Origin of the sequence: Bacillus sp. EB106-08-02-XG196 (assembly GCF_013396335.1) — a bacterium.
Taxonomy (GTDB): domain Bacteria; phylum Bacillota; class Bacilli; order Bacillales; family Cytobacillaceae; genus Neobacillus.
The window spans coordinates 1-51,282 of sequence record NZ_JABWSY010000028.1 but is presented as its reverse complement, the minus strand read 5'-3'; the positions used below and the strand labels follow the sequence as shown (position 1 = coordinate 51,282).

At 38.5% G+C, this 51,282-nt stretch carries 52 protein-coding genes, 1 tRNA gene and 1 rRNA gene; 2 read left to right on the top strand and 52 right to left on the bottom strand.

The window, feature by feature from the left end; all coding sequences use genetic code 11:
• Positions 1–321: 321 nt before the first annotated feature.
• The 16 genes from lysS to spoIIE form a co-directional block, all read right to left on the bottom strand.
• Positions 322–1,806 (bottom strand): lysine--tRNA ligase, encoded by a 1,485-nt coding sequence (lysS, locus tag MLOOGBEN_RS28055; RefSeq protein WP_179161531.1) that lies wholly within the window; start codon positions 1,804–1,806, stop codon positions 322–324.
• Positions 1,807–2,014: 208 nt separating this feature from the next.
• Complete coding sequence (gene dusB / locus MLOOGBEN_RS28050) at positions 2,015–3,013, bottom strand: tRNA dihydrouridine synthase DusB (protein WP_179161530.1); 999 nt, start codon at positions 3,011–3,013, stop codon at positions 2,015–2,017.
• 18 nt (positions 3,014–3,031) lie between these two features.
• On the bottom strand, positions 3,032–3,238 hold the full coding sequence (locus MLOOGBEN_RS28045; protein WP_179161529.1) for a helix-turn-helix domain-containing protein: 207 nt from the start codon (positions 3,236–3,238) through the stop codon (positions 3,032–3,034).
• Positions 3,190–3,717, bottom strand: coding sequence for a 2-amino-4-hydroxy-6-hydroxymethyldihydropteridine diphosphokinase (gene folK, locus MLOOGBEN_RS28040; protein ID WP_179161528.1), 528 nt, complete (start codon positions 3,715–3,717; stop codon positions 3,190–3,192). Before folK ends, MLOOGBEN_RS28045 begins: the two co-directional genes overlap by 49 nt.
• A 2-nt stretch (positions 3,718–3,719) precedes the next feature.
• Positions 3,720–4,079, bottom strand: coding sequence for a dihydroneopterin aldolase (gene folB / locus MLOOGBEN_RS28035; protein ID WP_179161527.1), 360 nt, complete (start codon positions 4,077–4,079; stop codon positions 3,720–3,722).
• The gene (gene folP / locus MLOOGBEN_RS28030; protein ID WP_179161536.1) at positions 4,072–4,845 is read right to left on the bottom strand and encodes a dihydropteroate synthase; all 774 of its coding nucleotides are present in this window, start codon (positions 4,843–4,845) and stop codon (positions 4,072–4,074) included. The genes folB and folP overlap by 8 nt, the downstream gene beginning before the upstream one ends.
• A 644-nt stretch (positions 4,846–5,489) precedes the next feature.
• Positions 5,490–6,416 carry a cysteine synthase A gene (gene cysK, locus MLOOGBEN_RS28025; protein ID WP_179161526.1) on the bottom strand — a complete coding sequence of 309 codons (927 nt, stop codon included), beginning with the start codon at positions 6,414–6,416 and terminating at the stop codon, positions 5,490–5,492.
• Between the two features lie 149 nt (positions 6,417–6,565).
• Positions 6,566–7,444, bottom strand: coding sequence for a peptidyl-prolyl cis-trans isomerase (locus tag MLOOGBEN_RS28020; RefSeq protein WP_179161525.1), 879 nt, complete (start codon positions 7,442–7,444; stop codon positions 6,566–6,568).
• A gap of 20 nt (positions 7,445–7,464) precedes the next feature.
• The gene (gene hslO, locus MLOOGBEN_RS28015) at positions 7,465–8,343 is read right to left on the bottom strand and encodes an Hsp33 family molecular chaperone HslO (RefSeq protein ID WP_179161524.1); all 879 of its coding nucleotides are present in this window, start codon (positions 8,341–8,343) and stop codon (positions 7,465–7,467) included.
• Between the two features lie 14 nt (positions 8,344–8,357).
• The gene (locus tag MLOOGBEN_RS28010) at positions 8,358–9,143 is read right to left on the bottom strand and encodes a type III pantothenate kinase (RefSeq protein WP_179161523.1); all 786 of its coding nucleotides are present in this window, start codon (positions 9,141–9,143) and stop codon (positions 8,358–8,360) included.
• A 230-nt stretch (positions 9,144–9,373) separates the two neighbouring features.
• Positions 9,374–11,320: an ATP-dependent zinc metalloprotease FtsH gene (gene ftsH, locus MLOOGBEN_RS28005; protein ID WP_179161522.1), complete on the bottom strand. Its 1,947-nt coding sequence runs from the start codon at positions 11,318–11,320 to the stop codon at positions 9,374–9,376.
• Between the two features lie 88 nt (positions 11,321–11,408).
• A complete protein-coding gene (hpt, locus tag MLOOGBEN_RS28000; protein ID WP_179161521.1) occupies positions 11,409–11,957 on the bottom strand; it encodes a hypoxanthine phosphoribosyltransferase in 549 nt (182 codons plus the stop codon).
• Positions 11,958–11,980: 23 nt separating this feature from the next.
• A complete protein-coding gene (gene tilS / locus MLOOGBEN_RS27995; protein ID WP_179161520.1) occupies positions 11,981–13,369 on the bottom strand; it encodes a tRNA lysidine(34) synthetase TilS in 1,389 nt (462 codons plus the stop codon).
• Positions 13,370–13,524: 155 nt separating this feature from the next.
• A complete protein-coding gene (locus tag MLOOGBEN_RS27990) occupies positions 13,525–14,535 on the bottom strand; it encodes a protein kinase domain-containing protein (RefSeq protein ID WP_179161535.1) in 1,011 nt (336 codons plus the stop codon).
• The gene (locus MLOOGBEN_RS27985; protein ID WP_179161519.1) at positions 14,504–15,241 is read right to left on the bottom strand and encodes a vWA domain-containing protein; all 738 of its coding nucleotides are present in this window, start codon (positions 15,239–15,241) and stop codon (positions 14,504–14,506) included. Before MLOOGBEN_RS27985 ends, MLOOGBEN_RS27990 begins: the two co-directional genes overlap by 32 nt.
• 95 nt (positions 15,242–15,336) lie before the next feature.
• A complete protein-coding gene (gene spoIIE, locus MLOOGBEN_RS27980; protein WP_179161518.1) occupies positions 15,337–17,817 on the bottom strand; it encodes a stage II sporulation protein E in 2,481 nt (826 codons plus the stop codon).
• Between the two features lie 247 nt (positions 17,818–18,064).
• Between spoIIE and MLOOGBEN_RS27975 the strand changes: the two genes are divergently transcribed.
• Positions 18,065–18,138, top strand: a tRNA-Met gene (locus tag MLOOGBEN_RS27975).
• A 111-nt stretch (positions 18,139–18,249) separates the two neighbouring features.
• Here the strand turns inward: MLOOGBEN_RS27975 and MLOOGBEN_RS27970 are convergent.
• The 26 genes from MLOOGBEN_RS27970 to metG all read right to left on the bottom strand — a co-directional run bounded on the left by MLOOGBEN_RS27970 (position 18,250) and on the right by metG (position 42,981).
• A complete protein-coding gene (locus MLOOGBEN_RS27970) occupies positions 18,250–18,693 on the bottom strand; it encodes a S1 domain-containing RNA-binding protein (protein ID WP_179161517.1) in 444 nt (147 codons plus the stop codon).
• Between the two features lie 88 nt (positions 18,694–18,781).
• On the bottom strand, positions 18,782–19,174 hold the full coding sequence (locus MLOOGBEN_RS27965) for an FtsB family cell division protein (RefSeq protein ID WP_179161516.1): 393 nt from the start codon (positions 19,172–19,174) through the stop codon (positions 18,782–18,784).
• A 13-nt stretch (positions 19,175–19,187) separates the two neighbouring features.
• Complete coding sequence (gene yabQ, locus MLOOGBEN_RS27960; protein WP_179161515.1) at positions 19,188–19,820, bottom strand: spore cortex biosynthesis protein YabQ; 633 nt, start codon at positions 19,818–19,820, stop codon at positions 19,188–19,190.
• On the bottom strand, positions 19,817–20,119 hold the full coding sequence (gene yabP / locus MLOOGBEN_RS27955) for a sporulation protein YabP (RefSeq protein ID WP_179161514.1): 303 nt from the start codon (positions 20,117–20,119) through the stop codon (positions 19,817–19,819). The genes yabQ and yabP overlap by 4 nt, the downstream gene beginning before the upstream one ends.
• Before the next feature lie 90 nt (positions 20,120–20,209).
• Positions 20,210–20,479 (bottom strand): RNA-binding S4 domain-containing protein, encoded by a 270-nt coding sequence (locus MLOOGBEN_RS27950; RefSeq protein WP_179161513.1) that lies wholly within the window; start codon positions 20,477–20,479, stop codon positions 20,210–20,212.
• A 17-nt stretch (positions 20,480–20,496) separates the two neighbouring features.
• Positions 20,497–21,957, bottom strand: coding sequence for a bifunctional methyltransferase/pyrophosphohydrolase YabN (gene yabN, locus MLOOGBEN_RS27945; protein WP_179161512.1), 1,461 nt, complete (start codon positions 21,955–21,957; stop codon positions 20,497–20,499).
• Positions 21,958–21,963: 6 nt separating this feature from the next.
• Positions 21,964–23,586 carry a putative polysaccharide biosynthesis protein gene (locus tag MLOOGBEN_RS27940; protein ID WP_179161511.1) on the bottom strand — a complete coding sequence of 541 codons (1,623 nt, stop codon included), beginning with the start codon at positions 23,584–23,586 and terminating at the stop codon, positions 21,964–21,966.
• A 104-nt stretch (positions 23,587–23,690) separates the two neighbouring features.
• On the bottom strand, positions 23,691–24,227 hold the full coding sequence (gene spoVT, locus MLOOGBEN_RS27935) for a stage V sporulation protein T (RefSeq protein ID WP_179161510.1): 537 nt from the start codon (positions 24,225–24,227) through the stop codon (positions 23,691–23,693).
• A 169-nt stretch (positions 24,228–24,396) separates the two neighbouring features.
• On the bottom strand, positions 24,397–27,930 hold the full coding sequence (gene mfd / locus MLOOGBEN_RS27930) for a transcription-repair coupling factor (RefSeq protein ID WP_179161509.1): 3,534 nt from the start codon (positions 27,928–27,930) through the stop codon (positions 24,397–24,399).
• Positions 27,931–28,041: 111 nt separating this feature from the next.
• The gene (fin, locus tag MLOOGBEN_RS27925; RefSeq protein ID WP_095250675.1) at positions 28,042–28,272 is read right to left on the bottom strand and encodes an anti-sigma-F factor Fin; all 231 of its coding nucleotides are present in this window, start codon (positions 28,270–28,272) and stop codon (positions 28,042–28,044) included.
• A gap of 129 nt (positions 28,273–28,401) precedes the next feature.
• Positions 28,402–28,962 carry an aminoacyl-tRNA hydrolase gene (gene pth, locus MLOOGBEN_RS27920; RefSeq protein ID WP_179161534.1) on the bottom strand — a complete coding sequence of 187 codons (561 nt, stop codon included), beginning with the start codon at positions 28,960–28,962 and terminating at the stop codon, positions 28,402–28,404.
• 134 nt (positions 28,963–29,096) lie between these two features.
• Positions 29,097–29,732: a 50S ribosomal protein L25/general stress protein Ctc gene (locus MLOOGBEN_RS27915; protein ID WP_179161508.1), complete on the bottom strand. Its 636-nt coding sequence runs from the start codon at positions 29,730–29,732 to the stop codon at positions 29,097–29,099.
• A 95-nt stretch (positions 29,733–29,827) separates the two neighbouring features.
• The gene (locus MLOOGBEN_RS27910) at positions 29,828–30,784 is read right to left on the bottom strand and encodes a ribose-phosphate diphosphokinase (protein ID WP_179161507.1); all 957 of its coding nucleotides are present in this window, start codon (positions 30,782–30,784) and stop codon (positions 29,828–29,830) included.
• Between the two features lie 20 nt (positions 30,785–30,804).
• Positions 30,805–32,178: a bifunctional UDP-N-acetylglucosamine diphosphorylase/glucosamine-1-phosphate N-acetyltransferase GlmU gene (glmU, locus tag MLOOGBEN_RS27905; RefSeq protein ID WP_179161506.1), complete on the bottom strand. Its 1,374-nt coding sequence runs from the start codon at positions 32,176–32,178 to the stop codon at positions 30,805–30,807.
• Between the two features lie 305 nt (positions 32,179–32,483).
• A complete protein-coding gene (spoVG, locus tag MLOOGBEN_RS27900) occupies positions 32,484–32,774 on the bottom strand; it encodes a septation regulator SpoVG (protein ID WP_003347151.1) in 291 nt (96 codons plus the stop codon).
• A 180-nt stretch (positions 32,775–32,954) separates the two neighbouring features.
• The gene (locus MLOOGBEN_RS27895) at positions 32,955–33,329 is read right to left on the bottom strand and encodes a RidA family protein (protein ID WP_179161505.1); all 375 of its coding nucleotides are present in this window, start codon (positions 33,327–33,329) and stop codon (positions 32,955–32,957) included.
• 2 nt (positions 33,330–33,331) lie between these two features.
• The gene (gene purR / locus MLOOGBEN_RS27890) at positions 33,332–34,162 is read right to left on the bottom strand and encodes a pur operon repressor (protein WP_179161504.1); all 831 of its coding nucleotides are present in this window, start codon (positions 34,160–34,162) and stop codon (positions 33,332–33,334) included.
• A 56-nt stretch (positions 34,163–34,218) separates the two neighbouring features.
• Positions 34,219–35,088, bottom strand: coding sequence for a 4-(cytidine 5'-diphospho)-2-C-methyl-D-erythritol kinase (gene ispE, locus MLOOGBEN_RS27885; protein WP_179161503.1), 870 nt, complete (start codon positions 35,086–35,088; stop codon positions 34,219–34,221).
• Between the two features lie 197 nt (positions 35,089–35,285).
• Complete coding sequence (locus tag MLOOGBEN_RS27880) at positions 35,286–35,450, bottom strand: small, acid-soluble spore protein, alpha/beta type (protein WP_179161533.1); 165 nt, start codon at positions 35,448–35,450, stop codon at positions 35,286–35,288.
• Positions 35,451–35,606: 156 nt separating this feature from the next.
• On the bottom strand, positions 35,607–35,870 hold the full coding sequence (gene veg, locus MLOOGBEN_RS27875; RefSeq protein ID WP_132097037.1) for a biofilm formation stimulator Veg: 264 nt from the start codon (positions 35,868–35,870) through the stop codon (positions 35,607–35,609).
• A 205-nt stretch (positions 35,871–36,075) separates the two neighbouring features.
• Positions 36,076–36,960, bottom strand: coding sequence for a sporulation peptidase YabG (yabG, locus tag MLOOGBEN_RS27870; RefSeq protein ID WP_179161532.1), 885 nt, complete (start codon positions 36,958–36,960; stop codon positions 36,076–36,078).
• Positions 36,961–37,087: 127 nt separating this feature from the next.
• On the bottom strand, positions 37,088–37,966 hold the full coding sequence (gene rsmA / locus MLOOGBEN_RS27865; RefSeq protein WP_179161502.1) for a 16S rRNA (adenine(1518)-N(6)/adenine(1519)-N(6))-dimethyltransferase RsmA: 879 nt from the start codon (positions 37,964–37,966) through the stop codon (positions 37,088–37,090).
• Positions 37,959–38,519 (bottom strand): ribonuclease M5, encoded by a 561-nt coding sequence (gene rnmV, locus MLOOGBEN_RS27860; RefSeq protein ID WP_179161501.1) that lies wholly within the window; start codon positions 38,517–38,519, stop codon positions 37,959–37,961. Before rnmV ends, rsmA begins: the two co-directional genes overlap by 8 nt.
• 195 nt (positions 38,520–38,714) lie before the next feature.
• Positions 38,715–39,893 carry a resuscitation-promoting factor gene (locus MLOOGBEN_RS27855; RefSeq protein WP_179161500.1) on the bottom strand — a complete coding sequence of 393 codons (1,179 nt, stop codon included), beginning with the start codon at positions 39,891–39,893 and terminating at the stop codon, positions 38,715–38,717.
• Positions 39,894–40,130: 237 nt separating this feature from the next.
• A complete protein-coding gene (locus MLOOGBEN_RS27850) occupies positions 40,131–40,898 on the bottom strand; it encodes a TatD family hydrolase (RefSeq protein ID WP_179161499.1) in 768 nt (255 codons plus the stop codon).
• Between the two features lie 115 nt (positions 40,899–41,013).
• Entirely contained in the window at positions 41,014–42,981 is a 1,968-nt protein-coding gene (metG, locus tag MLOOGBEN_RS27845; protein ID WP_179161498.1) for a methionine--tRNA ligase, read from the bottom strand.
• Between the two features lie 480 nt (positions 42,982–43,461).
• Here metG and MLOOGBEN_RS27840 point away from each other — a divergent pair, with 480 nt between their 5' ends.
• Positions 43,462–43,746, top strand: coding sequence for a transition state genes transcriptional regulator AbrB (locus MLOOGBEN_RS27840; protein ID WP_045515586.1), 285 nt, complete (start codon positions 43,462–43,464; stop codon positions 43,744–43,746).
• Between the two features lie 46 nt (positions 43,747–43,792).
• On the opposite strand, the gene rsmI is transcribed toward MLOOGBEN_RS27840, so the two are convergent.
• The 10 genes from rsmI to rrf all read right to left on the bottom strand — a co-directional run.
• Positions 43,793–44,671: a 16S rRNA (cytidine(1402)-2'-O)-methyltransferase gene (gene rsmI / locus MLOOGBEN_RS27835; RefSeq protein ID WP_179161497.1), complete on the bottom strand. Its 879-nt coding sequence runs from the start codon at positions 44,669–44,671 to the stop codon at positions 43,793–43,795.
• Positions 44,672–44,689: 18 nt separating this feature from the next.
• A complete protein-coding gene (locus MLOOGBEN_RS27830; protein ID WP_179161496.1) occupies positions 44,690–45,430 on the bottom strand; it encodes a tRNA1(Val) (adenine(37)-N6)-methyltransferase in 741 nt (246 codons plus the stop codon).
• A gap of 62 nt (positions 45,431–45,492) precedes the next feature.
• Entirely contained in the window at positions 45,493–45,864 is a 372-nt protein-coding gene (gene yabA / locus MLOOGBEN_RS27825) for a DNA replication initiation control protein YabA (protein ID WP_179161495.1), read from the bottom strand.
• A 12-nt stretch (positions 45,865–45,876) separates the two neighbouring features.
• Complete coding sequence (locus MLOOGBEN_RS27820) at positions 45,877–46,704, bottom strand: PSP1 domain-containing protein (protein WP_179161494.1); 828 nt, start codon at positions 46,702–46,704, stop codon at positions 45,877–45,879.
• A complete protein-coding gene (gene holB / locus MLOOGBEN_RS27815) occupies positions 46,697–47,704 on the bottom strand; it encodes a DNA polymerase III subunit delta' (RefSeq protein WP_179161493.1) in 1,008 nt (335 codons plus the stop codon). Before holB ends, MLOOGBEN_RS27820 begins: the two co-directional genes overlap by 8 nt.
• Before the next feature lie 31 nt (positions 47,705–47,735).
• Complete coding sequence (locus tag MLOOGBEN_RS27810) at positions 47,736–48,065, bottom strand: cyclic-di-AMP receptor (RefSeq protein WP_045515592.1); 330 nt, start codon at positions 48,063–48,065, stop codon at positions 47,736–47,738.
• Positions 48,066–48,193: 128 nt separating this feature from the next.
• A complete protein-coding gene (gene tmk / locus MLOOGBEN_RS27805) occupies positions 48,194–48,826 on the bottom strand; it encodes a dTMP kinase (protein ID WP_179161492.1) in 633 nt (210 codons plus the stop codon).
• Positions 48,827–48,847: 21 nt separating this feature from the next.
• On the bottom strand, positions 48,848–50,287 hold the full coding sequence (locus tag MLOOGBEN_RS27800; protein WP_179161491.1) for an aminotransferase class I/II-fold pyridoxal phosphate-dependent enzyme: 1,440 nt from the start codon (positions 50,285–50,287) through the stop codon (positions 48,848–48,850).
• A 282-nt stretch (positions 50,288–50,569) separates the two neighbouring features.
• Positions 50,570–50,785, bottom strand: coding sequence for a sigma factor G inhibitor Gin (locus tag MLOOGBEN_RS27795; protein ID WP_179161490.1), 216 nt, complete (start codon positions 50,783–50,785; stop codon positions 50,570–50,572).
• A gap of 410 nt (positions 50,786–51,195) precedes the next feature.
• Positions 51,196–51,282 (bottom strand): 5S ribosomal RNA (gene rrf / locus MLOOGBEN_RS27790); the annotation flags it as partial.

The following is a 51,282-nucleotide window of genomic DNA, read 5'->3' as shown; positions in this document are numbered from 1 at the left end:
TTGGCTTAGCTTTTATAAAAAGCTAAAAAATTGTTTGTTGACGTTCTTGTTTGTTTAGTTTTCAAAGAGCAATTAATCATATCGCCCAAAAGCGACTTAATCATCTTACCAAGTTATCAACTTAATGTCAACAACTTTTTAACTTCTTTTTTTAAAAATGTTGTTTGTTTCGCAACAACAGATATTAATATACCACCATTGATTCTTCAGTGCAATACCTTTTTGAACTTATTTGTCCAATATACTAAAATAACAATTTTCAATTTTCTTTTAGCAAGAAAACAAAAAAGCACCAGTTGCCCAGTGCTTTCCATACTAATATTATCGATGACGCATTAATGGGAATAGTAGTACGTCACGAATGGATGGAGAATTAGTTAATAACATAACAATCCGATCGATACCGATTCCCAATCCACCCGTAGGAGGCATTCCATATTCCAAAGCCTCTACAAAGTCCTCGTCCATTTCATGTGCTTCATCATTACCCTGTTCACGCTCTTTTAATTGCCCTTCAAAACGTTCTCTTTGATCAATCGGGTCATTTAACTCAGTAAATGCATTAGCATGTTCACGAGCAACGATAAATAATTCGAACCGATCCGTAAATCTTGGGTCTTCTTCATTTTTCTTAGCAAGTGGTGAGATTTCAACCGGATGGCCATAAATGAAAGTTGGCTGGATTAACTTTTCTTCAACCTTTTGCTCAAAGAATTCATTAACAATATGACCATATAGCATATGTTCGGTAATTTCTACCCCATGTTCCTTCGCAATCGCACGGGCTTCTTCTACACTCATCTCTTTCCAGAAGTCTACACCTGTGAATTCTTTTATTGCATCAACCATGTGTAATCTTTTCCACTCTGGTTCGAGGTTCACTTCATACTCTCCGTACTGGACAGTAGTTGTTCCTAATACTTCTTTAGCAATGTGGGCAATTAAATTTTCAGTCAGACTCATAATGTCCTGGTAATCCGCGTATGCCTCGTATAGCTCAATCATCGTAAACTCTGGATTATGGCGGGTAGAAACACCTTCGTTACGGAAAACACGGCCAATTTCGTATACTTTTTCAAGGCCTCCAACGATCAGACGCTTTAAGTGCAGTTCAATGGCAATCCGCATGTAAAGTTCCATATCTAGTGCATTATGGTGAGTAATGAAGGGTCTTGCTGAAGCACCACCTGCAATAGAATGCATCATTGGTGTTTCCACCTCTAAATAGCCATGATTATCTAAGTAACGACGCATCGATTGAATAATTTTGCTTCGTGTAATAAAAGTAGATCTGCTTTCTTGACTCATAATGAGATCTAGGTAACGTTGTCGATAGCGCTGTTCTACATCCTTAAGCCCGTGAAATTTATCTGGCAGGGGACGAAGAGCCTTTGTCAAAAACTCAAACTCTTGAACTTTTACAGAAAGTTCACCGACCTTTGTTTTAAATAACGTACCCTTTACACCAATGATATCTCCTAGATCCGATGAATCAAATACTTCATAAGCCTCCGCACCAATCGCATCAACTCTTACGTATACTTGAATTTGCCCTGTGAGGTCTTGGATATTAGCAAATCCCGCTTTACCCTTACCGCGTTTCGTCATTATTCTACCCGCAAGAGTAACGGAAACATCTTTCGCTTCAAGGTCTTCTTTTTCTAATTCAGCATATCGCTCTACTAATTCTTTAATATTATGAGAACGATCATAACGCTTCCCAAAAGGATCAAGCCCTCTTTCACGCATGGCGTTCATTTTATCACGTCTGACCTGCAGCTGGTCATTTAATTCTTCTTGACTCATACCTAATCAACTCCAATTACTTTCTTTTTATGTAAACCTTGGTTACATGAGACGCACAATCAGTTTTTCTACATACTTTATTATTTTACACAAACTTGAGAATTCAGACATCAAAAAAGTTCTTTATAAATAAAAACTGCCAGTATTTCACTGGCAGTCATGTGTTTAAACAAAGCTATTATAGAAAAAGAGCAGTAATATGTCAACTTTAGCCAACGGTTACTTGGCTTTCCTTCTCTTCTACGTCTGCGACCATATCATTTAATAAGGTAACCAACTGATCACGGGTATTACACTCATTAATCGCACTTCTTACTTTTGCATTGCCTTTTACACCTTTTAAATACCATGCTGCATGTTTACGCATTTCTCTTACCGCTACATACTCACTTTTCAAAGCAATTAAACGATCGAGATGTAAAATACATACATCCATTTTTTCTCGAACGGAAGGCTCGCCCATAAGTTTACCCGTTTCAAGGAATTGAACAGTACGGTAGATCATCCATGGATTTCCTAGAGCTGCTCTCCCTATCATTACACCATCTACACCAGTTTCATCGAGCATTCTTTTGGCATCTTGTGGGGTTCGCACATCGCCATTCCCAATAATCGGGATATTTACGGACTGCTTAACTTCTCGAATAATGTCCCAGTTTGCTGTTCCTTCATACATTTGAACACGCGTTCGCCCATGAAGTGCAATAGCTTGGCCGCCGGCTCTTTCTACCGCTTGTGCATTTTTAACAGCAAAAATATGTTCTTCGTCCCAACCCATACGCATTTTAACAGTTACAGGTTTTTCTACTGCATCTACAACCGCAGATACCATCTCATAAATTTTATCTGGGTCTAACAGCCATTTCGCTCCAGCGTCACATTTTGTGATTTTTGGGACAGGACAACCCATATTGATATCAATAATATCCGCATTCGTATTTTTATCTACAAATTGCGCTGCTTCAACAAGAGTTTTCTTTTCGCCGCCAAAAATCTGCAGGCTTAATGGTTTTTCACGTTCATCGATGTAAAGCATATTCATCGTCTTTTCATTTTTAAGTACGATTCCTTTATCACTGACCATTTCCGCACAAACTAAACCAGCGCCGAACTCTTTAACCGTTAGACGGAAGGCATAGTTACAGACACCAGCCATTGGTGCTAAAACGACTTGATTTTTCATTTCGATATTGCCGATTTTCAACATACGATCATCCCTCCCATTCTATTCGTTTGGCGATAGTTCCTCTATGGTAATATTTAAGGTTTGACCGATTTTATTTAGCAACTCACCTGTAGGCAGGCGGTTCCCTCTTTCGATTTCTCCTATAATTGATACTGATACACCAAGTTCCTTCGCGAAGCTTTCTTGTGTGTAGCCCTTTAGCTTCCGATAGGCTCGAATACGTCTTCCCCATTTTTCCGCTTCCATATTCGGACTCCTTCTTTGTTAGGTAATTCTTTGATCCATGCTTCAAGTGGTTTATCTGTATTTGGAATGATTATGTCAGGTTTTATCTCTGACAAAGGAATCATGACAAAATTCCGCTCTAGCATCCGTGGATGCGGAATAATTAGTTTCTCTGTTTCAATATTTTCTTGGTTATAGAGGAGAATGTCAAGGTCAATTGTTCTTGGCCCCCATACAATTTCCCTTTTTCTTCCAAGTTCTAGCTCAAGTTTTAAACAAATATCTAGTAATTCATGGGCACTGAGCGAAGTCATTACCTCAATCACCATATTTAAAAATAAATCTTGATCCTCGTATCCCACAGGTTCCGTTTCATAGACGGAGGAGATATTTACCATTCTAATTTCAGGATGATTTGCAAGTTGTTTTATTGCTTCTGTCAAATAATCATACCTGTTTCCGATGTTAGATCCAAGGGCAATAAATGCTGTATTTCCCATTATTATCTTCTCCTTGTAATTTCAACTGCAACAGACCGATAATGCCCAGGTATTGGCGGATCTGGTTTGATAACCTTTACAGTTGCTTCAGAAACAAGAGTAAAATGCCTCAAAACGGTTTCTGCAATTTTTTCCGCTACTGCTTCAACAAGTTTATACGGTTTTCCCTCTACGATTTCTTTACACACCTGAAATAACTCACCATAGTTTACCGAATACTCTAGTTCATCACTTTCACCGGCTTTTTTTAAATCTGCCGCCACCATTAAATCTACAATAAAGCGCTGGCCAAGTTTTGTTTCCTCAGGAAAAACACCATGATACCCATAAAATTCCATTTGGTTTACAAATATTTTATCCAAGGCTAACTCCCTTCCCCAATAGAACATCCATCATTTTTGCCATTCTGCTCATTTCCTTAACATCATGTATACGAATGATCTGGCACCCCTTTTGAATTCCATAACAAACCGTTGCTCCAGTCCCTTCCATTCTTTCCTTTACTGGAAGATCAAGCGCTTGTCCAATCATTGATTTTTTTGATGTTCCTAAAAGGACAGGGTAGCCAAGAGCCGTTAGCGTATCCAGATTCTGCATCATCATAATATTTTCATTCAAGTCTTTAGCAAAACCGATTCCCGGGTCTAAAATAATCTGATCATCTCGTACTCCTGCTTGTTTGACGATATTGATACTCTCGTAAAGGTCATTTAACACGTCTCTTATGAAAAGGGAGTAGTCTCGGTCATTTCGATTGTGCATGAGGATAATAGGGACATTATATTTTGCAGCCACCGCTGCCATTCCTTCATCTGCCTTTGCACCCCAGATATCATTAATAATATGGGCACCCGCTTCAATCGCGCTTTGGGCAACCTTCGCTTTATATGTATCGATCGAAATAGGAACCTTCACATGTTTAGATATGGCTTCTATGACTGGAACTATACGCTCAATCTCTTCTTCCTCAGAAATAACAGTATATCCTGGACGGGTAGATTCACCGCCAATATCAATGATATCAGCTCCATTTTCAACCATTTCTTGGGCATGCTCAATGGCGTGTTCTATACTATTGTATTTTCCCCCATCTGAGAATGAATCAGGGGTTGCATTTAAAATCCCCATGATATAGGTTTTTTTACCGAAGTCTAACTGATATGGTCCGCATTTAATACTGTAATTTCCAGATGTTTGCACCCTTAAAACCTCCACTAATTTTATACTTCTTACATCATACAAGAAAAATGTTTTTTAAAGCAAAAGCTGTGTTATTATTCATTGTTGATTTTCGTGTAGGGTTGATCATTCATAGGCGGAGAATTTCCGCCTATTGTATATAAAGGATCCTTAATAAGCATATATAAGCGGAAATATTCCGGTTAACTGCTTTAATTAAGACAAAATCCAATGATTTGGATCCAATAAGCGGAAAAACGAGACTGTCGATTAACTCATTTAACCTTTTAGAAAACGAAGATTCCAACTATTTTCTACCTAAATAGATATAAAAAACTATAAAAAGTAGCTAAAAAAGCAAATATTTGGTCACAATTTCATCAAATTGGAGTTGCTGAATTTCACTTGCATAATTAATCGACAGTCTCAAAACTCCGCTTATTATGAAGGTAAAAATGGCTATTTCCCAATTTAAACGGAAATTCTCCGCTTATTTTCCAAACACAGTAAGATCAATATTCAGCTTTAAACAGCCAAAGCAAAAAAAAGAGGCTTAGCTCTATGCTAAAACCTCTCCTAAGTTACTAATTAGCCTAGCCTTCATATTGGTAAAGAGGTGTACTTAAATAACGTTCTCCATTATCAGGAATAATCGCAAGTACTTTTTTACCTTTTCCTAATTCTTTCGCCACTTTTAATGCTGCAGAGATAGCTGCACCTGAAGAAATCCCTCCAAGAATTCCTTCCTCTCTAGCTGCACGTCGTGATGCTTCAAATGCTTCATCTGCAGTAATTTGAATCACTTCATCATAGATATCTGTATTTAAAGTAGCTGGAATAAATCCTGCTCCAAGCCCTTGAAGTTTGTGCGGACCAGGTTTTCCTCCTGACAATACTGCTGAATCAGTTGGTTCAACCGCATAAATTTTAACATTAGGGATTTGTTCTTTAAGAACACTTCCTGCTCCTGAAATAGTACCGCCTGTACCGATACCTGATACAAAAGCGTCTAAATCTGGCATTTGCTCAACAATTTCCTTACCTGTTGTTCTTCTATGAACCTCAGGATTGGCCTCGTTTTCGAATTGCTGCGGCACAAAGTACCCATTCTCAGCAGCAATTGCATTCGCCTTAGCAATCGCACCTTTCATTCCTTCAGGTCCTGGTGTAAGTATAAGCTCGGCTCCGTATGCACGCAGCAAGTTTCTTCTTTCTAAGCTCATTGTTTCAGGCATTACAAAAATTGCTTTGTACCCTTTAGCAGCTGCAATCATTGCTAAACCGATACCAGTATTTCCACTTGTAGGTTCAATAATTGTGTCGACTCCAGGCTTAATTAAACCCTTCTCTTCTGCAGCTTCAATCATCGCTAATCCAATACGGTCTTTTACACTGCTTCCAGGGTTAAAATATTCAAGCTTTAGATATACCTCTGCACTGTTTTCATCTACTAATCTGTTTAATTTCACAATAGGAGTTTGACCAACTAAATCTGCAATTGAATTCGCTACACGTACCATTAGAGCACCTCTTCCTTATTCCGAGTATTTTTATTGGTATTATAGTAAATCTATCAGTTTTCTACTGGTTTTGTCAACCGTTATACTGTGTAAAAATTCCAAAATTATTAAATGAAAACACAGAAAAATATTTCTGTGCTTCTCTTGAGTTAGTCCTCATTTCCGTAAAACCAATCTACTTTTGTTTCTTCCCAAAAGGTTGTGGCAGAGGCTGATGTTTTCATTTGTTCAAGCGCGATTTCTCTGCGTATTTGCTGTTTAACATCCTTATAAGCGTACTTTTTCCCCTTCATTTCCCCTTCAAGCTTAACAATAGCATAGCCTTGTTCCACTTTAATTGGCTCACTCCAAGCACCCTTTTTTAACTTCTTTATTGCATCAAGGTATTCAGAAGGATACCTTTCATCCCCCTCCATAATATAACCGATGTCTCCGCCTTCATTGGCAGAAAATTCTTCAATGGACCTTTCCATCGCTAGAGCAGCAAAACTTGACCCTTGGGACAATTCTTTGATTGCATTTTCTGCTTCATTACTTGATTTCACAATAATATGTGATAAATGATAGGCGGTGGGAATTGCGAATAGTTCCTTATTCGCTTCAAAATATGCCTTCATTTCTTTTTCAGAAACCTTTACATCTCTGGTTAAAATTTCTTCCTGAAGCAGACTATTACGAATATGCTCTTTCCACTTTTTCTCCGTAGTCTTTTTGTTTTCAGCTGGCGAACTGTATGTAGTTTGAAGGATTCTATACTCACGATCTACATCATTCTCTGAGACCTTAATATTATACTTGGCTGCCATTTCTTTAATAACCTTTTGATCAATCATGTCTTTTAGTACATCTTTTCCGTATCGAGACTCTAACTCATTAAGCCACTCTTGCCTTGTAATTTCACCTTTCCCCACGGTAGCAACGACTTCATCATTATTTGTTTCTTTCCCTTTTGAAAGGAAAAAGACAATCGTTAGACAGTTCAATAATATAAGCACTGCAATAACGATCCAAAGCTTCTTTCGTCTCAAAAACTCCTCCCCCCGCGTTGTTATTTTGCCTGGCTTTTTAGTTCTTCTAGTTCTTCTTTCGTGAAGAGATATTTTTCATTGCAAAAGTGACAATGAGCCTCTGCCTGTCCATCTTCTACAATCATATCCTCAATTTCACCTTTACCCAGGCCGACAATTGCATCTGCAAATCGGTTCTTTGAACACACACACCGAAATTGAACAGGCATTGTTTCTAGTACATTTACTTGCTGCTTTCCGAACAGCTCCTCCAAAATTTCTTCTGGAGTAAGACCTTGTTTTACTAATTTAGAAATTGGAGGTATCGTTTTTAAACGCTCTTCTACCTTGGTAATGGTTTCATCCTTTATTCCCGGCATTAATTGAAAAATAAACCCGCCCGCTGCTAGGATGGTATCATCCGGATTTACCAAAACACCTACCCCAACAGAGGAAGGCACCTGTTCCGAAGTGGCAAAGTAATAGGTGAAGTCTTCCCCTAATTCTCCAGAGACGATGGGTACTAGACCTGAGAAGAAATCACGAAGGCCCGTATCCTTTACAACCGATAGTGTACCGTCAGTGCCAACCGCGCGGCGAACATCTAACTTCCCATGCTCATTTGCTTCAAAGTCTACTTCGGGGTTTGAAACATAGCCCCGGACATCCCCTTTTGCATTACTATCGACTAAGATGACACCAATCGGTCCGCCTCCATCAATTTTGATGGTTAATTTGTCTTCACCCTTTAACATTGCCCCCATCATAACTCCAGCTGTTAGGGATCGTCCTAGGGCCGCTGAGGCAGTCCGCCATGTTTGATGCCGGCGCTGTGCTTCAGAAACTACCTCCGTTGTACGTACTGCATACGCTCTGATTTGGCCATTATAAGCCAAAGCTTTTACTAAATAATCAGTCATTATGTAACTCCTTTCTAGTTGCTAGTTCTTATGTTCTCCATATTTCTTTTATAGATAAGCTGTAATCCTTTTAATGTTAAAAATGGATCAACGATGTCAATAATCTTTGATTCCTGTGCAATTAATGAAGATAAGCCTCCTGTAGCAATGACGGTCGGTTTTTGTTCACTCTGATCCATCATTCTTTTTACAATACCTTCAACCTGACCTACATAACCATAGACAATTCCAGCCTGCATGGCCGCTACTGTATTTTTCCCAATTACACCTTCAGGACGGGCTATATCAATTCTTGGCAGTTTGGCCGCCTTCGAATATAGAGCCTCCGTTGAAATGCCAATCCCTGGTGCAATAGCACCGCCCATATATTGACGTTGTTCATTGATATAGCAATAAGTTGTTGCCGTACCAAAATCAACAATAATCAACGGGCTCCCATATTCATGAATAGCAGCAACCGCATTAACGATACGGTCAGCCCCTACTTCTCTAGGATTTTCATATTTTATATTAAGACCTGTTTTCATCCCTGGACCTACTACTAACGGACTGAGTTGGAAGTATTTTTTACACATTCTTTCTAGAGCAAACATAATAGGCGGAACAACTGAAGAAATGATAATTCCATCTATTTGGGAAAACGAAAGACCAGAAGCATCAAATAGGGATTTAATAATCATCCCAAATTCATCCTCTGTTCGGTTTCGGTTTGTTTCAACGCGCCAATGATACTTAAGTTCTTCCCCATTATATACACCTAAAACAGTATTTGTATTACCTACGTCAAATACGAAAATCAACAGAATCACTCACTTTTCTGATTTTTCTTTAGGGCTCTTTTTGTAAGAAAAGAGCTTGCAAACTTAATTTCAAGCACAAAATAGTTTGTCTCGCGTTAAAATCGGCTTTAGGATTTTAACAACAATCTTTACGAAAATAACCTTTTTAACTATTCTGCAAACATCATATCATAATTACTTTTATCGTGAAAAAAAAAGAGTGCTTTTTTGTAAGCACTCTTTTTAAAACATTACTTATCCTCTGTTTCAGAAGGCTGATTGGCTGTATCTTCATCCTTCTTCGTATTGATCGTTACCTTCACGTCATCTGATTTTTTCGTATCAACTTGCACACTTTCTAGTTCAGAAGCAGATTCTGGCATACGGCCATTTTTAATTAAATAATCGATTTGTTCTGCATTAAGCGTTTCGACTTCTAAAAGAGTCTTAGCAATCAGGTCAAGTTTATCACGATTCTCAGTAAGAATTGTTTTAGCTCTTTCATAACATTCTTTAAGAATGCGTTGAATTTCTAGGTCAATTTCAAAGGCAATGGCATCGGAATAGTTTTGCTCATTATGAATGTCACGTCCTAAGAATACCTGACCGCCTGAAGCCTGACCGAATTGTCCTACTCCAAGCTTATCACTCATACCAAATTCAGTAACCATTTTACGAGCAATTCCTGTCGCACGTTGAAAGTCATTGTGAGCTCCAGTACTTACCTCACCAAAGACAATCTCTTCTGCAACACGACCACCCAATAATCCAACAATTTTATCGAGTAATTCAGGCTTCGTCATAAAGTAACGATCTTCCCTTGGAAGCATCACTGCGTATCCGCCAGCTTGACCACGAGGTACGATTGTAACCTTATGAACCATATCTGCCTCATTAAGGATTAAACCTATTACTGTATGCCCGCCTTCATGGAAAGCAACAATATTGCGTTCTTTCTTTGAGATAACCCGAGTCTTTTTAGCAGGACCCGCAATTACCCTGTCCGTTGCTTCATCAATATCTTCCATGTCAACCTTCTTCTTATTCTGACGAGCAGCAACTAAAGCTGCTTCATTTAATAAGTTTTCTAGGTCTGCTCCAGAAAAACCTGGTGTACGCATAGCGATATTTTTTAAATTAACTGATTCATCAAGCGGTTTATTCCTTGCATGCACTTTAAGGACTGCTTCACGGCCATTTACATCTGGACGATCAACGGTAATCTGACGGTCAAAACGTCCTGGACGTAATAACGCAGGGTCAAGGATATCTGGACGGTTTGTAGCAGCAATAATGATAATTCCTTCATTTGCCCCGAATCCATCCATTTCAACTAGTAATTGGTTCAAGGTTTGCTCACGCTCATCGTGACCCCCGCCTAAACCAGCACCACGTTGACGGCCGACTGCGTCAATTTCATCGATAAAAATGATACATGGAGCATTTTTCTTGGCATTTTCGAATAAATCACGTACACGTGATGCACCGACCCCAACGAACATTTCAACGAAATCAGAACCACTAATAGAGAAGAAAGGAACACCAGCTTCACCTGCTACGGCACGCGCAAGTAATGTTTTACCTGTACCTGGAGGACCTACAAGAAGTACTCCTTTTGGAATACGGGCACCAAGTTCCGCAAATTTCCTAGGATCCTTAAGGAATTCTACCACTTCGACTAATTCTTGTTTTTCTTCATCTGCTCCAGCAACATCCTTAAATCGAGCTTTCTTCTTGTCATCATTGTAGAGCTTGGCTTTACTCTTACCAAAGTTCATGACACGGCTTCCGCCGCCTTGAGCTTGATTTAATAAGAAGAAGAATAAGATAAAGATAATCACAAATGGAATAATGGAGGTAAAGAATGTTACCCATCCACTAGTTTCTTTAGCAGGCATAACTTCTACTTTCGAACCTGCTTCATCAATTCGTTCTAGAATTTTCTCACTGTTTGGTACGTATGTTAAGAAGTTCTTACCGTCTTTTACCCCTTTTTCAAACTGCCCCCGAACTTCAAATACACCACGTTCAGGCTGCATAGAAAATGAATCCACTTGATTGTTTTCTAAATGTTCTACAAACTCATTGTAGGAAATGTTATCCGTAGGTTCATTGCTGCCATTGAAGAAGCTTACCACGCCAATTATGACTAAAAATATCAATAAATAAAAGATGGTATTACGGAAAATCCGATTCATCTCTTACCTCCTCCCGCGATAAAAACTTTTTTAGATAGTATCATAGAAAATCATTCCAATTCTTAAATTACTCTGTTTTTAGTTTCACTTAAAGATTATCGCTATATACTTCCGGTTTTAAAACACCAATATATGGAAGATTCCGGTATTTTTCGATATAATCTAAACCGTAGCCAACCACAAATTCATCTGGAACAATAAAACCTACATAATCTGCTTTTATTGCACTCTTCCTTCCTGTTGGTTTGTCAAGCAGGGTAACAATTTTGATTGATTTTGCCTTTCGGTATCGGAATAAATCAACGAGATAACTTAATGTTAAGCCGCTATCGATGATATCCTCAATAAGTAAGATGTCTCTTCCCTCTACTGAAGTATCTAAATCCTTTAGGATTTTCACTTCTCCAGAAGAAACCAAACCAGAACCATAGCTTGAAACATCCATAAAATCCATTTCTAGATAACAATCCATTCGTTTTAGTAAATCAGCCATAAATGGCATTGCACCCTTTAGAACACAGATAGCAAGAGGAACAGTGTTTTTATATTCCTCCGTTAATTCAGCCGCTAATACCTTAATTTTTTCCTGAATTTCTTCTTCAGAAACTAACACCTTTTCAATATCCTGATTCATCATAAATTGTGCCTCCTAGAAGATCATTACTTATTATATGTGAGTAGTATATACTGACTTGTTGAATCATTAATGCCTTCGATGGCCGATTTTTTCAATCCAGGAAGCCATAGAATCCACCCATTTTTATCCGTTATAACAGGCCATGAATCTCGATCCTGAATAGGAACTTTACTATCGATAAAAATATCTTTTAGTTTTTTAGTTCCAGTCATTCCTTTCGGGTTCATGCGGTCCCCTATTTTTCTGTTTCGAATCTCGATGGGCAGCTTAATCTTGTCAGCAGGAAATAGTGCATAAAATCCTTTTGTTTCAATGTTTTCTTTATCATCCATTACATCCATTCTAATACTTGCCCCATTAGGTAATTTAATCACACCAGGTCCTGATAATTCAAAGGAATAAGGTGTACTCGCTTTCACATCAAATTGGAAGGAAAGCTGTGAATACGAACGAATCACTTTTAATCCATTGGGAAGGTCAAGTGCTCCAGAAGGATGGCGATTTCGAATTAAAGATAGAATATCATCAATATGTAAAGCAGAAAGTGACACAGGTATTACTTTGTAAAGATAGTTTAATATTAGTTGAATACCTCTTCTTTGTAAAGGAATTGGCATTTCTAGAAAAGGGATAATGTCAATGGTAATTTTATTTCCATCTCCCATTTTCATTACTTTATTCATTCTTTGGACAGTTAATTCCTGAAGAAGTATTTCATCATTCTGAACATCTTCACTAAACCGCTGAAAATGTTCATGGACATTTTGATTTTCTACTTTTAAAAAGGGTAGAACTTCATTTCTAAAACGATTCCTGCTATAAATACTTTTTTTATTACTTGGGTCTATTCTAGGTACTAAATTTTGCTGCTGACAATATTCTGCAAGCTCCGTCTTCGTTAAAGATAGGAAAGGGCGAATAATAAATCCATTCCCAAAGGGTCTCGTGAACGGAATCCCTGCTCTCGCAGCACCAGAACTCCCCCTAGTCAATCGCATTAAAATTGTCTCAACTTGGTCGTCACCATGGTGACCCACGGCTAAAAAGTCATAATCATATTTTTCCATTATTCCTTCAAAAAACTCATATCTTGCCTGCCTTGATGCCAGTTGCGAGTTTTTCTTTGTTCTCTGAATGATTTCAGGAACATTTATTCGTGCCATTTCAAAAGGGATTTCCTTTTGTTCACAATAATCTTTCACGAATAAAGCATCTTCAAATGATTCTTGACCACGGAACATATGATCTACGTGTGCCGCTACAATGGAAAGGTTTTTCCTTTCCTTTTGCATCCAAAGGAAATGAAGCAATGCCAATGAATCTGGGCCGCCAGAAACTCCAACCACCAACTTTTTATTTTCTATTTGAAATGAAAGGCGATCTAAAAAGGCAGCTACTTTTTCTTCTAACATTTTGCATTCTTCCTTATAAAGATTCTTTGAAAATTATTTTGAATATCACTAGCTTACCACTTTAATGACAAAAGTATCAAAAACAAAGACCTAATTGATTAGGTCTTTTTTTCCTTCCCTTTTATACGAAATGTTGAACCTTTGGTTTCAAAAATTTATAAAAGTTTTTGAAAAATATACAATAAGTATAAAAGTGCAATGAAAATTGTAATACTGATGGTTTCGAACCAGCGGCTTTTTTTCTTCTTTCTTCGGTAAGTCTGCCTGCTTTTAGGATGGCTTACTGGCTGGTTTACCTTTTGTTTTTGATGGGTACTAGTGGTACTAGTCACTGGTTTTTTAGCTCCAGGATGAATATTTTTGTTATCCATTACCAGTGATAATAACTCTGTTCTCATTTGGAGTGCATTCGAGTATTGTCCATGAAGTGCTTTTACAATGACTTTTTCTAGTGGAAGCAGGTCCTTCTGTTTTCGAATGGCTTCTCTCAGCTGGGAAATTCCACCCGTTGTTTTATTAAAACGTTTTGGGTAGGCAGTATTAATCATAATCATTGCGACAGCAAATAAATCATAAGCGTGATCGGCTTTTCTTGTTCCCAATCCCCAGTACCCTCTATCATAAAACTCAGTAAACTCCTTAATGGCTCTTCCTTGAAGTGTTGTTCCACCGACATCAATGCACCTAATTCTAGGGGTTTGCCCAGTAACAATTAGGTTTTCTGGCTTTAAATCCCCAAATACCCAGCCATTTTCATGCAATTTATTTAAGTCATTTAACAATTGCAGCAAGAGAACATTTGTCCAAGATTTGCCTTTTCTTTGAAGAAAGGTCAGCAAATCTGGTCCTTGAATATATTCCATGGCATAGAATGAAATCTGCCCTCGGTTACTATTCCAATCATCTACATCAAGCAAAGAAGGTCCGAGGGTTGACCCTTGGACCTTCGCAAACGACCTTAATACATTTACCTCAGAGGTAATAGACATCCCGTTATCACTCATCTTTAACGCTACTTGCGTATTCTTAAACTTTGCAAGGTAGACGATGCCGTTTGCTCCAAATCCGAGTTCCTTTAGAACTGTATATTTGTTTGAATGCCACTTTCCAGTGATTATAGTGCCAGGTGATACCTTACATCGACTCTTCAATGAATGATTCATCATCACCGGTCAAAAGACTCCTTAATGAACGTTTTGAATTAAATGAAGTTAGTGCTGTACGAATTGCAGGACCTGTTGGAGTAATTCCTCCAGTAGTAAGCTGGGAGAAGATACTTGTCAAAGATTGTAGCTTTGGAGTCCAGTCTAGAATTTTTTCGACATCATTCTTTTTCCCGGGAAATACAAAAACTGCAAACTGATTATCACCTGTACGTGCGTTCAAGCTTAATGAAAGGTCAAGTAGAGCCTCTTTTACGGTAGGAAGCTTGTGTTTCATACTTGCGCTAGTATCGACAAGAATCAACACCTCTAATTCGACAGTTTCTCCAAGTTCATCGACCACTTCCATTACTTCTCCTCTTTTCTCAGGAGGAAGATCTTCAATGGTCTGTGAGCGGCCAAGAATTTGCTGTAATTCCCGGTTTACTACACCTTGGATTGTCTGGGTCATTGCTTTCCTTGTAACCATTTGGACCGTTTGTGAGAGGGCTTGAGCATAAACGATTTGACTGACTCCACCGCCAGACATGGCTATTCCTTCAATTTCCGTCATTCCCTTTTCATCAATTACATCCTGCTCCATAACACCGATAACATTTACGGAAATACCTTGTTCTTTTGCGAGCGCCGCCATCGCAATAGGATCTTCCCCTTGATTTGAACAGCCGTCCGTTATTAATAGAATCTGACGAATTTTTCCTGTATACATACTCATTCTCCCTCCACTTTTCGAGTTACTTTCATTTTCGACACGGTGGAGGGGATTTATACATAATCAAAGGATAAACAGCATAAAATAATTGATTACGCTTGTTTCTTCATTTTCGTAACAGGAATACTAGCCCATTTAGGTGTATTGTGTTTAATTTTTGCCACTGCAATAGTCATATCATCTCCAATTAAGTTATCCCGAGAGCGAATTACTTCTTCTAGTATTAAGTCAGAAATTTCCTGTGGGTCATTTGTTTGTAATTCTTGTATTTTTCGTTTCATCCATAAGTCGTAGTTTTCTACATGTTTAGGACCCTCAAATATTCCATCACTCATCATAATGAGCAAATCGCCTGCCTTTAATTGCTCACTAACCACATCTACTTCAAATTCCTCTAGTATACCAATTGGCAGATTACTAGCTTGGATTTTTATTACCTTATTTCCCCTTTTTATAAAACTAGGAGTGGAGCCAATTTTTAAGAACTTCGCTGAAGCATTTTGCAGGTCAATCATGGCTAAGTCTAATGTCGAAAAAATTTCATCTGTCGTTCGAAGGGAAAGGATTGAATTTACTGACTTAATGGCAACTCTTTCTTCAATTCCGGATTGCAGTATTTTTTGTAAAAGCTGCAGTGTCTCTTTGCTTTCATAATGAGCTCTTTCCCCATTCCCCATGCCATCACTTATCGCGATTGCAAACTTCCCAAGCCCTAATTCCATAGTTGAAAAGCTGTCACCTGATACAAAACCACCATCCATGGCAGCATGAGCCATTCCTGTTTCCACCGTATAAGCTTTTGAGGAACGAAAGATTACATGGCAGAAACCGTTCGGGTATGCGGCGCATTCCTCAGAGCTGACGATAATCTGCTCACCGAGGATATCAGAAAGCATAGGTGCAATTAATTTCTCACACTCACCATGTCCATTACAGAAAGGAACGGACATTTCGATATCCACATTTCCCGACTCTAGACTATAAATCTCAACATGTTCAACATGAACACCAAACGCTTGAATCGCCTCCATAATTTGTTCCTCTTGTTTGTGATGGTTTTCTCTTTCGCGCTGAATCTCCTTTGCGAAGTTATCCATTACCTCTGACACTCCTAGTAGCTGATCGGCAACAAGCTTTCTACTTTCCTGAACCTGTTTCTTTAACTTTTGGTTTGCTTGGTAAAAGGTCAACTCTTGCCCGACTGCTTCATACACTCTTTTTGACCGAGTACAGTGCTTATCCCACTCACGAGATAATTTGGGTGAAATGACGCCATCATTTTGGTCCATTTCATGAATAATTTCTTCCAAGTATCCATAAGTGGTATTAAAATTCTTCGCCCAACACTGCTCCTTCTTAAAGCAGGTGTTACATGTTTTTTCCGTTACATGACTCATAAAAAAATCCATTTCACGTGCATCTTCGTCAACACTAGGCTTTACTTCCATTTGTGAAAAACTTTTTGAAAGTGCATGGAAGACATTAGAGAACTGAGCAACCCGCTGTGCTGTCACATCACGCATTTTCCTCATATATTTTTGTTGTTCGGTTGTGTATTCTGGGGTACCTGGTATATATTTGGCGAGCTTAGAGGTAAATATCTGGGGCGTTAATAGGAAAAGTAAAATAGCTGCTCCGGACTCCAAAAGTGTAATGGTCAAGGAACCGGTACCGCCCTCCTGACCATACATTCCAATTAAGAGTGTTGAAATAAACAAGCCAATTGCAACCCCTATTTTTTTTCCTTCTTTTAACAAGCCGCCTAATACCCCTGAAAAGGCAAGTAAACTCATGTGATAGAAACTTGAAACACTTGCAAGGCTAAAGATTAAACCGGTAACGACCCCAACCGTCGAACCAACCGTTGCTCCGGCAATAAAAGAAAATACTAAAACAAGGTAGCGTGACAGAATATGCTCAAGTGATAAATCGTAAATCTTCCAGCCGATGGTTCCTGTCATAATAGAAGCAAGCATAATAATTAAGCAAACAATCTCCTCTGTTTTTAACAACTGCCTGCGCTTATTTAAAATTAATAAGGGGATGCTCTGTAAAAAGATAAGCGTTAGGATAAAGGCAAGACTAGCCTGAACTCCAACCATCATAGCGTCATATAATGCAAGCTGCTTAGAGATAATAAAAGCTTCGGCTAATTTTCCTGTTCCTAAAATAATGGCCACAAAAAAGGGAATCATTCTCATCTCATTCTTAATCCATCTTTCACTAATTCGGTAAATGATTAGAAAAAGGATGGACACCAAAAAGGTAAAAGCGGCATTCTTTAAGGAGACAGTTGCAGCACCCGCAACCAACCCTACTAAGGCAAGTGGAGACCGATCTCTTTTTATCAGAAAGACTGCTGCGAAAAACGGCAGACTAAAGGGCGCAAGCGTGGACAATATCAAAGCTCTTCCTAGTAAGAAACCTACTATAAGTAAAAGGTAACCTTTTACAAGGAAGAATGATTCAATTTTTAACTGGAATTTTTTCAAGACGCTGTCCCAAGACCATTTAGAGGATTTAAAGTTAACCTCTCCGACCGGTTCTAGTAAACTCCGTTCTAGCTTTTCCATAACTCACACTCCTCTACTAATTCTTGTTAAAGACTATTATAGAATTAATAGATTCAAAATTTTGTCAGATTAGTGAACGTATGCAAAGTTTCGTTCGACGGTTTCCACTATATTTATTCAATTAATGTTGACAAATTGAAATGATGTCGGAATATTGGAGCAATTAAATAGGTATTTCCATTTAAATAAAAATTCATTGACACCTTGTTTTATCCTATGTATTATATAACTTGTGTCTTAAATACTTGGCGGTGTAGCTCAGCTGGCTAGAGCGTACGGTTCATACCCGTAAGGTCGGGGGTTCGATCCCCTCCGCCGCTATAACGAAAGGAAGCATTGATTATTTCAATGCTTTTTTTTATTTATAAACAACAAAAAAGACAAGCCGCTAGACCTGTCTTTGATAATTAATATTTTAATATAAGCAGCAAGTTAACCCCTTTTAGCTCCTCTTCCGCCACGCTTAGATTCAGTATGACGTTTTAAAGAAGTTAAACGATCCTCACTATCTTTTAAAAACTTCGCCATTTTTGACTCAAAAGTCTCTACTTTAGGAGCATTTCGATCGTTTGACCTGTTCTGACGAGGGCGTTGTGAATGTGAGCTCGATTGTGAACGGGATCTTTGCGGCGCCTCTGGTTTATCTATTGCTTTTTTTATAGAAAGTCCAATTTTCCCATCTTTTTCAACATTCATGACTTTAACTTCTACTTGGTCACCAACTTTAAGATGGTCATTGATATCTTTCACATAACTGTCAGCAACCTCACTGATGTGTACGAGTCCAGTTGAGCCATCAGGCAGCTCCACAAAAGCTCCGAAATTTGTAATCCCTGTGACCTTTCCTTGTAACTTGCTGCCTACTTCGATTGACATAAAAAGAATTTTCCTCCTTAAGAAAATAAAAAAATCATACTTACTTTATATTATACAAAATGGGAAAAATAAGTGTCAATAAGACTAGTTATTGGTTGTTTTTACCTTTATTTTCTTCCGGAATGTTAAAGATGATCTCACCGTTTTCGGAGAAGAAATATTCTTTTCTGGCAAGCTTAGCAAGGTAATCATCATCGTTTAACTTAACGATATCTTCTTTCAAGATTTCCTGTTGTTTTTTTAATTGAGTCATCTGTTGTTCCAGCTGTTTCTTTTGTGCCACTTTTTTATCTAATGTGGAGGACTGGGAAATAAAGCTAGTAATCATTAAATAGGACATCAAAGCAGCAAAAACTAAGAACAAGGAAAGTCTTCTGAAAAGCAGCTTTCTTTTTCTAGCTGATGCAATTTCTGCAATTTCTTGCTGGTGTACATAAGTGGTTTGCATTTTCGCTATATTCTTATCTCCTACTGAACTCATTTCCCTTCCCCCCTTATTTTTTTGGTTTTTTCCATTTTTTAATTAACTTTAGTAAATAATTCTTGATTTCCATAAAAATTCCTGCCATTTTATTATATAACTTCTCGACGGATTTTTTAATAGTTTTCGGCAAAAGTTTCCATAGAAGTAACATTATTTTTACAATTGGTACCCAAATTACCTTTAGAACAACCAGTAAGATCTTTAAAACAAATTTGACAAGGGAAAAGAGCCCCCTGCCAAGTAAGATGATAATCGAAATAACCAACTGGATGAGACCAAGGACAGGTTTATAGATAAGTAGTTGAAACGCTCTTCTCATAAATCTATAAATAGAAATTACTGTGTTGATTATGACTTCAAGCAGTTTCAGATAAGTACCTTTAAATAAACTTTGATAGGCAGCAAAACCACAAAGGAGGGCAACAAAAGTGTAAAAACGTAATTCTCCATTGTTTACAAGGAATAAAATATAAAAGATAATCAGTGCTTGAATGACCCAAAATAACAGGTCATTAAAAAAAACAATCCATGACTTTCGATTAGGGCGATTTAAGAAGCGCTGGTAGGTATCAAACATTACACCAAACAGTGAACCCATCCCAATCATCGAAAGCATGGTGAGGAATTGAGTGGAGAGGGTCATCGGAATAACTTACTAAAGAACCCTTTAGCTTTCTCCCCATGCTGTTCGTCTAAGTAAACTAAATCAAATACCTTTCCCTTAATGGAGACAATTCCTTTTTCAACATCCAAGTTTTTCATTTGAAGATTTTGCCCTTTGATTGCTAAAAAACCCATAGAGGTTTCTAATAAGAACTCCTCATTATCAAAGCTTTCTACTTGTTTAACACCTGTTATATCGAGAAGTTTTCTTCCTCTCATGATGACATCATGCTCTGGAACAGTGCTTTTGACAGGGTTTGTTTCATAATATTGGCTCATTATTCATCCCTCACAATCATTTGTACAACCTTTATTACATTTTTATGTAAAGGGTAAATGAATTAGAACAAGCCTTTATAGTTGTTACAATTAGAACTGTGATTCTCCGATTCTTTCTTCTTTGATAATCGTGTACATTTCAGCAGCAGCTTCTTTTCGAGTGGTATCTTGGATCTGATCGATTCTTGCTGTAACCATTCTTTGACCAAGACGAATTGTCAGTTCATCACCAACTTTAACCGTTGAACTGGCTTTTGCCTCTTTTCCGTTTATGAGAATTCTCCCCTGATCGGATACTTCTTTTGCCAATGTTCTTCTTTTGATTAATCTCGATACCTTTAAATACTTATCTAGTCTCATTTAATAATCCCCCAATTCTATAATCCCTTTGATTTTGCTTCATCCCAAAACCGGTCGAGCTCCTCTAAGGAATGATCCTCTATCGGCTTTTCGCTATTCTTTACCTTTTCTTCAATATAACCAAACCTTCTAATAAACTTTTCATTGGTTTCAAATAATGCTTCTTCAGGATGGATTTTCAAAAACCTTGCTACGTTAACAAAGGCAAACAGGATATCGCCGAATTCTTTTTTAGCATTAACAAGACTCGCTGTCTTTATCTCATTCTCAAATTCCTCAAGCTCCTCTTTCACTTTCTCTAAAGCTGGTGTTATTTCCTGCCAATCAAAGCCAACTTTCGCGGCTTTCTTCTGGATTTCGTATGCTCTTAATAAATTGGGCATTGACATGGATATCCCATCAAGAAGAGAGGTTTCTGTCTCACCTTTTTCCTGCTTCTTTATTTCCTGCCAGTTTCGAAGGACTTCTTCTGAGTCTTCAACTACTCTATTTCCAAAGACATGTGGATGTCTGCGAATCATTTTTGTAGAGAGCGCCTCTATTACATCATCGATTGCAAAATAGCCTTCATCCTCCCCAATCTGGGCGTGAAGCATCACTTGAAGCAAGACGTCCCCAAGTTCTTCGACTAAATGATCAATATCCCCACTGTCGATTGCCTCAATTACCTCATACGTCTCTTCAATCAGATATTTCTTCAAGGATTCATGGGTTTGTTCCTTATCCCAAGGGCAGCCATTTGAACCTCTTAATACTGCTATGATTTCTCGCAGCTTAGAAAAATTTTTCAGCAAGATTTGTTCATCTTGAACTGGAGGAACATAGACAGAAGTAAGGTTATCAAGAGTTACTTTTCGATCCAATTCATACAAAGGCACCCGCTCAAGTCTTTCATTGCTGCTTCCTGCTGCAGAAACAATGACCACTTCATAATCATCAGGAAGTCGTTCCATAAGCGTCAGCTTAATATTAGAGGCTACAAACTGATCATAAACCTGACTGATAAACATATGCTGATCGATTTGCAGCTGGTTGGAATGAAGAGAGGTTCCATCAAGAAGTTGAAAACCGTCCACTGGATCTATTTTTAGCGATTGAAAGAGAGCATCAACAAAGCTTTGACCCCCGCCTATGATGATATCAATATCGTCTTTAGGTCCATACTCCAAAAGTAACTGGACGGTCCGCTCGGCAACAAGTGGATGACCAGGCACTACATACGTCACCTGTTCCCCGTTTGCTTTTTGAAGTAAGGTTTGGACAATCTCCTGATATACTTCCTCAAATTGGTCATGCTTTTCATAGATGGAATCAAAGGATGTATAGTTCAGTCCCTCATGAACTAATTCATCGACAACAGGATGTTCTTTCGTCCTTAAATAAACATGTTTTGCACTCTTTAATTTTTTGTAAACACCAAAGGGGAGCTGTTCAAGGTCGCCCGCCCCCAAACCGAGTATTTCAATTGATTTGCCCATAATTATTTAACTCCTATTCTTCTTAGGTAATAAAAGACTTAATTTGCTGCCGAAAGGAAATAGTGATAGTTCCTTTTCTAAAAATACTCCTCCTCTAATAATAATAAATAAGAAAAGGAAGCCTCCAGAAAAGGCACCGCCTAAAGCCTGGACGGCTGCCATTAATCTTTCGGTACCAGCGGGTATTGTAATCATATTGGTTAAGGCCAGGCAGCCTTTTAATAGTAAAACCATCAATAATGCTGCTGTTAAAAGTGTTCCTAGAAAGTGAAGTGTCAGCAGCGTACTAGACTGCATATTTTTAAATTTTACATATAAAAGCAAACAAACCAATGCTAACGTGATTAAGGTAGCGAAAGCCGCCCCCATTGTCCCAAATAGCGGAACGAATAGAGCATTAAGAATATATTTTAAAGGAAAGCTTGCTAGTACAGCAGCTGCTGGAAAAAGTAATGACCCCAGCCCCTGCATAATCGCAATAATCGTTGTAATAATGGAGCTAAGCAGAATCACAAAACTTAAAATCCCTAATACTGACGTGCCTGAGTTATCCTCAAATAACATGATATTGGCTGGTTCGATAATGGCCCAAAGACCAACAGAGGCTCCTACTCCAATGACGATACTTATCCTTATGGCCAATTGAATTTTATCCTGTAAGAATGAGATATCCTTTTTAATTCTTGCACTTGTTATTAATGGTACAAGAGATAAAGACATCGAAGCAGCAACAATCGTTCCTAATTGAATTAATGGCTGTCCGCGGTCGAATACTCCTTTTACTGCCTTTGCCATACCCTTTTCATATCCGTTTTCTGTAAGTAATGCGTATAGGTTCAGAGCATCTGCCATCTGTATAAAAATCATTAGCATTCCACTTATACAGATTGTTAGTCCTTGAAAGGTGAGAGTTTTAAAAATAACACTCACCTCTTGATAATACCCGTTAAGCATCCCTTTTCTAGGAGCAATTATCCTCCATTCTTTACGTATCCATAGGAATGTAAACAAAATAAGCGCTGATACCATACTTCCTGTAATAGACCCAAACATGGCACCGCCCCCGATAAGATACAGGGGATATCCTAACTGCGTGAGCATATAGGCCAAAAAGAGAATCGTAAAGGCTCTTATTAATTGTTCACCAACCTGTGAAAGTGCTGTGGGCAGCATATCCCCTTTTCCCTGATAGTAGCCTCTAAAGATTGAAACAATCGGAAATAACAAAAAGACAATGGAAACAACCCTTAGTAAGATGGCTAACTTCTCATCGTTCATCCAGCTGGCAATATAACCAGCACCAAAGTAAAGGATAAGGAAACATAAAAGTCCAAATAGCTGCAGGATGATAAATGAGACGAATAAAAGTCTTCTTGTTTTCTCAGGATCCCTTTTTTCCCTTTGCTCAGCGTACAGCTTAGAGATGACAACCGGAAAGCCTGTTGTCGCGAGCACCATGGCGAGACCATAAAATGGGTAAACCTGCTGATATATGTAAAAGCCAACATCCCCGACAATATTTTGAAACGGGATCCGATAAACAGCACTTAGGATTTTTGTTATCAGTGCTGCAAGTGCTAAAATAAAAGCCCCTCTAAAAAGAGCCTTCGATTGATTCACGGGCTTCATTTCCTATCTCCTAACTAACCTAAACTCGTGTTGATTATAGCATATGAAGCAAATAAAAAAGACAGCGAAGGCTGCCTCTTTTATTTTTGTGTATAGTATTAATTCTAGGATTCCATTTGTCTTGCTAAAAATCCAGCAGCGGTTTCAACAGCCTTTTTCTCGACTTCACCAAGTGTACCTTCTTTTGCATAAATAATAACGGCTCCAATTGGGTCGCCATTTGCAATGATCGGTCCAATTGTATAAGATGAGATGGCTTCATCATTCCCATCCGCTAATGCAATATCACCTTGCTGTGTAACTAAAACGGAATTACGGTCTTCCATTGTCTTTTCCACTAAATCGCTTATATTTTTATTTAAATAATCTTTTTTAGAACTTCCTGCTAGTGCAATATAACTGTCTCTATCACAAATTAATACCGGGTTTCCGAGGCTGTCAAAAAGGGCTTCTGCATATTCTTTGGCAAAATCGCTTAACTCGCTGATTGGTGAATACTTCTTTAAAATGACTTCTCCATCACGATCTACAAAGATCTCTAACGGATCCCCCTCACGGATACGCAGTGTTCTGCGTATTTCTTTGGGAATGACAACACGACCCAAATCATCGATTCGACGAACTATTCCAGTTGCTTTCATCCAATGTTGCCTCACTTTCATCTGATGATTTTACTAACTTGGTAATGAGAATTTTTCCTTTTGTAGGAATCATCACCAACTTTGAACTTAGTATCTTTCATCTGGAAAGTTCTATACACATTCGCATTATTTTTTCACAAACAGTAAAATTATCCCATTTTTATAATGGTTAAACAGGATTCTTTTGTCCTTTTTTCGCCTCTTGAAGACCTTTAATCATTTCAAATGCTATATTCAGCCAATATGCCGGTTCTTGCCCTTTAATCTGAAGGGTCATTTTAAGCTTCTGACCTTCCATTCCCAGCCCAATCATTCTTGGATACTTACTGCTGATAGCAAATACCTTTTGTCCGTCAATCGCACTGCTCGCTCGCTCATTTACGATAATGCTTACTTCCTGTTTCGCTTGTTTTATCATTTCGATACCCGCAAGCAATGCATAAACTTTCATTTCTGCCACTTGGAATAGATAATCAACTTCTTCGGGATATTCACCAAAACGATCGAGCATTTCCGCCTGAAGTTCCTCAATATCCTCTAATGTTTGCACTCCTCTAAAACGCTTATACATTTCAATCTTTTGATGGCCATCTTTAATATAGGTATCAGGAATGTACGCATCAATTTCTAAATCAATCTCCACAGTAGCTTTTTGCTCTGCTTTTAAATCACCTTTTCTTTCTTCAATCGCTTCTTTCAGCATTTGTGAATAAAGGTCAAATCCTACAGAGTCAATAAACCCATGCTGCTGTGCACCTAATAAATTTCCTGCACCCCTAATGGATAAGTCACGCATGGCAATTTTAAAGCCAGAACCTAGTTCAGTAAATTCTTTAATAGCCTGAAGACGCTTTTCTGCCACTTCTGTTAATACTTTATCCTTTCGGTGCGTGAAATAAGCATACGCAACACGATTTGACCTTCCAACACGGCCGCGCAGCTGATAAAGCTGGGAAAGTCCCATTCTATCGGCATCATAGACAATCAGTGTGTTTACATTCGGAATATCTACCCCTGTTTCGATGATGGTTGTGCTGACCAATACATCAAACTCTCCCGATAGAAAGCTAAGCATGACTGATTCTAACTCATTTTCTGACATTTGCCCATGTGCGAAAGTGACTCGTGCATCTGGAACAAGCATCGATATTTCTTCTGCCTTACGCTCAATATCCTCTACTCTGTTATATAAAAAGTATACTTGTCCCGCACGAGCCAGCTCCCTTTCAATCGCCTCTCTGACAAGAGATCCATTGTACTCCATTACATATGTTTGTACGGGGAAACGGTTCTCCGGCGGTGTCTCAATTACCGATAAATCACGAACGCCAAGCATGGACATATGCAGTGTCCTCGGTATTGGAGTTGCTGTCAATGTTAAAACATCAATATTTGTTTTCAATCTTTTAATCTTTTCTTTATGGGTAACCCCAAATCTTTGCTCTTCATCGATTATTAATAAACCTAAATCACGATATACGATATCTTTTGAAAGAATACGGTGTGTTCCAACGACTACATCGACTGTACCAGCTTTTAAGCCTTTGATGGTTTCAGTTTGTTGCTTTTTCGAACGGAAGCGACTTAACAGACCAATATTAATTGGGTAGTCTTGAAATCTTTCTCTCATCGTTTCATAATGCTGCTGTGCTAAAATCGTTGTTGGGACAAGGAGTGCAACTTGCTTGCCATCAGCTATCGCTTTAAAGGCGGCTCGAATGGCTACCTCCGTTTTTCCATAACCCACGTCGCCACAAAGCAAGCGGTCCATGGGTCTAGCTCTTTCCATATCCAGCTTAATTTCATGGATGGAGCGAAGCTGGTCTTCTGTTTCCTGGTAGGCAAAGGCGGTTTCAAACTCCCTTTGCATGTCACCATCCGGAGAAAAGGCATAACCAACAGCTGCTTCACGTTCTGCATAAAGCTTGATTAAATCATCAGCAATGTCTTGGACCGAGGATTCAACTTTCTTTTTTACCTTTTTCCAATCACTGCCGCCAAGTTTATAAATTTTTGGCTCTTTTCCTTCGGAAGCCACATACTTCTGAACAAGATCTATTTGTTCAACTGGAACATAAAGCTTATCTGTTCCATGATAGCGGAGGTGGAGATAATCCTTATGAACACCGTTAATAACGAGAGTTTCAATTCCTAAGTATTTTCCTATTCCGTGGTTAACATGGACGACAAAATCGCCAATTTTAAGCTCCGAATAACTCTTAATCCTTTCGGCATTTGAGAGTTTTTGTCTGTTGGCGGACTTTTTGACACGTTTAGTAAAAAGCTCCTCCTCCGTAATGACAGCAATCTTCTGAATGGAAAGCTCAAATCCAGTTTGCAGGTTCCCCGTCATGATCTGCACTTTTCCAGGTAAAAGCTGCTGATTGCTGCGTGTAATAGAAGCTTCTATTTCATAATCCTCTAAAACTCGTTCTAACTTTTTTACTCTTTCATCATCTGGACCTAAAAAGAGAATGGAGTAATTCGCTTTTTTCCACCTGTCAACTTCTGCTTTCAGTAAATGCATTTGCCCATGGAAATTCTGCATTTGTTTACAAGAAACATTTATGATATTTTGCGGACTTGTATTTGCCACATGGCGTAAAAACAAACTCATATAAAGAATCGGAAACTCTTTTTTATGAAGCAAATTTGGTATGTCATGGGAAATAGTCAAATCATGAATAATTTGGCCCTCACTTAAGAGAGAAGTATACCATTCCGCCTCCTCTTTAATTAAGGAATCATTCATCTCTTGAACCCGGCTAATTTCATCAATAAATACCATTCCATTGCGCGGGAGATAGTCTAGTAAACTACTATCGCCTTCATATGCCAGCGAAAGATATTTAAATACTTGGTCTGGTTTATGACCATTTTTAAGCTGTTCGAGCTCAAAACTAATATTTTGCGAGAGCTGTATCTTTGCTTTATCGTCCTTTAATTTTCTAAGACTTTTACCAAGCCCATCCTCAAGCTTTCCAATTAACCTGCTATAATCCTCTGCCTCAAAAAGGACCTCCGTTGCAGGACCAATCAAAACTTCATTTGTTTTTTCGATAGAACGCTGGTCTTCTAAGGAAAAGTAGCGGATTGAATCAATCTCAGTATCAAATAGTTCAATTCTTATAGGATCGCTAACGGTAAGCGGATAAATATCAATTATCCCGCCCCTTATACTAAACTCTCCTGGTGTTGACACCATTTCAGACCGAACATATCCCATCTTAACAAAAGTATTAAGTAACTTCGTAACATCTAAATCATCGCCTACTTTAAACGACAGCTGATACTGTTTCCACAAAGATTTTGGTGGAATGACCTTCCTAAGTCCAGCAGCAGGGACAATAATAATTCCTTTGTCCTTTTTACTCAAATGATTTAAGGCTTCGATTCTTTGTGCCTTTAACTCTGGACTGGCAATACTCATCTCAGCTGCAATTAATTCATTGGCTGGAAATAGAAAAACTTCATCCTCACTTAATAGATTTACAATATCGTCATAGAGTTTTTGTGCTTGCAAAAGATTATGGGTAATAAAGAGAATCGGTCTTTTCATCTGCTCATAAATAGCAGCCGTTAGTACCGTCCTTGATGAACCTGATAATCCAGCAATTAGCTGCTCTTTCAAGCCTTCCTGAACTCCAGATATGATGGAGTGGACATCTTCCTGATCTAGAAATAATGATTTTAATCCTTTCAAAAGCTCGTTCCTCCTCTCTTTGAATCTTTTTTTCGTATTCTGACTATATTAACCTTATTTTTGGTGTTTATTAAAAATAGAAAAATGCTTTGGAGGGCTTTCCAAAGCTGATTAATGAATGAGGAAATCATATTGGTGATAATCTGGATTTCTTTCTAATGCCTCCTGACAATCCTCACAAATGGCTGTAATATGAATATTCCCAGTTACATCGTACGCGACCATCTCTTGCCTTTCCTGCTCCGTTAATTTATGAAGGCCAAGAGCTTCACTGTGTATCGATGACTGTTCAATGGAACCTAAATTTGTCCCGCAATGCCGGCAATGGTAATGAATAGCCACTTAGGTACCCTCCCTATTTTACTATTGTTAATAGTATTTACGTTGGAAGGGGAAGTTATTCATATAATTTCATTACACAAAAAGAGAATTGGTTTATTTTATGAAAGGAAAGGTTATCCCATGAACCTTTTACTGATTAAATTCGTTCATCACCTGTAAAAAGGGTTTTTCTAACCATGTTTTACATGCTTCCGCACTCTTTTGTACGGACTCTTTTGTTAATCCTCTTTCCTCTTCATGAAAGCGCCCCAACACATAATCTGGAACCTTCATCCCATTCTTCGGGCGATCAATACCGATTCTGATTCTGTTAAACTCTTGCGTTCCAAGATGTGCTACTGTGGACTTGATCCCATTATGACCGCCAGCACTTCCTTTTTGACGGAGCCTGATTTTTCCGACAGGCAAATCAAGATCATCATAGATAATGACTAAATCTTCTAGATCAATTTCATAATAGTCCATTATCGCTCTAATGGATTCTCCAGACAGATTCATATAAGTCAGTGGTTTTAGTAAAATAACCTTTTCACCATTATGAAAACCCATTCCATACAGCCCTTTAAATTTGGATTGATTTAAAGGAATGAATAATTTATCTGCAAGCTCGTCAATGACTTCAAACCCAATATTATGTCTCGTTTTTTCATATTGTTTCCCAGGGTTTCCTAAACCAACAATTAATTTCATTCTTTCCCTCTCTTTCGGCCCAGTCCACCTGTTAAATAATTTTCGGAGCATCCGATTCTCTCCCACTTAATAATACGTCTTTTTTGTGACAAATGCGACAAAAGACGTAACCATATAGGTTACGTCTGTATTTCTTATTCCCCTACTGGAGCAGTTTCTCTGCCTTCTTCGTTATCAGGATGGCCGCCTTCTTGCTGCTCACCTGCGTTTATTTCCTCTTCCTGTCGAGGAGGAAGGATACTTGCGATTACTTCATCTTCCTCATGATTAATCGTAAACGACCCCTGATAAAGGATATCTGAAACCTTCATGGTTTCACCAACCTGGAGGTTCGTTACATCCACTTCAATTTGCTGTGGTATTTCATCTGGAGTGGAAGTTATCGATAATTCATGGACAGGCTGCTGCAGAACACCGCCGTCCTTTACACCAGCTGCCTCACCAGCTAGGACGAGTCTTACTGTTACATTTATTTTTGAGGATTTATCCACGGCGAGAAAATCTACATGAATGATTTCCTTTTTAATAAAATCCTCTTGGTAATCAGATAAAACAACATCATGCCTGCTGCCGTCAATATCAAGTGAAATAACGCCATTTCTGCCTACTAACCGGATTGTTTTTGTTAAATCGGCTGAGCTGACGGAAACCGGTTTACTTTCAACCTTCCTCCCATAAATGACAGCAGGGATGTTTCCCGTTTCTCTAATTTTCCTTAATTCTGAACTGCGAAGTTCCTTACGTTCCTTTGCTTGTAAAACCGTACTCATGTGTTTAGTCACCTTCCTAGTTTTGTTCTTAACTGTCTCTATAAAAATTCCCCAAAACAGGAAGGTCTAAACAATTTTTTGATCAAAAGCAGAGATTAATCGAACAAAGTACTTACAGATTGTTCTTCGTGAACACGGATAATCGCTTCACCAAGTAATGGTGCCACTGAAAGATTTATAATTTTATCGGTCTTTTTCTCTTCTGGGAGCGCAATAGAATTCGTGATCACTAATTCTTTAATTTTTGAATTTTGAATCCTTTCAATCGCCGGTCCAGACAATACTGGATGTGTACAGCAAGCATACACCTCTCGGGCACCATTCTCGACTAATGCATTGGCAGCAAGAGTAATGGTTCCTGCAGTGTCAATAATATCATCAATTAAGATAGCAATTTTTCCTTCAATATTACCGACAATATTCATAACCTCCGCCACATTTGGGCGTGGACGACGTTTATCAATAATCGCAATCGGTGCTTTTAGGCGCTCTGCTAATTTTCTAGCTCTTGTTACACCGCCATGGTCAGGAGAAACAATGACAATGTCACCTTCGAAATTTCTCTTTTGGAAATAATCAGCTAAAATCGGAACACCCATTAAGTGATCCGTTGGAATTTCAAAGAAGCCTTGTATCTGCGGTGCGTGTAAGTCTAAGCAGATAATACGGGTTGCACCTGCTGTTTCAAGTAGGTTTGCCACTAATTTAGCTGTAATTGGCTCACGTGCACGCGCTTTACGGTCCTGACGAGCATAACCATAGTATGGCATAACAATATTAATTGTCTTTGCAGAGGCCCTTTTTAGAGCGTCAATCATAATTAGTACTTCCATAAGATTTTCATTAACTGGAGAACTAGTCGATTGAATAACATACACATCACAGCCGCGGATACTTTCTTCGATATTAATTTGGATTTCTCCATCACTAAATCTTGTTACAGAGGTTTTTCCTAGTTCTACACCAATCACTTTGGCAATCTCTCTCGCAAGCGGGAGATTTGAATTTAGACTGAATACCTTTAAGTTTGGATCTAAGTATTGATTCGACATAATGCCCTCCAATATTCTAGCTATTTTTTCAGATTAAGTTTATCAACATAATTTTCTTTGTTTACCTGCTGTGAACGTGCTATGGATAATGCATTTCCAGGTACATCCTTTGTTATGGTTGAACCGGCAGCTACATAAGCTCCTTTTCCAACGGTAACAGGAGCAACTAAGTTTGAATTACAGCCAATAAAGACTCCATCCTCAATCTTTGTTAAGAATTTATTTTTACCATCATAGTTAACGGTTATTGAGCCACAGCCGATATTTACATCACTTCCAACCTCAGCATCACCGATATAGCTTAGATGCGAAGCCTTACTTCCCTTACCAAAAACGGCCTTCTTGATTTCAACAAAGTTTCCAATTTTCACTTCATCATTAATAGCTGAATCTGGTCTAATATGTGCAAAGGGACCAATATTAACTAGCGATCCAATACTGCTATTATAGGCCGCAGATTGACGGATTACCGTTTCATTTCCAACCTCACAAGTATCAATCTCTGAGTTTGGTCCGATTTGGCATTCTGTTCCTATCACGGTCCTGCCTTTTAGGATCGTTCCTGGAAGGATTATCGTATCCTGACCAATAACAACATCTGCTTCGATGTATGTATTCGCAGGGTCAATAATGGTGACTCCATTTCGCATATGACTTTCATTTATACGGCTGCGCATAATTCTTTCTGCTTCAGCCAAAGCAACTCTGTCGTTTACACCGAGAGTCTCTTCTAAATCATTCGTTTGGAAGGCCGTAACCACTTCTCCCTGATTCTTCAGGATTTCTACGACATCCGGCAGATAATATTCACCTTGAACATTATCATTTGAAACCTTCTTTAATGCTTCAAATAAGGCAGCATTATCAAAGCAATAGGTTCCTGTATTGATTTCATTTATTTCTCGCTCTGCCTCTGTTGCGTCTTTATGTTCAACGATTTTTTCAACAAGACCCTCTTCATTTCGGATGATTCGGCCATATCCTGTCGGGTCATCAAGTCTTGCTGTCAGAATGGTTGCCTTCGCTGATAATTCTCTATGATGCTTAAATAATGACTCCATCGTTTCCGCTTTAATTAGCGGAGTGTCACCACAGACTACAATGGTAATCCCTTCTTTTCCCTCGAGCATCTCTTGTGCCTGCATGACTGCATGTGCAGTACCGAGCTGCTCTTCTTGAAGGGCATAATGGCTTTCTTCCCCTAATTGTCCTTTTACCTTTTCAGCTCCATGACCAATTACGGTAACCATTTCTTGAATATTTAGCATCTTCACTTGGTCCACTACATGTTGAACCATCGGCTTACCGCATACAGGGTGTAACACTTTATAAAGCTTTGACTTCATCCGGGTACCTTGTCCTGCGGCCAAAATCACAGCATAACGATTATGCATGAACAGTCCTCCAATTTACCTTTTTATCCATGGCTCTTTTCTAAGAAAAGAGCTTGCAAACTTAATTCAAGTACATAAATAGTTTATTTCGCGTTAAAATCGGCATTTGGATTTTAACAACAATTTTTAAAACAGCTTTATCCATTAAAAATATTAACGTAATTAGTCAGTCATTTCAAGGAATGTAAGAAAAGTGTCCAAATTTGTTATTTTGAAAAAAATTAGTGAAGGGATTAAAGAGGAGATTAGTGAGGAATAAAAAAAGAGCACTACTTATGAAGTAGGCTCTAGTTGAATAGTTCTTTCTAGGAAGCTCCGGCTTCTTCAAATTCTACTTCTAATTCACCTAAACGATGATACTCAGCCAAAACAGCTTCTTGAATTTTACCGCGCGTTCCAGAATTAATAGGATGCGCAATATCACGAAATTCCCCATCTGGAGTACGTTTACTTGGCATTGCGACAAATAAACCATTGTTTCCGTCAATAACGCGGATGTCATGAACAACAAATTCATTGTCTAATGTAATTGATGCAATCGCTCTCATACGGCCATCCGTGTTAACACGGCGTAATCTTACGTCTGTTACTTCCATGTGCTCACACCCTTTTCTTATGTTAAAAAGCTAGTGTTATTAATTCAACAGGGAATCTAGTAAATCCTTCTTTTATATTAAATTTTTTAAAAATATTTTAGGCAAAATAATGAACATTTTTAAAAGTCAGATATATTAATATTATCCATAGTGGAAATGTGACAAAAAAAACGCCCGTGATTATTTCACGAGCGCAATTACTTCAATTTCAACCAAAGCATCTTTTGGTAACCGCGCTACCTCTACACAAGAACGCGCTGGCTTATTCGTTGAAAAATATTCACCATATACTTCGTTTATGGAAGCAAAGTCATCCATACTTTTAATAAAGACTGTCGCCTTAACAACGGTATCAAAGGATGCACCTGCTGCAGAAAGCACTGCATCCAAATTTTTAAAAACTTGGTGAGTCTGTTCCTTAATACCGCCTTCAATCATTACTCCCTCAGCTGTTAACGGGATTTGGCCAGAGCTATAAAAAAGATTGTTTACAATGATTCCTTGGGAATAGGGTCCAATCGCGGCAGGCGCTTGGTTGGTTTGAACAACTTGCATATTTATTCCTCCGTTCTGCGTTTAAAGTAGTTTCCTTCTGTAACCTGAATCCTTTTTTCTTTTACATCAACATCAGTCAGTTTAACAAGTGATTTGTATTCCTCGACGAGACGTTCTTCAATTTTTTCAGCTTCAACCAAAACAGCAATTCCAGCTACTTGAGCATTAAATTCCTCAAGTAAGCTAATCATTCCCATTACGGTTCCGCCAGCCTTCATAAAGTCATCCACAACTAAGACCTTAGACCCTTGTGCCAAGCTCCTTTTTGAGAGCACCATTGTTTGAATTCTCTTTGCCGATCCAGAAACATAGTTGATACTAACAGTTGGGCCTTCGGTAACTTTACTATCTCTCCTTACCATGACAACCGGTGTATTTAACTGACTCGCGACAGCATAAGCAAGAGGAATTCCCTTTGTTGCTACGGTCATAACCACATCTATCTTCGTATTTACATACGCTGATGCAATGATTCGACCGGCTTTTTGAACAATGGCTGGATCCCCTAATATATCAGTTAAATATAAATATCCCCCAGGCAAAAGGCGGTCTGGATGTGCAATTAACGAACATAATTCATTTACAAATGGTCTTGCCTCTTCATCGCTGACATTTACAAAAAATTTAACTCCACCCGCTGCACCAGGTACCGTTTGTAAGGTCCCAATACCTCTTTGTTCGAAGGTTTCTTTCACGATTGCTAAGTCTTCACTGATAGAAGATTTCGCAGAAGAGTAACGTTCAGCAAAGAAGGTGAGCGGTACAAGCTGGCGCGGATGGTCAAGTAAATAGCTAGTCATATCTATCAATCGTTCACTGCGGCGAAACTTCATAACAATCCTCCAAAAAGACGAATATTCTACTAATAGGATATCACTAATGTACGTTTTTAATCAAGAGTATGTCGTTCACCGAGCATCCTTACAGCAAATACTTGATCACAAAAACCACGTAGACCATTATATATCCGGTGCATTCTCGAATCGTGCTGAACAATTCCAAAGACTGTTGGACCGCTTCCGCTCATTAAAACAGCATCCGCACCAAAACGCTTCATTTGCTCCTTGATTTGTGCTACCTCTGGATGAAGCTTTAACGTTACATCCTCTAGGACATTTCCGACATTATCACATACGCTCTGATAATCATTGTTTTCAATTGCCTTGACCATTTCGTTTATATTTGGATGCTCCATGCCGTTTAAATCTAATCGTCGGTAAACTTCTGCGGTCGAAACACCAATAAAAGGTTTTGCTAAAATGACCCAGCATGTTGGCGGAGCAGGAAGATCTGTAATCATTTCCCCTCTGCCTTTGGCTAAAGCAGTCCCGCCATACACACAAAATGATACGTCCGAGCCTATTTCAGAACCAAGATTGGCTAACTCGTCCAACGTTAATCCGAGTTCCCAAAGTTTATTAAGTCCCCTTAGAGTTGCAGCTGCATCACTGCTACCTCCAGCCAGACCAGCCGCTACAGGGATTGTTTTTTCAATGGTTATTTGTACACCTTTTTTCACTTGATATCGGTCTTTCAATAATTGAGCCGCTTGAAAGGCTAGGTTCCGTTGGTCGTCCGGAACATAGCGGTTATGGGAAAGAATATGTATTTTGTCCTGCTCTAACAATGTCAACTCAACTCGGTCCGCCAAATCAATCGTCGTCATGATCATTTCAACCTCATGAAAACCATCAGGACGCTTATACAAAACATCCAAGGATAAATTAATTTTGGCTGGTGCTTTTACTAAAAGCTTCACTACGCCCACCTACACTTCTATATCGATCATATATTTTTTCCTATTTTACCACAAAACTTCAAATAGGAAAAAAGTCAAGCGATAATATTTAAAGGCCAGGGGCTTTCTTCCCCCTGGCCTTACCGTGGTGTCTGATTTGTTTAAACATTGAGAAGCAAGTGCGGCTTAAGAAATTGTAACAGTGTGAACTACTTCTTTTACGAATTCCTGTTGTTTTTCATTAGCTGCTCTGATGCAAGTTCAACTGCTCTTTTCACCATATTTCCAGCGTCCTTCGCTCGAATGCCGCCCCAGCCCTCTTTTTGGACGACATCATAAAATCCAAGTTCTTTCGCAAGTTCTTCTTTAAACTGAGTAGACATAACACCTCTTCTTCTTCTTGCCATCTAAACAACCCCTTTTATCCACTCACGGCATTATTAGTATGTTATTTAGAAAGTATTTCATTAATTTATATTTTATAAATAGCAAAAGGCAGAAAATCAGATGATTTCCTGCCTAAAAAATTGCCCTATATTCTAACTTAAAGCTATGTTTCCTGCTGCGTCTTCATAGAAGGTTATTTGAACTGTTTCGGTAAGTACATCAGCGTAGCTGTACGAAACTCGTTCAAATGAATTCTCTTCTTGATCTAACTCGATTACAAAAACCGAAGGGTACGTTTCGGCTAATACACCGGATCGTTCGATTGTCTTTCTACGTCCTCCGTTTGCCTTCAGCAACAATCTTTTCCCTAAATTTGAATCAAGAGCCTTTTTAATATCGGCTAAGGTTTTTGGCATTCGGTCCACCTCACTGTGTAAAGTATATCACACTGACATAGTCCTTGTCAAATAAAAACATAAAATTATATCAGTCCGACAAAAAGATTGTCAATATCTTTTCTTCTACTTTTTCTCCCAATTTTCAACAATCATTATGTTTACCTTAATAAGGGAGGATTATGTGCACTAAAAAAAATAAGCCCTTACTTTTTCTCCAAAGGACTTATGATTCTTCTTCCTGGACAGGATTGTAAGGCATTCCTGTTCGTAAGACTCCTTTTGTTTCAATGCCTCCCAGTCCCTTTTCTCCAGTTAGCGTATTTCGTAAAACATCCCAAACATTGATACTCTCCATAAATGGCGTGAAACCGATTTTCGCAACAATATAAACGGGATCTAATGCATGTATATTAATTCGTGATGGTGAACTGGCAAAATTTGCACCTGCATGTATCAAAGATTCAAAGTGAGATTGGCAGGCACCTGCAAAGATAACGAGTTGATCTAAATGAGGTATCTTTCTTCGTGCTTCCTTGACGGTTTGGACAAAATGCTTTGAGTGTCGGTATGCATTAATGTCAGATATTTTCCCTTTTGACTTAGAATAGGCATCATGACCAGTAATGACTAAAATATCAGGACGAAATTGGTCAATTAAGCCGCCAATTTTTTTCGGCATCTCCTTTTCGTTACAATGTACCCCATAGACAGGAATACCAATTTTCTCATATAAAGTCATACACTTTTGCAAGTAATCTTGGTCTCCATCTAAGTGAAGAACTTTTCCGGGGATTTGAAAATAATTGGCAGGCTGTACATAGCCGCCTGTCGCTTCATAATCCTGCCTTTGCTTGATTAAATCAACATCCTGTGCAAAGAGGCGAAAGGACTGCTCTTCTAGGGTTTTGTATTCCTGTATCATTTTATACCTTACATTTTTGTTAATGATCACTAAATCCTCGTAAGGAGCATCTGCCACTAAGCGAATATCTTCACCGTATAGGACTGCAAATTTCTGGCCATTTAGTATTTGAATATCAATAACCCGGAATAGAATATCACAGTTATAGGACCGTCTGCCGACAATATCCATCATCTTTATATTCACTGCTGTCACTCCAATTAGACCAGCATATAGGCCTTCCAAATAAAGTTTCTCTTTGATAGGCTATGCAACTACACAAGTTAATGTGAATGACGAGTTGTTAATCGAAAAAAAATAGACCTAAGAAGGTCTATTGAAAATAGGTATATAATTCATCACTCAATTTTCCAAATTCCTCAACGGAAAGAGTTTCCCCTCTTCTCGTTGGGTCAATTCCAGCTGCATTTAATGCACTTATGATTTCTTCTTTCTTTTGTTTACCATCCTGAAGTTGACTAGTTAAATTATTTAGTAGTGTTTTTCTCCTTTGTGCAAAGCTCGCTCGTGTTACTTGGAAAAAGAATTTCTCATCTTTTACGATTACTGCTGGCTTTTCTCTTCTTGTTAAGCGGATTACAGCCGAATCTACATTTGGCTGAGGGACGAAAACTGTTTTAGGGACAATCATAACCGTCTCCGCCTTTGTGTAGTACTGTACAGCGATGGAAAGCGATCCGTATTCCTTTGTCCCTGGCTTGGCTGAAATGCGGTCTGCGACCTCTTTTTGAAGCATACACACGATACCTCGTATTGGAATCTGTTCCTCTAGCAGCTTCATAATAATCGGAGTTGTCACGTAGTATGGGAGATTGGCAACAACCATAAGATCAACAAAATTTTTAAATTCTGTATCTATGACCTCCTGAACGTCTGCTTCTAGTATATCCTTATGGATAACCTTTACATTTTCATACGGTGAAAGAGTGTCCGATAATATCGGCAGTAGTCTTTGGTCGATTTCAAAAGCAACCACCTTTTTACTCCTGCGGGCAAGCTGTTCTGTCAGCGCACCAATACCAGGGCCAATTTCAATCGCCCCTGAATTTTCACCTATCTCTGCAAAGTCAACAATTCTATGTAAGATATTTGTATCAATTAAAAAGTTTTGGCCCAAACTTTTCTTAAAAGAAAATCCATATTTCTCAAGGATGGCTCGTGTTCGTATCGGTGTAGCAATGTCTTTATTCATTTTTTTCCTCCTGTATCACAACTGCGAGTGCCTCTGCAAATTCCTGCCTGCTAATTTGAAACATCATCAATCTTTTATAAAGCTGCTTCCCATTGGTATAACCAATTTTCAAAAGTTTTCCCAATAGGATCCTTCGCTCTTTTGAGCCTGCTCCCCCAATGAGTCCCGCTGTAAGTAAGTCCTCTTGTGTGATTTCCTCTTTGATCGTATCTGACATGATTTGTGCATCTCTTAATGCGTTTCTTATTGCTTCTAAAGAGGCATGTTCAACACCCAGGCCTTTTCCATTTTTAGCAATTGCGACTTCTTTCGGCAAAAATGCATGTTTCGCGCCAGGTACTTTGTCAGCAATCGTTTTCCTGATTTTTTCACCTGGGTAGTCGGGGTCTGTAAAGATGATTACCCCTCTCGTTTCTTGTGCTCTTTTGATTTTTTCGATGGTTTCTTCATTAATGGCAGAACCATTGGTTTCAATCGTATCTGCATCAACGGCTCGTTTAATCGTGGTGGTATCGTCTTTTCCCTCCACCACAATAAATTCCTTAATCTTCATTATTTCCTCCGTACATGATTAATAAAAAATAAAAAATTTGAAAAATAAATGAAACATTTTTGTAATGTCATTCGTCTATATTAACAAATGTCTTCATATTATGAAGTAAATACCTTAATCTACTCGTTGTAAGTATAATGAAAATTAGAGAAAAAGCAAAATGCAGAGGCTGATTAAACCTCTGCAATGCTAAGCTTATTGTAATATTTTGATTTTTACCTTTCTAACTCCCCAGCGGAAAGCCTCCGCTTTAGTTGGAAAGAAAACATCAATTTTGTGTCCTTTTATTGCGCCGCCTGTATCAGCTGCTACAGCATAGCCATAGCCTTCCACATAAACCTTTGTCCCCAGTGGAATCACACGAGGATCGACAGCAATTATCTTTGCATTTGGATTGGCACGTAAATCAAATCCTGTTGCAGTTACCCCTGAGCAGCCATTACAATAGGCTGTATAGGCAGTAGTATTAACATAAAACTCAGTTCCAGTTTCTGCTCCACGGGAAACTTGAATATCTAATTCCTTCGTTCCAACAGCCACAACTTTATCGAGTTTCTCTCTAAGACTCTGCTCACTAATTAATTTTCTTGAAACTTCTTTACCGTTTTCCAAGATGACTTCATATTCTCTTGAAATAAGCCCCTGTCTGCCATCTTTAACAGTTACTTCTTTTCCTTTTTCTAAATTCTCATCTTTCTTGGTGATCATGGCAAAGTGAACTGGTTCTTCCACTACATCGGTGACTTTTTCTACGCGTATGACGTTAATGACGTCATCCTTTTTCACTGTCTCTGATAATGACGGTTCAACTCGGTCAAATTCATTAAGTTTAATTCCCTGTTGTGTTAAAAAGTCAGCGACCGTAGCCGAAGTGGACCATACTTGCTGCTCTTTTCCGCCGTCAACTAGTGTAAGATGAAGAGCTAATTTAATGCTGATTTCCATCTTATTTTTAATCGATTCCTGCGGTCTAGGTGAAATTTCATCCTGGTCGTTCAATACAATTTTCTGCTCTTTTAGGAGCTCAGCGACTGTACCTGCTGTTGTCCATATCGTTTTTTTCTCGTTGTCTTGGACCATTTGAACCTGTTTGGCTTGCTTCCAGACAATTTTTTGATTGTCTTTCACCTTTGCATCAGCTGAAGGTGACAAGTAGTCTTTTGAGTTTAATGATATACCCTGTTGAGCGAATATATCCTTAACCTTATCGGCATGTGTTTTTATAACTTTTTGCTGTCCGTTAAGAGTCAATGCAACGGTATACTTAGATCCTTCATAGTATGAAAAACCAAGAAGTGCTGCTAAAACTACAAAACTAGCAAAAGTGATTGCCAACCTCTTTTTACTCAAAGACTTGGAAAACAGGTTTTTCATGTTTTTGAATACGATGAAAAACGCCTCCTTCTCTCGGAGAGATTATTGAGAAACATGTTGTCGGCTGTCAACCCTTGCATTTGTTGTGAACGTATTTCCTATTATGCATATAGTTAGGAAATTTGCAAAGGGAAACTTATCGACACGGTTATCCTATGAGGAAAAGGAGACGTGTAGAACTTTAAGTTATAGTAAAAAATTTGGACAAGCTTCTAGGAACTTCGACAAGGTTGGCTATCAGTTTATGTCGAATAATTTTTTTGCATTAGCAGTTGTAACTTCAGCAACTTCTTCCAATGATATGCCTTTAATTTCAGCAATCTGCTCTGCAACTAGCTTTACATATCCCGGTTCATTGCGTTTTCCACGGTAAGGATGCGGCGCTAAATACGGGCAGTCTGTTTCAATCAACAGTTTTTCTAACGGAACGACCGCTGCCACTTCTTTGGGTTTTTTGGCATTTTTGAACGTAACCGGACCTCCTAGTGAGATAAGAAAATTCATTTTTAGACATTCTAAGGCAACTTCAGGACTACCACTGAAGCAATGCATGATTCCTCCAACTTCAGCAGCATCCTCCTCTTGTAAAATTTCAACAATATCCGCTGTTGCTTCTCGGTTATGAATCACAATCGGAAGTTTTACTTTCTTAGCCAATCTGATTTGCTTTCGAAATACTTCCTTTTGGATGTCTTTTGGAGACTTGTCCCAATGGTAATCCAGCCCCATTTCACCTATTGCCACTACTTTTGGATGGGCAGCTAACTCTTCTATCCAAAGCAGATCTTCATCTGTCATATCAATAGCATCTACAGGATGCCAGCCAACGCAGGCATAGATAAATTCATACTCTTCTGCTAGTTCCATTGCCCTCTCAATCGTTGGTCGGTCGAACCCAACCACTGTCATATAGGAAACACCTGCAGCTTTTGCCCTCTCGATAACTTCCTGCAAATCCTCATCAAATTGTTCTGCGTTTAAATGGACATGTGTATCAAATAACATGACTACTTCTCCTTTGTTTATAAACTATGGTGGTGTCGAATGATTATGAGAAAAAAATAGAAATGTCTCGAAAATTGTTTCACGTGAAACATTAAGGGACATTTCTATCGTTAGATTATTTTACCTTTGAACCATTTGGAAGAGACTGATCAACTGTTGCCAGTGAGAGTTCTCCGTCCTTTGAACCTGCTAGTATCATTCCTTGTGACATTTCTCCACGCAGCTTTACTGGTTTCAAGTTCGTTATGCAAATGACTTTTCTACCCACTAAATCTTCAGGTTTATAGTATTGGGCAATACCTGAGACTACTTGACGTTTTTCATAGCCTAAATCCAACTGAAGCTTTAGAAGCTTATCTGCTTTTTTAATTGGTTCAGCCTGAATGACTTCTGCCACTCTCAAATCAATTTTCATAAAATCATCTATAGCGATTTCAGCAATTTCCTCAAGCTTTTCTTCCTGTCTATCAACCTGCTTCTCCTCAACAATTGGAGCAGAACCTCCCATTTTAGCACGGATAAATTCAACTTCTTCTGCAATTTCAAGGCGTGGGAACAACGGATTTCCTTTCGAAACCTTTGTTCCATTCGGAATAGCCCCAAAGGTGTCTAAGCTTTCCCAAGATTTAAGTTCCTCATCGTTAACACCAAGCTGTTGAAAAATACCATCAGGTGTCACTGTTAAGAAAGGCTGGAGAAGAATCGCTGTTCTTCTTAAGGATTCAGCTAAATGGACCATAACACTTGCCAGTTCATCTTTATTTTCTTCTGACTTTGCCAATGTCCATGGCTTTGTTTCATCTATATATTTATTACTTCTGCTTACTAATTGCCAAATGGATGTTAGCGCAACCGAAAACTCCATTTTCTCCATGGCTTCCTCATATTTAGCAACAGTTTCACGATTGACTTGAAGCAGTGCTTCATCAAATTCACCTGTTGAATCCGAATAAGCAGGAATGACTCCATCAAAATATTTCTCGATCATCGCCACTGTACGGTTTAATAGGTTGCCAAGGTCATTTGCTAAATCGAAATTAATTCTTTCAACAAACCCTTCTGGTGTAAAGACACCGTCAGCCCCAAATGGCACTTCTCTTAATAAGTAATACCGAAGAGCGTCAAGGCCGTAGCGATCAATTAATGTAACAGGATCTACTACATTTCCTTTTGATTTGGACATTTTCCCATCCTTCATTAAAAGCCAGCCATGAGCAAAAACCTTTTTAGGAAGTGGAAGATCAAGCGCCATCAACATGATTGGCCAATAGATGGTATGGAAACGTACGATTTCTTTACCTACAAGATGAACATCCGCTGGCCAATAATTCAAGTATTTACTATCATCATCTGTTCCATAGCCGAGGGCAGTTATATAGTTCGATAAAGCATCAATCCACACATAAATAACGTGTTTTGGATCGCCTGGTACCTTTACTCCCCAATCAAAGGTTGTTCTAGAAACGGCTAAATCCTCTAAACCTGGTTTAATAAAATTATTAATCATTTCATTTTTACGTGATTCCGGCTGGATAAACTCAGGATTTTCCTCATAGTATTGCAATAATCGATCAACATACTTACTCATTTTGAAAAAGTAAGATTCCTCTTTAACAATTTCTACTCCCCTGCCGCAATCAGGACAATTTCCATCAACTAACTGGCGGTCAGTATAAAAGGATTCACACGGTGTACAATACCATCCTTCATACTTGTCCAGGTAAATATCTCCCTGTTCAAGCAGTCTAGCGAAAATCTTTTCGACAATTTGTTTATGTCTCTCATCCGTTGTCCGAATAAAGTCATTATAGGAGATATCGAGCTTTTTCCATAAATCCTTAATCCTGTCCACAATTTCATCAACATACTGCTGCGGAGAAATTCCCTTTTCCGCAGCGACGCGCTGAATTTTTTGTCCATGCTCATCTGTTCCCGTTAAATACATAACATCAAAGCCGCGCATCCTTTTATAGCGTGCCATCGCGTCTCCGGCTACTGTTGTATACGCATGGCCAATATGTAAATTTCCACTTGGATAATAAATCGGAGTAGTAAGATAAAACGTTTTTAATTTTCCTTGCATATGGGACCCTCCTAATATAGGTACATTGACTTTTCTACTAAATCATTATAGCCTTTTTTCACCCTCTTATATCATCAAAATATACCAAAAATCAATAAATGTGCAACAAACCCAACTAAAATCAAAAGATTTATTTTATTTTTTTCTTTGCTCCCCCCATAAAAATATATATTCCTGTCGAAAATTATACTAATAGAACAAATGAATATTGTAGTTTTTTGTCGAATGTTACAACTACACTAAAAACACTATAATAATCCAACAATAGTATTAAAAATCTATTTCAGATGAATGATTATTCATTATTCATTGATATATCAACATTCTAATAAACTGATAAAATTTGCCATTACTTTTTACTATAAAATAATTGACGGAAATGGGAATGGCTGGTATTATTAATTTATAAAAATAATGTCGAATAATGACGAATAGATAGAAAAATAAATTAATAGGTTTATATTGAGAGGAGCTAGTAAAATGAAATCTACAGGTATTGTCCGTAAAGTTGATGAATTAGGCCGTGTGGTTATTCCAATCGAATTAAGAAGAACACTTGGTATTGCTGAAAAAGATGCACTTGAAATTTATGTTGATGATGAGCGCATCATCTTAAAGAAGTACAAGCCAAATATGACTTGCCAAGTAACTGGTGAAGTTTCCGATGATAACTTAGCACTTGCTGGCGGAAAACTAATCCTTAGCCGTGAAGGCGCTGAGCAATTAGTAAATGAAATCAAAAGTCAATTTGAATTAGTAAAATAATAAAACAGTAAGCTTCTCCTAAGAGGGAGAAGCCTTTTTTTGGATATTAATCGATATGGTAGGCCTGATACACTTCACGTTTGCTTATTCCTCGATCCATTGCGGTTTGCTTGATAGCTTCTTTTGAGGGGATCCCTTTTACACTAATGTAGTGATTTACATGTTCTTCTATCGACAAGGTTTCCCACCAGTTCATTTCTTCTTCCTTTAATTTACTCTCATCCGCACCTTCAATAATTAAACAAAATTCACCACGAATTTCATCCTGATTAGCCCACTTTATTATTTCCTCTAAGGTTCCCCTGATAAATTCCTCAAACTTTTTTGTTAACTCCCGGCAAATTGCTACTTTTCGATTACCAAGGACATCATACATACTCGTTAAGGTTTCTTTGAGTCGATGCGGCGACTCATAGAAAACAAGAGTTCCTGTTTGTTTTTTTAAGTTCTCTAACTCCGTTTTCTTTTCTTTTTTACTTCGGTTTAAGAAACCATAGAAATAGAAGGGCTGACATGTAAGCCCTGAGGCAATTAATGCTGGCAATGCTGCATTAGCTCCTGGTAATGGTACTACAGTTACCTTCTCGCTTATTGCAGCCTCTACAAGCTCATATCCTGGATCTGATATAGCCGGCATACCCGCGTCACTGACTAAAGCAATCTTCATACCTTCCTTAATCTTGTGAATGAGCTTCTCACCACTCGATTCTTTATTATGTTCATGATAGCTGACAACAGGTGTTTGAATTTCAAAGTAATTACATAGTTTTTTTGTGTTTCTTGTATCCTCAGCTGCAATCAGGTCTGCCTCTTTCAATATCCTTACAGCACGAAAGCTCATATCTTCAAGATTGCCGATTGGTGTTGGGACAAGATAAAGTATTCCCTTTTGCGTTTCGTTCTCAAAACTCTTTTGCTGCCACACTATAACCACCCGTTTCTTTTATTCTCCATATAAAATTCTCCTGATATCTGCTGTGTACTCCCCTTCTTCATTATAAACAAATAAGGGAGGAAGTATTTTTAAATCAGGACTGCCATCCTTTATTGCTTCAATTAGCAGGGTATTGGCTTCTTTCCCTGGCTTTGGGTACACAAACTGAATACGCTTTGGTTCAAGGCGATACTGACGCATGACCGAAATAATATCCATTAACCGTCCTGGACGATGGACAAACGCCACCTTGCCGCCTTGCCTCACTAATTGACTAGAAGCCTTTACAGCATCCTCTAATGTACATAGTATCTCATGACGAGCAATAGCTAGGTGCTCATTCGGATTCATTTCTTCTTTTGAAGGAGTCGGAAAATAAGGCGGATTACAGGTAACAACTTCAAACTTCCCATGTCCCAGCTGCCTGGGCACCTCTTTTATATCACCATGAATCATCTGAAGGCGGTCCCCGAGACTGTTATATTCAATACTTCTTACGGCCATATCATATAAGCGCTCTTGTATCTCCACACCAGTAATCTTCCCTTTTGTACGCGCACTTAGAAACAATGGGATCACTCCATTCCCACTGCATAAATCAATTATATTTCCCTTTTGAATGGGAACATAGACAAATCGAGCCAATAAGACGGCATCAAGAGAGAAGGCAAAAACGGATGGACTTTGAATGATCCTCAAATTTTCTGCAAGCAAATAATCAAGCCGCTCATCATCTTTTAAATTAACCACTGCTATCCACCTCGAAATTATATGTAAAAAAATGAGGCTGACCTAGGTCACCCTCTTCTAAGTTATTTCTTATTAAGAAAGGAGAGACAAAATAAGCAATCGCCTTCCTTACGCAAACTCCCAAAATGCAGATTACAAATGTGGAATCCTTCTTGGTACAGACGAGCAAGGTTATCATAGCCTTCACCGATGTCCAAAGTCCGATCGCCAGCAGACACGCGGGAAGTTGTCCCTTTTTTAACTTGCTCATTCTTCTTGTCTTTTTCCGTGGTTACATCTAAACGGCGTCTTAGATGTTCATTTTCAAGCTTTAAGTAATGATTCTCTTCTAGTATTTCGGCTAAATGCTGCTTTAATTCCCCGAGCTGTTGGTAAAGATGGCCAATTTGTGTTTCCATATTGCTTACTGATTCAAATATCTCTTTTTTATCCACGTCTCACACCTCTTAATCTGTGGATTGTATAGAAAAGGCACCCTCTTTAATGATTTCCTCCAATGTATACTCCAGAACTCGATCCTGTTCCTTAAGTTCCACCTGAAGTACCCGCTCTAATATATTTAATCCTACCACTTTTCCTCGGCCTTGAGGAGTTTCAATCATTTCCCCTAAATCAGGCAGCTGTGCTTTTGCTGCTTCATATTCATCATTTTCATATTTCAAACAGCACATAAGTCTACCGCATAAACCGGATATTTTAGTAGGATTCAATGAAAGATTTTGATCCTTTGCCATTTTAATGGAGACAGGGTCAAAATCGCCTAAAAATGTGGAACAGCACAACATTCTTCCACAAGGGCCAATTCCTCCGAGCATTTTTGCTTCATCTCGGACACCGATTTGGCGCAATTCAATTCTTGTCCGAAAAATAGCTGCTAAATCTTTTACCAACTCACGAAAATCAACTCTCCCGTCAGCTGTAAAATAGAAAATCACTTTATTTCGGTCAAATGTATATTCAACATCGACTAGTTTCATATCTAGTTGATGTCCATTTACTTTTTCATTACAAACATCATATGCTTCCTGGGCAGCTTGTTTATTTTCTTCTACAATCATTCGATCCTTATGATCTGCAATTCTAACTACCTTTTTTAAAGGCAGAACGACATCATGCTCCTCAACCTGCTTACGTGGGACAACAGCCTTACCGTATTCAACCCCGCGAACAGTTTCGACTATCACAAAGTCGTCCTTTTGAATTGAGAGATCTCCTGGATCAAAATAATAGATTTTACCCGCCTTTTTAAAGCGTACTCCTACAACATCATACAAATGAAGATCCCTCCTGCAAATTTAACACAAGCTCTTCCATCATTAGCTGTGGGTTCATATTGGCCTGCAGCTTCCTTTTTGCCTCGAGAATAGCCGACATTTGATCCGATAACCGCCGTCCGGATGTTTCAAGAGCATACTGCCTTAACACTTCACTTTCAGCTTTAAAGACGATTTGCTCCTGTTTATCTAATTGTATATATAATAAATCCTTAAAAATAAGAAGTAAAAGATCTAAACCACGATTAATCTGTTCTTTCTCTTTAAAGTGTGAGAACCAATCTCCTTGAAGGGTTACCATTGCTTCTAAAGGATTTTTTTTCAACACCTCATATAATTTTAACACTATTTTTTGAGCTTGTGCAAACCAATCATCGACATTTAATTCATATGCTTCATCAAGACTATTCGTCAACTGTGCTAATAATGGCGCCTTCATTGGATTTACGCCATTCTCAGTCAACTGATTAATCATTGATTGTGGAGATAATGGTTTAAATGATAAAATTTGGCACCGTGAAAGAATGGTTGGTAATAGCTGCTGCAGCTGCTCTGTTAATAAAAAGGCAGTTGTTTGTGAGTTTGGTTCTTCCAAAAACTTAAGCAGACTATTTGCAGCACTCACACTCATTTTGTCAGCATCGCTAATCATATAAACTTTTCTAGACGATTCTACCCCTTTTTTGGAGAACTCCTCCTGAAGGACTTGAATTTGCTGTTTTTTTATCGATAACCCATCAGGCTCGACCTTATGGACATCAGGATGATTACCGCTGTTAATTCGTCGGCAATTATGACATGTCTCACATGGTTTATAGCCCTCTATTAAGGAATCACAAAATAATGATTTTGTGATTAATAAAGCGATTTCTTTTTTCCCAGTCCCTCTGATTCCCTCAAGTAAATAGGCATGGGCTACACGATTCTTCAACAAACTGTTCTTTACCATTTTTAGCACGGCCGGCTGCAGCTCTTCTAATTGATCCCATGTTTTTACCAAGTTTATCACTCACTTACAAAGTAGTATCGTATTAAAAATGCATATATTGTTCAATTGGCAGTACGAAAACTGTAGCGCCGCCAACCTCAACTTCGACAGGATACGGTACAAAGGAGTCTGCATTTCCACCCATAGGAGAAACAGGTGCCACTAATTGATCGCGTGATTTACAGTTATCTTTAATGATTTGCAAGGCACGATCTACACGTATATCCTCTGTTCCAATCATAAAGGTGGTATTGCCAGATTTCAAAAAGCCACCTGTCGTTGCCAGTTTAGTTGCTCTAAAATTATTATCAACCAGTGCTTTTGATAACCGGTTGCTATCCTGATCCTGAACAACAGCAATGATAAGTTTCATCTCAAACCAACCCCTTCATCCACATTTCATTTGTCTTTCCTATATTATAACAGGTATTTGTCCTTCTCACATTGATATTCGAAAGAGGCTCCAATTGAAAATTGTCTCCAAAAATAAAAAAGCCTTATTCAGAAGGCTCCTCGTTGTAGTAATTTGCTTGTTAGTATTTCCATCGTTTTTATAAAGACGTCATTTACTTCGCCAGAAGCATCGATTTTCACGATTCTATCCGGAAATCTTTCCATTACTAGATGATATCCTTCTCTGACCTTATGATGGAAATCTATTTTTTCTAGATCAAGACGGTTCACTTCCCGCCCTTTATTTTTGTTAATCCGCTGTAATCCAAGCTCAGGTTCAATATCAAAATAGATGGTGAGGTCAGGCATCATTTTTTCAATCGCAAACTGATTAATAGAAAATACTTCATCAATTCCTAATCCGCGGGCATGACCTTGATACGCTAATGAACTATCGACAAAACGGTCACATAGGACCACCTTGCCATCCTCTAAGGCTGGCTTAACCTTCTCCACAAGGTGCTGCCTTCTGGCTGCAGCATAAAGCAGTGCCTCCGTCCGAGGATCCATTGCTGTATTGTCTTTATCTAATATTACCATTCTTATTTGTTCTGCAATATCAATACCACCGGGTTCTCTCGTTAATAATGCTTCTTTTAGTTCCTTTGCTACCATACTGATGATTGTTGTCTTCCCTGCACCTTCAGGGCCCTCAAATGTAATAAAATAACCGTTCTTCATCAAGAATAAACCTCCAAAATCTTAACTTGTCCTATATATGTCAATTTGCTTTTTATCTAGGAAGACGCCCCCTTGAAATCTGGCACCTGCATTCATTAACTGGGTAAGCAGATTTATTTTTCCCTCTGTAATTAGCTCACCCGTCAGCAAAAGAGGGCTGCCTGGCGGATAAGGAATGATGGTTTCCGCACTTACCTTTCCTGCTGCTCCCCCTATATCCACTACCATCTTTTCATAAAACGACCATTTTTCATAGGGTATCGCTAACTCAGAAATTTTAGCACAGCTACTTTGAAATTCTTCCTTTATGGAAAAACAGGGCAACTCCGCTAGCAGCTTCTTAATATTCCTGCCCGCTTCTACTAGTGGATAGACTTGATTTTCCTTCAATAATGGTAGAATCAATAACACATTATAAGGATCTGCCAACTCTGTATAAATACCTATCTCTTCGAATTTCTTTTGAAGTTCAAATCCGCTTAACCTAGATCTTGACTGTATGGTTACCTTTAATATGTCCCCTTGTGAGTCAGGATAGTCCAATACCTTAATACTAGGAATAGTAGACAGCTCTTTTTTAAAACGTGCTATTTCTTTTTGTAAGTATTCCACATCGCTGCGTTGGTAGGTTGCTAAATAATTCCTCGCTAGATCAAGTGAAGCCATGATGACGTAAGATGGGCTACTTGACTGAAGCATTTGCAGGTATTCTTTGACTGTGTTGCTGTTAACGAGATTGCTGTTTATATGTAAATATGAACCCATTGTCATGGCTGGAAGAGTTTTATGTGCTGATTGGACGACCATATCAGCTCCTAATTGAATGGCGGATGCCGGAAATGGTTCACCAATAATAAAGTGAGGACCATGTGCTTCATCTACTAATACAGGGATGTTATGAAGATGTGCAAGGTCAATAACATTTTTTAAATCATACACCATTCCATAGTAGTTCGGATAGGTTAAAACAATCCCTTTTGCTTCTGGATATAGGGAAATAGCTCTTTCAACTACTGCTGTGGAGACACCTGTTGCCGTCTTCCAGTCCTGATTATATTCTGGTTCTAAAAATACTGGGCGTGCCTTTGCTAGTTTTAGGGCATTTAGGACTGACTTATGACAATTTCTTTGTACCAGGATAACATCATCCTTCTTACAAAGTGATAAAATCATGGCTAGATTACCCACGGTTGATCCATTGACTAAGAAAAAGCTTTCCTTGACCTGATAAAGTGCTGCTAAGAGCTCTTGCGCATCTTTTATTGCACCTTCAGGGGAGTGCAAATCATCCAAGCCAGATAATTCCGTGGCATCGATTTTTAATATTTCCTGAAATAAATTTTCTGAGTGCTGGTGAAGAATAGTCCCCGACTTATGCCCAGGAACATGAAATGAAATGGGATTATTGCTTTTGTGTTTATGAAGTGCTTCGTATAATGGAATTCGATTTTGTTTATTCATCGTCATACTCCTTATAAGTCTCATTCATTTTAACAAAAAACGACATCAGCTACCCCTTTTTAGGCAAAAAAATAAAGCCCAGATGGACTTTTTATGAAAGGCTTTTTTCTCAAATAGTATTTCCTTTTGAAAGTAAACACCATTGATTGTGCATTATTTACATTAAGTATAGCCTAAATTAAAGAGAAAAGAGCCTACAAACTTAGTTCTAAAGCTCAAAACAGTTTATTCCACGTTAAAATCGGCTTTAAGATTTTAACAACAATCTTTATGAAAACAGCCTTATGAAAAAATTTCAGGTGTTGTTATTTTTTTTAGTTGTTTTAGATAGTATTTATATTTTGGATCATGTGTTTCTGTTTGAATCAGGTCTTCTTCGCAGTCTGTACATATAAATGAAGTATATAGATGTATCCCTTTTTGTTTTTGATTTTCGCAAATTACGCACGTCTCCTGGTAATGACTATGTGCTAATGAACTCAACCACACCACCTCCATACACCTATTCTTCCCAGTATCTCATAATTGTATACAAAATTTAGAATTATCCTCATCAGGGCATCCCTCGGTATATCTTATGTTGGTAATCGCATTTGGGTGTATGTCTAGTAACGATTTATTGTAAAACACTTCGTACTTTTTTGTAGGGTGTGATTTGGATGGTTGGCTATTAGGGTTGGGGAGTGTGGGGGATCTGGGCTTTAGCTTCTATTCGTTACCGTTTTCTCTAGAAGTGTTGCCTCACGGGCACGAATAGCTTCTATTCGTTACCGCCTTCTCTAAAAGTGCCGCCTCACGGGCACGATTCTCCGAGTATCGTTACCCTTTTCTCTAAAAGTGTCGCCGCACGGGCACGATAGTCCTTATGAACAACACAAAAAGCACAACCCTAAGGTTGTGCTTCGTTTGCCTGGCAATGTCCTACTCTCACAGGGACAAAGTCCCAACTACCATCGGCGCTGAGAAGCTTAACTTCCGTGTTCGGTATGGGAACG

Coding starts and splice junctions, on each gene's coding strand:
- spoVT (WP_179161510.1), bottom strand. CDS start 24,227: ATGAAAGCAACTGGAATAGTTCGTCGAATCGATGATTTGGGTCGTGTT.
- yabN (WP_179161512.1), bottom strand. CDS start 21,957: ATGGGCAAATCAATTGAAATACTCGGTTTGGGGGCGGGCGACCTTGAA.
- MLOOGBEN_RS27810 (WP_045515592.1), bottom strand. CDS start 48,065: ATGAAACTTATCATTGCTGTTGTTCAGGATCAGGATAGCAACCGGTTA.
- MLOOGBEN_RS27915 (WP_179161508.1), bottom strand. CDS start 29,732: ATGAGTACGGTTTTACAAGCAAAGGAACGTAAGGAACTTCGCAGTTCA.
- tmk (WP_179161492.1), bottom strand. CDS start 48,826: ATGAAGAACGGTTATTTTATTACATTTGAGGGCCCTGAAGGTGCAGGG.
- ftsH (WP_179161522.1), bottom strand. CDS start 11,320: ATGAATCGGATTTTCCGTAATACCATCTTTTATTTATTGATATTTTTA.
- MLOOGBEN_RS27850 (WP_179161499.1), bottom strand. CDS start 40,898: ATGTTATTTGATACACATGTCCATTTAAACGCAGAACAATTTGATGAG.
- MLOOGBEN_RS27895 (WP_179161505.1), bottom strand. CDS start 33,329: ATGCAAGTTGTTCAAACCAACCAAGCGCCTGCCGCGATTGGACCCTAT.
- MLOOGBEN_RS27795 (WP_179161490.1), bottom strand. CDS start 50,785: ATGGAGGTGGTGTGGTTGAGTTCATTAGCACATAGTCATTACCAGGAG.
- folK (WP_179161528.1), bottom strand. CDS start 3,717: ATGGGAAATACAGCATTTATTGCCCTTGGATCTAACATCGGAAACAGG.
- pth (WP_179161534.1), bottom strand. CDS start 28,962: ATGAAATTAATTGTTGGTTTAGGAAACCCTGGGAAACAATATGAAAAA.
- yabQ (WP_179161515.1), bottom strand. CDS start 19,820: ATGACCCTCTCCACTCAATTCCTCACCATGCTTTCGATGATTGGGATG.
- MLOOGBEN_RS27950 (WP_179161513.1), bottom strand. CDS start 20,479: ATGAGACTAGATAAGTATTTAAAGGTATCGAGATTAATCAAAAGAAGA.
- yabP (WP_179161514.1), bottom strand. CDS start 20,119: ATGAGCCAATATTATGAAACAAACCCTGTCAAAAGCACTGTTCCAGAG.
- MLOOGBEN_RS27970 (WP_179161517.1), bottom strand. CDS start 18,693: ATGTCAATCGAAGTAGGCAGCAAGTTACAAGGAAAGGTCACAGGGATT.
- cysK (WP_179161526.1), bottom strand. CDS start 6,416: ATGGTACGTGTAGCGAATTCAATTGCAGATTTAGTTGGTCAAACTCCT.
- rnmV (WP_179161501.1), bottom strand. CDS start 38,519: ATGAAGATTAAGGAATTTATTGTGGTGGAGGGAAAAGACGATACCACC.
- spoVG (WP_003347151.1), bottom strand. CDS start 32,774: ATGGAAGTAACAGACGTAAGATTACGCCGTGTTAACACGGATGGCCGT.
- rsmA (WP_179161502.1), bottom strand. CDS start 37,966: ATGAATAAAGACATTGCTACACCGATACGAACACGAGCCATCCTTGAG.
- hpt (WP_179161521.1), bottom strand. CDS start 11,957: ATGATGAATCAGGATATTGAAAAGGTGTTAGTTTCTGAAGAAGAAATT.
- MLOOGBEN_RS27880 (WP_179161533.1), bottom strand. CDS start 35,450: ATGTCTACTCAGTTTAAAGAAGAACTTGCGAAAGAACTTGGATTTTAT.
- folP (WP_179161536.1), bottom strand. CDS start 4,845: ATGGGGATTTTAAATGCAACCCCTGATTCATTCTCAGATGGGGGAAAA.
- MLOOGBEN_RS27910 (WP_179161507.1), bottom strand. CDS start 30,784: ATGTCGAATCAATACTTAGATCCAAACTTAAAGGTATTCAGTCTAAAT.
- MLOOGBEN_RS28045 (WP_179161529.1), bottom strand. CDS start 3,238: ATGGAAGCGGAAAAATGGGGAAGACGTATTCGAGCCTATCGGAAGCTA.
- MLOOGBEN_RS27985 (WP_179161519.1), bottom strand. CDS start 15,241: ATGTATACAGGAAAAATTCGTCAGATTCTATTAATAACGGACGGCTGT.
- hslO (WP_179161524.1), bottom strand. CDS start 8,343: ATGACTGATTATTTAGTAAAAGCTTTGGCTTATAATGGCCAAATCAGA.
- spoIIE (WP_179161518.1), bottom strand. CDS start 17,817: ATGGAAAAGCTAGAACGGAGTTTACTAGAACCGGTCGGAGAGGTTAAC.
- veg (WP_132097037.1), bottom strand. CDS start 35,870: ATGCCAAAAACCTTAGCCGATATTAAAAAGGCTCTTGATTCAAATTTA.
- MLOOGBEN_RS27965 (WP_179161516.1), bottom strand. CDS start 19,174: ATGAGTTCAGTAGGAGATAAGAATATAGCGAAAATGCAAACCACTTAT.
- MLOOGBEN_RS27990 (WP_179161535.1), bottom strand. CDS start 14,535: ATGATGAATCATTCATTGAAGAGTCGATGTAAGGTATCACCTGGCACT.
- MLOOGBEN_RS27840 (WP_045515586.1), top strand. CDS start 43,462: ATGAAATCTACAGGTATTGTCCGTAAAGTTGATGAATTAGGCCGTGTG.
- dusB (WP_179161530.1), bottom strand. CDS start 3,013: ATGTTGAAAATCGGCAATATCGAAATGAAAAATCAAGTCGTTTTAGCA.
- tilS (WP_179161520.1), bottom strand. CDS start 13,369: ATGTTAGAAGAAAAAGTAGCTGCCTTTTTAGATCGCCTTTCATTTCAA.
- metG (WP_179161498.1), bottom strand. CDS start 42,981: ATGCAAGGAAAATTAAAAACGTTTTATCTTACTACTCCGATTTATTAT.
- glmU (WP_179161506.1), bottom strand. CDS start 32,178: ATGCATAATCGTTATGCTGTGATTTTGGCCGCAGGACAAGGTACCCGG.
- MLOOGBEN_RS27940 (WP_179161511.1), bottom strand. CDS start 23,586: ATGAAGCCCGTGAATCAATCGAAGGCTCTTTTTAGAGGGGCTTTTATT.
- lysS (WP_179161531.1), bottom strand. CDS start 1,806: ATGAGTCAAGAAGAATTAAATGACCAGCTGCAGGTCAGACGTGATAAA.
- MLOOGBEN_RS27800 (WP_179161491.1), bottom strand. CDS start 50,287: ATGAATAAACAAAATCGAATTCCATTATACGAAGCACTTCATAAACAC.
- MLOOGBEN_RS27855 (WP_179161500.1), bottom strand. CDS start 39,893: ATGAAAAACCTGTTTTCCAAGTCTTTGAGTAAAAAGAGGTTGGCAATC.
- purR (WP_179161504.1), bottom strand. CDS start 34,162: ATGAAGTTTCGCCGCAGTGAACGATTGATAGATATGACTAGCTATTTA.